Genomic DNA, 45,246 nt, shown 5'->3' with positions numbered 1-45,246 from the left:
CCCGGCCCCGGCCGCCCCAAAGGCCGCACCTCCACCCCCGCACCCCGCCACCCGGTCGGCACGAAACGCGGCAAAAAGGACACGATCAGGAGGGGTGGGACAGAGCAGCAGCCTTAAAGATCAAGCTCAGCGGCGGCGGTACCAGCGGTAGCGGACGAACAGGAGGACGCAGGTGAGCGCGCCGACCGCGCACACCGCAAGGCCGAGGGCGAACGCCATGACCATGCCGTCGCTGATGCCGGGCACGTCCTGCAGGCTGGTCGAGCCGTTCGCCTCGGTGACCCGACGGGTGGTGTCCGGGTGGTCGGCGATGTACGTGACGATCGCGATGACCGTCGCCAGGAACGCGGCGGCGCCGGCCAGGAACCAGCCGCTCGCGCGGCGCTGCCACTCGTCGCCGGCCAGCCGGACGGCGTCCGGGCAGTTGCGCAGCACCGCGCGGGCCAGTTCGACGGGCCCGGTGGCGTGTCCGTCGATGCGCAGCCGGGTGCCGTCGTCGAGGGCGAGGGTGCAGCGGTAGTCGTTGCCCAGGCGCTGGGCGATGGCGTTGGGCTTGGGGTCGGAGGGGATGGTGATGGAGACGACGCGGTCCCAGGTCCAGCCGTCGGCGCCCCGCCGGGAGCCGTGGACGAGGCCGCGCTCGCGGACCTCGAAGTACTCCCCCGGCCCGCCGCGCAGCGCCCGCAGGGTCTGCGTCACGGCGACGTACAGGGCCACCAGGGCCAGGCCGGTGACGACGCCGATCGCCTTGTTCCCGCCGGCCGAGCCGCTGCTGCTGCCCGCGGTGGACAGGCCCCACAGTCCCAGCCAGCCGGTGGGCACGGCCGCGGCCAGTGCCCAGGCGGCGTTGCGCCGGCGCGTTCCGACGGCCACGGGGTGCCTGCTGACGACCGCGCCGAACCTGTCCGCCATGTCTGCCTCGTCGATCACCGGGCAGAGCCTAGGCCCGCGTCCGCCCGGCTCTCAAGAGGCCCGGGGGGGCGGGTTCTGGGCTCTGCCCGTGCTGCCGATATTCGACTGGTATTCGACGGAGAGACCGCTGTCGACGCCGACGTGCCCAGGACCGGCGGGGTCCCGTTGCCGAGACCTTCAGGAAGTCCCAGCAATCCGGACGTTTCCGCCCGGAAGGTCCGTTCACGGCCTTTCGGACGCGACTACGGTTCACGCTTCATCGCCGACCGCCTGGCTTACGCCTGGTCTTGCACCGGCTCCACATGCGTTTTCCGTCTCCGAGCCACTCCCGGCGACGACGGACCCAGGCCCGCGTGAGAGGCGTGTTTCACCTGCCGCCGCAGGGCATGAACACCCGGCCGGCTCGGTTTTCGCCAACCGGGCAGAGGCCAACCTACCAGCAGGCGCTGACAGTTGCCCAAATTCGTTGAGAGATCAAGCAACGGCTGGAGACCCCGGACGTGCCGCAGAGACGGCAGGCCCCGCCGCGGCCGTGGGGGCTGCGGCGGGGCCGTCGGCTACGGCTCTCAGCACTGAGGACGGCGACCGTGGTTGGCCCCGCGCCTGGCCCGCGCCTTCTTCTTCCTCCGCCGCTTCGATGACATGGCCGCTCCTCTCCTGCGGGGGCACCCCCTGTCGTCCCACCGTTCCACACCCCGCCGCCCCCGGCACCCAGAGCGCCCGCGGGCAGGAGCAGGGGATGCTCAGGCGGCGGCGGGGGCGGTGAGTTCCCGGAGGTCGATGCCGCGGTGGTGCAGGGCGCGCAGGTCGGCGTGGAGGGTGGACGGCGGCACGGCGAGCACGCTGCAGCGGGCGCGGGTGAGGCAGTAGTGGCCGACGGAGCCGCGCAGCAGGCGGCGCAGGGTGGCGCGGACGGGGCCCTGGCGGCCGGTGCTGACCACGAGCAGGTCGTCCGGGCGGTCGGCGAGGCGGGTGAGGACCGGGCCGGCCTCGCCGCGTACCACCAGCGGCTCGACCTGGACACCGACGGGCAGGCCGCCGAACGCCTCGTCCAGCGCGTCCCCCAGGCGCCTGCGGGCGGCTTCCTCCCAGGTGCGCAGCAGCGGCGGGCACGGCTGTGCGCGGTAGTTGCGCTCGCCGCCGACGGGGGTCCAGGTGAGGACCGGGACCAGGACGGCGTGCCGGGCGCGGGCCTCGTGCGCCGCGCGGTGCAGTGCGGTCAGGCTGTGCAACGAGCCGCTGACTCCGACGATGACGCGCGCGCCGTACGACATGATCCTTCGCTTTCTGGTGTCCAGCCTGCCGAATGTCTGCGATTATCGTGCCACATCCCGAGATTGCCTGACAATCCAAGGCTCCGATTGGCTCTGACCTTGCATCTCTCGGCCCGGGTCGGCCGGTCGGACGTCCTGGAGCAGCCCCCAGGTGAAGTCGGCGGTGCACGCGAGCGGCCGGCCGGCGGCGTCCGGGGCGGTGAAGTCGAGCCGGAAGCGGGTGGGCGCGCTGCCCTCGCGCGGCACGGCGGGCGGGAACGCGGCGCCCACGTCGGCCACCACGCAGCTCCACGGCGCAAGATCGGCGAGCGCGCGCAGCACGGGCGCAGGGGCGTCGGCGGCGCGGACCAGCCACTCGTTCAGCAGCGGAGCGCCGGCCTGCGCCGGGCCGAGCAGGACCTCGAAGCGCAGGTCGGGCCAGAGCGGCAGCGGCCACTGCTGCGCGGTGCAGGCGAGGTCGCCGATCCGGCGCGGCTCGGTGGTCTGCGGCGGGCCGAGCACGGCGGTGTGGCGGCGGGCGCCGGGCGGGAGGCGGGGCGAGCGGATCATCGCCTGCCAGTGCTTGTTCGCCTCCCGCATGCTGCTGCGCGTGGCGCCGAGGCGCCGCACGGCCTGCTCGACCAGGTCGGGGTTGTGGTCGGCCATCCGGCGCAGCAGCACGAGCTGGAACTCGGTGGTCCCGAAGCCGTGAATCGCCATGGCAGCAGGCTAGGTGTTCTGCCCCGTGAGGTCGGGGATGCGGCCGGCGGGTGGCTCGCCGTGCCGTGAAGGAGGCCGCCCGGCAGTCGAGTTGGTCCCTACGGGCGCGCCGCTTCGCGCAGGTGGGTGAGGAAGGCGGTGGCGGCCGGGGGCGGGCGGTGGCCTCGGCGGGTCGCGGTGCAGACGCGGCGGACCGGGGTGTCGTCGGGGTGCAGGGCGACGAGGGCGATGTCGGGGCGGGCGGCGCGGGCGGCGAGCGACGGGATGAGGGCGGGGCCCAACCCGGCGGCGACCAGGCCGAGTTTGGCGGTCCAGCCGGCGACGGCGTACTCGACGCGCGGGCAAAAGCCGCTGCGCACGCAGGCGGCGAGCAGGGTGGTCTCGACGTTGCGGCTGGCGGCGATCCAGGGCTCGTCGGCGAGGTCGGCCAGGCGCAGGCGGTGGCGCCGGGCGAGCGGGTGGTCGCGGGGCAGGGCCACCAGGACGGGATCGTCGACCAGCGGGTGGAGGTCGAACTGTTCGCCGTCGTAGGGGTGTTCGGGGTAGGAGGCGACGACGGCGAGGTCGATCGTGCCGTCCGCGAGGCGGGCCAGCAGGTCGGCGGAGAGGCCTTCGGTGAGCGAGACGGCCACCGCCGGGTGGGCGGCGCGGAAGGCGGCGAGCGCGCCGGGCACCAGGGCGGCGTTGGCGCTGTCGAAGGCGCCCACGCGCAGCCGTCCGGCGCTCAGTTCGGTGAGGGCGGCGAGTTCGCGGCGGGTGGAGTCGAGGCGTTCCAGGAGGGCTTCGGCGTGCGGGAGCAGGGTGCGGCCGTGCTCGGTCAGGCGCACCCCGCGGGCGAGGCGGTCGAACAGCGGCGCGCCGAGTTCGGCCTCCAGGGTGGAGATCTGACGCGAGATCGCCGACTGGGTGAAGCCGAGGTGCTCGCCGGCGGCGGTGAAGGAGCCCAGGCGGGCGGCGGTGCGGAAGACGTCCAGCCAAACCATGTCCATTGCGCATGGCTATCATGCGAGACATTCGTTTGTCGCCTGGCTCGGGGCTGCCTAGCGTGGTGACCATGGAATCCCTGACGACTGCTGACAACACGACTGCCGGCAAGACGACCACCGGCGACACGACCACCGACAGGATCGCGTTTCTCGGGCTGGGCCGGATGGGCCTGCCGATGGCACGCCGGCTCGCGGCCGCCGGCCTGCCGCTGACCGTCTGGAACCGCACCCCCGACCGCGCCGAGGGCCTGCCCTCGGCGGCGAGCCCGGCCGAGGCGGTCGAGGGCGCGGGGGTGGTGATCACGATGCTGGCCGACCCGGCGGCGGTTCAGGACGTGGCGGGACGGTTCCTGGCGCACCTGGCGCCGGGCGCGCTGTGGATCGACATGTCGTCCGTCGGGCCGCACACGGTGGCCGCGCTGCGCGGCCGACTTCCGGACGGGGTGGCCCTGGTGGACGCCCCGGTGCTGGGCAGCGTCGGCCCGGCCGCCACCGGGGACCTGGTGGTCTACGCGGGCGGCGAGGCGGCGGACGTGGACCGGGCGCTGCCGGTGCTGGAGCACCTGGGACGGGTGGTGCGCTGCGGCGGCCCGGGGTCGGGGGCCGCGCTGAAGGTGGTGGTGATCGGCGCGGTCGTCGCCGGGGTGACGGTGGTCGGCGAGGCGCTGGCGGTGGCGGACGCGCTCGGTGTGCCGGAGGAGCTGGCGCTGGGCGCCCTGGGCGGCGGGCCGCTCGCGGGGGTGGTGGCCCGCGCCCGCAGCGTGGAGGCGGACTTCCCGGTGCACCTGGCCGCCAAGGACCTCGCCCTGGCCGGCGGCGGCCCGGTGCTGACGGCGGCCCGCGAGGTGCTGCTCGCCCACCCGGACGTCGCGGACGAGGACCTGTCCCGGGTGGTCGCGGCGATCCGCAAGGGCTGACGCCGGGCCCGCGCCTGACGGCCTGGGCGCCCGGGCCGTCAGGTGCGGGCCGCCGCGGCCCGCTGCTCCACGAGGACGGCCAGGGCCCACGGGTGCGGCGTCTCGCCGCGCGGCGCCGTCACGTCGCCCGGGCCGGTGAACAGCCCATGCCCCTGTCGAACCAGTACGCCCGCTGCGCCCTGGCGCTGGCGCGCCGGTCGGCCCGGACGCCGGCTGCCACGACCAACGCGGCGACGGGCCGGGGGGGGCGATCCCGAGCACCCGGTCGCCCGCGGAATGCCCGCCGGCCGGCAGCACGGCCGTGGCGATCACGGCGCAGAGCACCGCAACTCGGCGGCCGCCGGGCCTCCTCCGGCGGAGCCTCGGCCCGCTTTCCCCAACGTCCGGTCCGCACCGCACCCCCCAGCCGAATGTGACGATCCGTCAAATCACCCGGCGGCCCGGTCCTCCAGCCAGGCGACGGCGGTGGCCCAGCTCGCGTGGGCCGGGTCGATGACCTGGAAGTGGTCGGCGCCGGGGTGTTCGGCGTATGCGACGGGGTCGCCGGCTGCGGCGGCGGCCTCGACGTAGGCGCGGCTGTGCGCGATGGGGACGCGCACGTCCGCGTCGCCGTGGACGACCAGGTGCGGGCGCCCGAGCGGGAGGCGGTGGAGCGGGGAGGCGTCGCGGTAGGCGGCCGGGTCGCTCTCGTACGGGGCGCCGACGAACAGCGGGGTCGCCCCCTCGCCCAGGCCCTCGGCCGCGCAGCGGGCGAGGTCGGTGATCGGGGCGAGCGCCACCGCGCCGCCGACGGCGCCGGCCCCGGCGGCGAGCAGGGCGAGCTGTCCGCCGGCGGAGTGCCCGACGGCCACCGACGGCAGGCCGGCCAGGTGCGGGCGGGCGGTGCGGGCGGCGGCGACCGCGCCGAGGACGTCGGTGAGGGTCTGCGGCCAGCCCCCGCCGTCGTGGCCGGTGCGGCGGTACTCGATGTTGGCCACGCACCAGCCGCGCCCGGCCAGGTCGGCGGCGAGGGCGTCCATGAGGTGCAGGTCGTGGCGGTCGCGCCACCAGCCGCCGTGCACGGTCACGGCCAGGCCGCGGACGGGCCGCCCGCCCTCGGGGTCCCACATCTCGGCGAACTGGCTCGGCGCGCTTCCGTAGCGCACGACCTCCCGCGTCTGCATCGGCTTCCTCACCCAGAAGTAGCGGCCCGCGCCGAACCGTACGGACGGCGCCCGGCGACGGTAACCGACGCCGCCCGCCTCCGACCAGCCCGCCACCAGCAGGAGGTGCCGTCACATTCTGCGACCGGCCCGTGGGGGGGCGGTCGATGAGCGGGCCGCTCGGCGCCATCCACGCGCACGGCAGGAACCACCCATGACCGCAAGGGCAGCGGAGACCTTCAGGAAGTCTCGGCAATCCGGACGTTTCCACCCGACAGAGGTCAACCTGCCAACAAACGCTGACAGTTGCCCGAATCCGCTGAGAGATCAAGCAACAGCTGGAACCCCTTCACCGAGCAGGTGACGAAGAACGTCACCCGGTACACCTCGCGCCGCCAGATCGAGGCGCCGGCCCGTACTCGTGCAGTTCGGCGAGCGCCTCCTCCTGCGAGTCGTACGCGTGGCTGCGGCCCTTGGCGTCCGTGATCTTCCACTCGACGCCCGGCATGCTCTCCGGTCCCGCCGCCCGCCCCCTTCGTTCTTCGTGACCGAACCAGGAGGACGACAGCGCCGGCCGGGATCGGTGGTGCGGCCGGGGCCGGTTGTGCGGCCGCGGCGCCCACCCCGTAGCGTCGTCGCTGCACGCCGAGCGGCCGGTCGCGTCCGGCCGCCGGGGAGACGATCCGTGGGGGAAGCAGCAGCCATGCAGGAGTTGGGGGCCATGACGCGTGGGCGCCGTCGCGTCCGGGGTGCAGTGGTGGGGCTGGCGGCGGTGCTGCTGGCGGCGAGCGCCGGCTGCGGCCCGTCGACGTCCGGGGCCGGCGCCCAGGACGCCGCGCACGACGCACCGGCCGCCACCGGGAACGCCCCCGGGGACACCAACGCCGCCGCCGACCCGTCCCACCCGCTCGCCGTGGTCTACCGCGGCCCCGCCGCCTGCGACGGCTGCCCCGAGGCCGCACAGGAGCTGCTGGAGCGCAACGGCTTCACCGTCCGCTTCATCGGCCCCGACGAGCCGCTGCGCTTCGGCCCGGACGCACTGACCGGCGCCGCCCTGTACGTGCAGCCGGGCGGCACCAACGGCCAGGAGGTGACCACCGCCTGGAACCTGCTGCGCCGCACCCCCGGCTTCCGCCCCGAGCTGATCCGCGACTACGTGCGCGGCGGCGGCCGCTACCTGGGCATCTGCATGGGCGGCTACCTCGCCGGCGACCCGGGCTACGACCTCCTGCCCGGCGACTCCGGCGAGTACATCAAGACCGCCGGCGCGACCGTCACCGACGATCAGGACCGGCTCGTCGACGTCACCTGGCGCGGGCAGAAGCAGCCGATGTACTTCCAGGACGGCCCGTACTTCGACGTCGACGGCCCCGGCGCGGACGTCGTGGCCCGCTACACCAACGACCGCGTCGCCGCCGCCGTCGCCGCCTACGGCACCGGCCGCGTCGCCGTCAGCGGCCCCCACCCCGAGGCCCCCGCCGACTGGTACAGCAGCTACCACCTGCCCGACGTCTCCCGGACCGGCCTGGGCCTGGGCGACGATCTCCTGCACACCCTGATGGGGCCCTCGTGACGAGCGCCCTGATCGTCCGCGTCCCCGAGGCGGAGTCCGCCGTCCGGCCGTGGAGCGCGCGCCCCGACGTCCCCGCGCACGTGACCGTCCTCCACCCGTTCCTCCCCGCGGCCCGCCTGGACGCGGACGTCCTCTCTGGGCTGTCCGAACTCATCGGCGCCCACCGGAAGTTCGACGTCCGCTTCGCGACGTGCGGCCGCTTCCCGGGCGTCCTGCACCTGCTCCCGGACCCGGCCGCGCCGTTCCTCGCCCTCACCCGGGCCGTCGCCGAACGCTGGCCCGAGGCCCCGCCGTTCGCGGGCGCGTTCACCCTCGACGAGCTGGTGGCGCACCTGACCGTCGCCGAGTCCCCGGACCCCGCCGTCCTCGCCGAGGCCGAGGCGGCGGTGACCCCGCTCCTGCCCATCCACTCGCGCGTCGCGGCCGTGGACCTCCTGGTCCACGACGGCGAGCGCTGGCAGCCGTACGCGTCCTTCCCGCTGCACTGATCACCGGAAGCGGGCCGGCTCCTGACGCCTGATCAATCGACGCCCGCTCAGCCGGCGGCCGGAGCCCAGCGCGGGTCGCGGCCAGACAGGGCCAGCAGCTTCGCCGCCGGGCCGGCGTCGTCCGCGACCGGCACGGCGGCGGTGAACTTGCCGAAGCTGTCCCGGACGAAGGGGATCAGGAACGCGCCGACGCCCTCCAGGCCCTCGGCGAGGGCGTCGGCGAGCGGGAGCCGCTGGCCGGTGGCAACCGCGATGTCCCAGCCGTGCACGGCCGCGTCGAGTGCGGCCACCGCCGCGCCCTGGGCGGCGGGCATCGGGCCCGTGACTCCTCCCCCGGCGTGAACGCCGGGGGAGGAGTCACTCGTACATCCCCCGTTGTTCGCACACCTGATCGGCGCGGATCCTAGGCGCGTTGGCCGTGGAGCAGCAGCGGAATGGCCCGGTTGGTGAGGGCTTCGGCGGCGCGGGCGGCCTGGGCGGGGGCCATGACGGCGGGGAGTTGCTTCTCCGGCACGAAATGCGCGCCCAGCAGCCCGCTGCGGTGCTGCGGCGGAATGGTGAGGCGGTCGGTGTCGACCGTGCCGCCGTCGAAGACCAGGTTCAGCCGCTCCAAGTACCGGTCGGCCGGGGTGAAGTCGACGGCCAGCACGTGCGAGAGGCGCCGGGCGATGCCGGTGGTGGCGAGGAGGTGGCGGGCGGCGGCCTCGTGCGGGGGCTCGTTGGGCCGGGCGGCGCCACCGGGGAGGATGAGGCCGTCCATGTAGTCGGGGTCGACGAGCAGGACGTCGCCGCACGGGTTGCGGACGAGGACGAGGCAGCCGAGCCGGCACACCGGCGGCTTGGCGAGGAGACGGGGGTCGCGCATCGGGGTGTTACTTCCTGTTCCTGGAACGCCAGTTGATCCCTGCGAGGAGCGAGACGGCGAAGCAGAGCCACCAGAGAAGACGGACGAGAAGGTCAGTCGTCATACGTCAGCCGCTCGTACCGCAGCCCCTTCCGGAGCAGGTCGACGATCCGCAGCACCTCGGAGGCACGGGCCGACCCGAGGTTGATCAGGTAGCAACCGGTGTGACGCCCGTACTCCCAGTCCACTTCGAGGGAGGGCAACTTCGCCCCACCCAACGCGAGGACGGTCGTCAAGTCGTCGACCACGGAGGCAGCTTCACGCCGCTGCTCGGCGGTGGCACGGTTGAGGATCGCCCCCATCACTCCCCCAACCGCCGGTGCACCTCGAACCCCCGCCACGCCGAGAAGGCGTCGCAGAACGAGGAGAAGGAGGCGAGCTCACCGGAGGAGTCGCGCAGCCACTCCCCCGTGACCTCGTTCCGCACCCGGTAACACCGGGCATCGGTGTCCCACCGCACCCCGTAGCCGTGGAGCTTGGGAACCTGAGCATGGGCCATGAGAGAACCCTCCGCAGTCGGAATTTCACGTTCTGTGCTCATGGTGGCCCGGCGTCACCTAGCATCGGAAGTGAAATGCGACTTGCCGTTGGGCCAGCCGCTAGTTGGGGGTTTCCATGAACAAGAAGACCATTGACCCGACCTCATCCCCCTGGGCCCCGTTCGGGATCCAACTCCGCAGGTCACGCGAGGCGGCCGGCCTCAAGCAGGAGCAGCTGGCGCCGCACTGCGAGTGCTCCCCGTCGCACCTCTCCTACGTCGAACTTGCACATCGGCCGCCGAGCCGGAGGCTCGCCGAACTCGCCGACAAGGCGCTCGGGACCGGCGGCACCCTCCTGCTGATGTGGTACCAGCTCAAGCACACCGCGATCTTGGAGGGCTTCCCGGAGTACGCCCGCTACGAGGCCCTCGCGGAGCAGATCAGAATCTTCGAGATCGACGTCATCACAGGGCTCCTGCAGACCCGGGCATACGCGACCGCGATCGAGATGGGATACGCCCGGCAGGGCGGTGCAACCCCGGAACAAGCCGAGGAGCGCATCGAGTTCAGGCTCGCCCGGCAGCAGGTCCTGGAACGGACCCCACCTCCGCTCCTGCACGCGGTGCTGGACGAGAGCTGCCTCAGGCGGGTCATCGGCGGGCGGGACGTCATGGTCGAGCAGTTGCTCCACCTTGAACAGTTGGCCGATCGATCCAACGTGGTCATCCAGGTGGCACCGTACTCCCTGGGCGAGAACCGGCCGTTCACCCGCGTGGCGCACCTCCTTACCATGCCGAACCGCAAGATTCTCGCTTACGGCGAGATTGAGCAGCGCGGTTACATCGACCGGGATTCCCAGTCGGTTGCAGCGCTGACCAAGAGCTACGATCGGCTTGCGATCGAGGCCATGAACCAGGCCGAATCGCTCGCTTTGATCCGCTCGGTACGGAGGGACCTTGAATGGATGTCGACCTGACTGACGCTTCCTGGCGGAAGAGTTCATACAGTGGCGGAGGCGGCGGCGCGTGCATCGAGGTCGCCGACGGCTTCACCGGCGTGATGCCCGTCCGCGACTCCAAGGACCCCAGCGGCCCCGCCCTCCTCTTCTCCTCCCCCGCCTGGCAGGCCTTCGTCACCGCCGTCCGCACCGGCGAATTCGACGCCAACTAGCGTCTCCTCACCTTGGATTGGGAAGTCGGCGTCGTCGACTTCCCAATCCAATGCACGCGCTACCCGATCAGGAGGAACCTGCGGATGGATGTCGACCTGACTGACGCTTCCTGGCGCAAGAGCACCTACAGCACCGACGGAGGTCAGTGCATCGAGGTGGCTCCCGGCTTCACGGGCGTCATGCCCGTCCGCGACTCCAAGGACCCGAGCGGCCCGGCCCTCCTCTTCCCCGCCGACGCCTGGCAGTCCTTCGTCACGGCTGTTCGCGCCGGCGAGTTCGACGCCCGGTAACCCACAGCACCCGGCCCCGCCGCCCACACTCGGGGCGGCGGGGCCTTCCCATCCCATCTTGACCAGGCGTCCCGAGTTGCCGCCCCAGAGCGGGAAGTCGGCCTCGCGGCTCTGCTGGCGAAGTCGGTTCGGGCGGGCGTGGGACAGTGAGGGTCTGCTCGTCGGGGGCGGAAATGCTGTCTGTTGTTGCTGCTCGCGGGGCAGGAGCGTCAGAGTGCGGCCGTACGTGCCGTTCGCGGCTTCGATGCACTGTGGCTCGCCCTCGTGACGCTCGTGGACCGTGTCCGGTCCGACGGGTCCGAGCAGGTCGATCGTGTGCTCATCACAGGCGGTGACGATGTGGGCGGCGGTGACGCAGCCGGCATCCACGGCGTGCTCGCCAGGCGGTGGACCCCCTTGCAGCCAGGCCCTGGTGGACGATCTCGGTCAGCTCGGGGCCGGCGACCGTCGCATCCCTGGTGACCACGTGGGTGATCACGTGCGGGGCACCCGGTTCCGGGTCCGTCCCGGTGCCGGCTCCTGGCACGACGTCCGCGCACAAGGCCTTCGGCCTGTGCGCGGACGTCGTCGACCAGGAGAACATCGGCGGTCCGGGCTACTTCCTCAGCTCAGCGCCTGTCGTCGCCGTGGCGCTCGCCGCCGCGGCGCTCCTCGCCGTGGTGGTGGTGCACCACCCGGAAGCTGCCCACCACACCGTCGTCGACCTCGACGCTCTCGGTGGGCCCCGGCTTCACACCGTCGCTGGTGCTGTGCGGGCCGACGGTGGCGATGGGAGCACCGTTGTCGCAGACCGCGCCACGGAAGACCTCGACGGTGCTGTGGCTGTCGTTGCGGATGTTCAGGGTCCGGGCGCCCAGGCCGCTGACCACGGTGATGCAGCCATCCGAGTGGGCGGAGTACGTCCGCTCGTTGATGTGGATCCGGCCCTCCTCGTGGTGCCGGTGCTCGAACTCCCGGCCCTCCTCCCGGCCCTCGTACCGGCCCTCGTTGCCCTTGCCCTCGTTGCCCTTGCCCTCGTTGCCGTTGCCCTTGGCGCCGGCACCGGCACCGGCACCGGCGCCACCGCCGGCGCCGTCGGCGGACGGGGCCGCCTGCTGGACGGACGGGGCTGCCTGGGACACCGGCCCGGAGGCGGACGCGACGTAGGTGAGGCCGGTCGCGGCCAGGGTTGCGGCGGCCACCGCGGCGACCGCGGTGGAGCGGGTCATCTTCATGCAAGTTCTCCTGTTTTCCGAGAAATCGGCTGTGGCAGCCGACGCGTGATGGAACGTGTTGACGGCCCCCGACTGTCATTTCGGGCAGATCGAAGAGCTGACGCGGTGGTGGGGGGCACGGGCTGTCGAGATCAGCCCGCACACCCCCCCCTGGCGGATCGGACGATGGGGGACGGGGGGAAACGGGCTGTCGAGATCAGCCCGCACGCCCCCGGGGGGATCGGACGATGTGGGACGTCACATCGTCCGAGAGGTTATTGACGGACGGTCGGCCACATTTTCGGGTGAGGTGATCATCTGGCGCTTGCTCACCCGTTCGGCAGTGTGACGCCTGGAACTGCCGTGCGATGAGGTGAGTCGCCTCCGGAGGAGGCGACGCCTCCTGGGGCCCCGGCCCGATTCGGGCGGACCGGGGCTCCGCATTCAGGCAGTCGGCTCAGCGCTCGCCGCCGCGCTCGCCGCCGCGCTCGCCGCCGCGGCGCTCCTCGCCGTGGTGGTGGTGCACCACCCGGAAGCTGCCCACCACGCCGTCGTCGACCTCGACGCTCTCGGTCTTGTGCGGCTTGACGCCGTCGCTGGTGCTGTGGGGGCCGACGGTGGCGATGGGAGCGCCGTTGTCGCAGACCGCGCCACGGAAGACCTCGACGGTGCTGTGGCTGTCGTTGCGGATGTTCAGGCTGCGGGCGCCCAGGCCGCTGACCACGGTGATGCAGCCATCCGAGTGGGCGGAGTACGTCCGCTCGTTGATGTGGATCCGGCCCTCCTCGTGGTGCTCACGGCGCTCACGGCGCTCCCGGCCCTCGTGCTCCCGGCCCTCGTTACCCTTGGCGCCGCCGTCGCTGGGCAGCAGGGCGGGAGCGGCTGCCTGCTGGACGACCGGAGCCGCCTGCTGGACGACCGGAGCCGCCTGGGCCGCCGGCCCGGAGGCGGACGCCACGTAGGTGATGCCGGTCACGCCCAGGGCCGCGGCGGCCGCCGCGGCGACCGCGGTGGAGCGGGTCATCTTCATGGAAATTCTCCTGTTCTCTGACAGATCGGCTTTGACAACCGACGCGTGATTGAACGTACTAACAGCCCCTATGACTGTCATTTCGGGCAGATCGAAGGGCTGGTGCCGGTGAAGCCGAACGGGGTATCCGGAGTAGCCGCAAACCGCTCCCCGGCGACGTCAAGTGGGCTGGAAAATAAGGAGATTGACGGGAGCTAGTTGTTCGTAGGATTTACCTGATACTTGTTCACTCCTTTGGCTGCAGGACGCCTGGAAACCCCCGGCAATGAGGGTGAGTCATCCCGGGGGGAGCCCTGCCCCCCCCCGGCGTTGCCCGGCGGCCTGGTTCCCGACCGGTGGGGGGAGCGTCGCGAATCGCCGGGGATGGTCACGCCCCGTCAGCCGGAGGCGGAGCTGTCCGTGGCGATCCGGCGCGACGGCCGTGCCGCACGGCGGGATCGAGAGCCTCTGCTGCCGGCCGGGCATCGTCGGCGCCCGTGCGAAGGGAAGCGTCGAGGGGCCGGATCGGCCCCTTCCGGCGCAACCACGTCACCCGTGTGCCCGGCCGCGGCACCGTCGCGATCGAGCGGCACGCAGGTGCGCGTGATGCTGCACGCCTCCCACCTGGTGGTCTGCGACGGCAGAGAAGTGGCGCGAGGCGGCCGTCCCCGCGGGCGGGCGCTCGGGGCGGGGGCGGGCGGGGAGGAGGCGGGGGGCGAGGCGGAGTGGCTCGCGGACCTCTCGGCCGGATGCCGGGCACCGCCGGTGCGGACAGGCTCTGCCGGTGCGGACAGGCTCCCGGACAGAAGGACGGTCACGTCCTCGTGCCGGGTGGACCACTCGTCGGGCACAGGGCCCCAACCGTCGGGCGCGATAACGAAGCGTCCGGTCCGCGGGTCGTCCCGGGGCCGGCTGTGCCCCGGCGCAATCACCGGCCCGTGGCGGGCACCGCGGGGACCGTGCCGCAGGATGTCCACGATGTGCAGGTCGCGTGGCGATCGCCCGCGCCCTGCCGGCACCGGCCCGTCCGTCCGTCCGTCCGGTCGTTCGTTCGTCCGGTCGTTCGTCCGGTCGTCCGTGCCCTGGTCGTGGCAGCGGGGTCCGGGACCGGGCCGGGGTCAGTCGGTGTGTTCCCTCGCCCCGGCGGCCGTGGCCTGCTGCACGGCCAGGACGAGGTCGCGCAGGGCGGGGTCCGGGTTCGCGGGGCGCCAGGCGGCGGCCAGGGTGAGGGTGGGGGCCTCGCGGGTGAACGGGCGCCAGGTGAGGTGCGGGTCGTCCGCGACCATGGAGGCGGGCTGCACCGCGACGAGCGGTTCGCCGCTGGTGAGTTGGGTCTGGAACACCGAGCGGTGCCCGGATCCGGCGCGCAGGTGCGGGTCCCAGCCGTTGCGGCGGCAGTGGGCGAGGACCTCGTCGTGGTGTCCGGGCGCGAACTCCCGGGGGAACCACAGGAGTTCCTGCCCGGCGAGGTCGGCGAAGCCGACGGTGTCCAGCCGGGCGAGCGGGTGGGTGTGCCCCGTCACCACGCCCATCGGCTCCCGCCACACCGTCGCGGTGCGCAGGTCCGTGGCCGGGAAGGGCGTGGTGAGCAGGCCCAGGTCGAGGTCACCGGAGGCGAGCAGGTCGAGCTGCGCTGCCGTCGGGGCGTCGCGAAAGCGGATGCGGGCGGGGACGCCGGCCTGCCGGAGGGCTGCGCTCGCGTCCCGTACGCACCTGACCAGCGCCGCCGGGACGCCCGCCGGTACCCCGATCCGCAGGACGGCCGGCTCGGTGCGGGTCGCGGACTCCACGGCGTGCCGGGCGCGCTCGGCGGCATCCAGCGCGGCCTTCGCCTCCGGTACCAGGGCGGTCCCTGCCGGCGTGAGCGTCATGCCGGTCGCTGCGCGCTCGAACAGCGGCGCGCCCAGCTCCTTCTCCAGCAGCCGGATCTGCTGGCTGAGGGAGGGGGCGCTGAGGTAGAGGCGCTGGGCGGCCCTGGTGAGGTTGCCCTCCTCGGCGACGGCCTGGAAGTAGCGGAGCTGACGCAGTTCCACGGTGTTCTCCGGGACAGGTGGGCGACGGAGCGGGGCGGGCGACGGGGCGGGGCATGCGCCGCGAGGGCGACCGAGCGATCCTACCGGCGTCCGCATCGGCGTTGACCTGCGGTGTTAGCCGCTCGCTGGGCGGCGTTCGGAGGGACGTCATGGACGCCGGGCGCCTTCGGGCGGTTCGCTGGTGGACGTCGGGACCGGCCCTGATCACCGTCCCGCGACCTCACGCCGACAGGACGGAAAGCACCGTGTTCATCCTCACCCTGACCTACCTCGCTGACCTGGCTGACCTGGCGGAGATCGACGCCGTGCTGCCCGCACACCGCGACTACCTCGAACGCCACTACCGCACCGGCCGTTTCCTCCTCTCCGGGCGCCGCGTCCCCCGCACCGGCGGGGTCATCCTGGCGCTCGGCGACGACCCCGAGGAGATACGCGCGATCACCGCCACCGACCCCTTCGTGGTCGCCGGCCTCGCCCGCTACGACATCGTCCAGGCCACGCCCACCGCCGTGTCCGCGACGCTCGCCGACGCCCTCGGGGCGGCGGGCGTCCACGACGTGGCGAGCATGCCGGTCGACAGCGCTGCGGCCGACGGCGTCCCGGCCGGCAACTGAACCACGGCTGCACCACGGTTGAGCCACGGCGCCCTGAGAGCGCGAACGGCCCCGCCGCCCCAGCCGGGGGCGGCGGGGCCTGAGGCTGCGGGCCCCGGGACGGCGGCCCTGCCGTTCCCGCCGCGCCGACGCGAGAAGTCGGACCCGCCGACGTCCCGCGCCCCGTGGTGCGGCGGCCGGCGCCCGGGCGGCCGTGCCGCGGAAAGCCGCAGAGATTCTTCCTGGGACCGCCCCGGCCGCCCCTGCCCCGCACTAGTGCACCTCCCCGCCTGCGCTGCCTGCACAACTGCCCGCCACACCAGCCCCGGCCAGCCCCGACGCGCACCAGTGCACTAGTGCGGCTGCGTCAGGAAGTGCCATGCCAGGGCTTGTTGAGCGCGATGCGTACGCCGTACATTCGGAGGCATGGAGAACACCGACATCCTCATCTCCGGCGCCGGGATCGCCGGCCCCGTCCTCGCCCACTGGCTGCGCCGCAACGGCTTCAACCCGACTGTCGTCGAACGCGCCCCCGCCCCGCGGCCGGGCGGGCAGACGGTCGACCTGCGCGGCGCCGGCCGCACCGTGATCGAGCGGATGGGCCTCATGGAGCAGGTCCGCGCGCTCTGCGTCGACCAGCGCGGGCTCGGGCTGGTCGACCGCCGGGGGCGGCTGACCGCGCGGATGCCCGTCGAGCTGTTCGACGGCGAGGGCATCGTCTCCGAGATCGAGATCCTGCGCGGCGACCTCGCCGACCTGCTGTACCGGGCGAGCGCCGGCGAGGTGGAGTACCTCTTCGACGACACCGTCACCGCGCTCGCCGAGGACGCCGACGGGGTCACCGTCACCTTCGAGAACGCGGCGCAGCGCCGCTTCGGCCTGGTCGTCGGCGCGGACGGGCTGCACTCGGCGGTGCGCCGCCTCGCCTTCGGCGCCGGCGACGCGCACTACCGGCCGCTGGGCGGCCACAACGCCTGGTTCACCGTCACGGACCGTCTGGACCTGGACGGCTGGTTCCTGATGTACAACGCGCCGGGCGGCCTGGTCGCCAGCGCCCGCCCCGGGCGGCTGCCCGGTGAGGTCAAGGCCGGCCTCGCCTTCCGCTCCGGGCCCCTGGCCTTCGACCGCCGTGACACCGCCGCCCAGCAGCGTCTGCTCACCGAGCGTTTCGCCGGCGCGGGCTGGGAGGTGGACCGGCTGCTGGCCGGTATGGCCCGGGCGGACGACTTCTTCTTCGACTCCGTCGGCCAGATCCGCCTCGACCACTACACCCGCGGGCGCGTCGCGCTGATCGGCGACGCCGGCTACAGCCCCAGCCCGCTCACCGGCCTGGGCACCAGCCTCGCCCTGGTCGGCGCCTACCTGCTGGCCGGTGAACTCGGCGCCGCCCGTACCGCCGGCACCGGCCACCGCGCCGCCTTCGCCCGCTACGAGGAGCTGATGCGCCCCTACGTCACCCGCTCCCAGGAGCTGCCGCCCGGCGGCATGAACGGCTACGCCCCCAACAGCGCGGCGATGATCCGCCTGCGCGCCGCGTCCATGCGGATGATGGGCCGCTGGCCGATGCGCGGCATCCTGGCCGCCCAGTTCGCCAAGGCCGGCGACATCGATCTGCCCGACTACGCGCTGTTGGCCGCTGCCTGACGGGCCGGCCGTGAACCGGCCCGCCGGCGGGTGCGGCGGACGGTGTCGGCGAGGTCGGCGAGGAAGCGGAGGCCGCGGGGGGCTGGTACCGGTTCTGATCGGTCGTCGCACCCCAGGTAACGTCAAGAAGGATCATCAGACGTTACGAGGATTGGGGAGTGGGCATGCGTGTCCCGGCGGCGACGTCCGTTCTGGTGGTGGGCGGGGCCCGGTCGGCCTGACGCTGTCGCTCCTGCTGTCCGGGTACGGTGTGGAGCACCTGCTCGTGGAGGCGCATCCGGGTACCTCGCTGCATCCCAAGGCTCGTGGTGTGTCGGCGCGTTCGATGGAGGTCTTCCGGCGTCTGGGCCTGGAGGCGGAGGTCCGGCGGGCCGGGCTGCCGGCCTCGCACGTCTTCTTCTACCGCGGCCGGGACCTGGTCGACCCGGACTTCGTGCGCACCGGCGCCGCGCACGAGCCCCGGCAGGGCGCCGAGCGCACCCCGTCGCCGGGGCTGCTCTGCCCGCAGGACGCGCTGGAGGCCGTCCTGCTGCGGCGCGCCCGCGAACTCGCCCCCGACGGCATCCGCTTCGCCACCCGTCTGCTGTCCTTCACCGAGGACGACACCGAGGACGGGCAGGGGGTGCACGCGGTGCTGGAGGACCGGGCCACCGGCGAGCGGCACACCGTGCGCGCCGACTGGCTGGTCGGCTGCGACGGCGCCGCCAGCACCGTGCGCGCGGGCGCCGGGATCGCGATGGAGGGGCCGACGGGCCTGGGCCACTTCCTCAGCATCCGCTTCGAGGCGCCGCTCGGGGACGTCGTCGCGGACCGGGCCAGCGCCTCGTACTTCCTCACCGCCCCGGGCCGCGGCGGCTTCCTGGCCGTCGACAACGACCGGCACTGGATCTACCAGCATCCGTACGACCCCGCCCGCGAGGACCCCGCCGCGCTCCTGGGCGACCACGGGAAGCCGGCCGACCTGGTCCGCGACGCCGCCGGGCTGCCTCACCTGCCGGTCACCGTCCGCGACACCATGGCCTGGCGCTCGGACGCGCAGACCGCCGCCGCCTACCGCAGGTTGCGGGTGCTGCTCGCGGGCGACGCCGCCCACGTGATGCCGCCCACCGGCGGGCACGGCATGAACACCGGCATCGGCGACGCGGACAACCTCGCCCGGAAGCTCGCCGCGGTCACCGCCGGCCCGGCCGGCGAGGCCCTGCTGGACACCTACGAGGCCGAACGCCGCCCCGTCGCCCTGGCGGTCACCGCACTGTCCCTGGCCAACTCCCGCGACCGCACCCGCTACCGGATCGACGACGAGCTGCTGCTCACCGCCGTCTACCGCTCCACCGCCGTCCTCCCCGACCCCGACACCGGCACCGGCACCGGTCCCGGCCCCACCGCCGCCCGCCCGCCGCTGGACCCGGCCCGCGAACACCCCGAGGGCGGGCCCGGCGCCCGTCTGCCGCACCGGGCGCTCGCCTCCGGGTCCACGCTGGACCTCGTCGGCCCCGGCTTCACCCTGTTCACCGCGGACCCGGACGCCTGGCAGCGGCAGGTCGACAACGCCGCGGCCGCGGGACTGCCCGTCACCCTGCGCCCCTCGCCCACCGACGGGACGCTCCTCGTCCGCCCCGACGGCCACATCGCCTGGCAGACCCCGCACCCGCCCGCCGACGACACGCACCTGCCCGACGTCCTGCGCCGGATCCTGTCCGTACCGGCGGCTTGAACCTCACCCGACGTCAGGAGGCATCGTGGTGGGCTTGGCCCCCGAACAGACCTGGAAGGTCGGCCGTTGCCGAGACCTTCAGGAAGTCTCAGCAATCCGGGCGTTTCCGCCCGGAAGGCCTGTTCACGGCCCATCTGACGCGACTACGGTTCACGCTTCATCGCCGACCGCCTGGCTCACGCCCGGTCTTGCACCGGCTCCACATGCGTTTTCCGTCTCCGAGCCACTCCCGGCGACGGGCGGACCGAGGCCCGCGTGAGAGGCGTGTTTCACCTGCCGCCGCAGGGGACGAACACCCGGCCGGCGCGGCTCTCGCCAACCGGGCAGAGGCCAACCTGCCGACAACCGCCGGCAGTTGCCCAAATTCGTTGAGAGATCAAGCAACGGCTGGAAGCCCCTGCCGATCCTCGTGACGGCCCCGGGCCTGCGGCGCCGGGCGTCCTCGGGCTCCGGCCCGCCGGGGGGGGAGCCTCGCCTGCGCAGGGGTGCGCGAGGATGTGGTGCGGATCACGGCAACGGGCCGGGGCGGCGGGACAGGACCGGGTGTGGAGAAATCGATACGCGCCCGGGTGCGCGCCGGGGACGCGGCGGCGTTCGGGCAGGTCTTCGAGGATCACGCCCAGGCGGTGTACCGGCACGCCGTGCGGATGACCGGGGACCGGGCCGTCGCCGAGGACGTGGTCTCGCTGACCTTCCTGGAAGGGTGGCGGCTGCGCGCGCGGGTGGACCCCGACGGGGGGAGTCTGCGGCCGTGGCTGCTGGGGATCGCCGGAAACGTCATCCGCAACACCCGCCGGGCTGCGCGTCGCCACCAGAGGGCGCTCGCCAGGCTGCCGCCGCGCGAGGCGGTGCCGGACTTCGCCGGCGAGTTGGCCGGGCGGATCGCCGACGCCGAGGAACTGGCCGCCGCGAAGGCCGCGTTGGAGCGGCTGCGGCCGGCCGAGCGGGAGGTGTTCGCGCTGTGCGTGTGGGAGGGCCTGGACCACGCGGCCGTCGCCGAGGCGTTGGGCCGGCCGGTGGGGACGATCCGTTCCCGGCTCTCGCGTGCCCGCGCCCGGCTGCGGGAGCTGACGGCGCAGGAGCTGGCCGCGACGCGTTCGGCGAAAGGACAGCAGAAAGAGCTGCCGGAAAGGCCGCAACGTGCCGGGGCCTGCGGACAGGTAGCAGGTGACCGCGACCTCGCGGTCCGGCCGACCAAGGAGACGATCCGTTGAACGCCACCCCCCGTCCCCGGTCCGACCAGGCCGAACGGGAGGAACTGGCCCGGCTGCTGCCGGCCCCGGCCCACCCGGAACTGCCCCCAGGCCGCCACCTCCTGCTGAAGGAACACGTGATGGACACCATCACCGCGGACACCCGGCGCACCGCCCGGCGGCGCACCCCGGCCCTGCGCGTGGCGCTTCCGGTGGGCCTGGCCGCCGCCCTGGCGGCGGGCGTCGCCGTCACCGCCGCCACCGGGCGCCCCGGCGCCGACGTGCCCCAGGGCCGTATCACCAACGTCGCCTACACCCTGCAGAGCAGCGGCGACGACGTCGTCAGGCTCACCGTCCTGGAACAGGACAAGCCGGTCGATGCGGCCCAACTCCAGCGCGACCTGGACCACTTCGGGGTCCACGCCCGCGTCTACGCCGGCGAGCCCGGCTGCCGCGCCCCCGAGCCGGCCTCGCCCGACAACCCGGCCGACCACGACCGGGGCTGGGACATGGGCACCGAAGGCCGGCAGACCGTCCTCACCATCCGCCCGCGCACCATCCCGGCCGGCCTGCAGCTGTTCATCCACCTGCCCTACGCCACGACCGACCCCGCCGACAGCTGGCGCTCCCTGGCCGTCGGCCTCATGAAGCCCCCGGCCCCCGCCTGCATGCCCGGTGCGACGTTCACCAACCCCCTGGCCGGCCTGTTCCCGTCCCCGGCCCACTGAGCCCGGCCCACTGACATGTCCGCACCCCACGGCGGGGTGCGGACATGTCAGTGGCGGGTGCCAGGATGCGGGCCGTTGAGGTCACCACGGGAGGTTGCGCATGCGTTCGCACTGGTACGCCTTGCCCGCGACTTCTTCCTGGCCGGCGAGGCAACGGCGACGGGCTGAAGCGCGGGGACGCTCCCGGCGCCCGGCGCCCGGCGGGTGTTCATGCCGCCGCCCCGTCCGGTCGGTCCGGTCAGGCGATGCGGACCGTCAGCCCGGCCAGGCCGCTCGCGCGGGCGACGTGCGCCGCCTCCTGCTCGACCGCCTTCAGCGGCAGGGCGCCGGCGTCCGGGAACGGGGTGACCACCAGGCCACGAGCGACAGGTAGGCGCCGGCGTCGCTCGGGCGCAGCAGGTGCAGGGTCCCGCGTACGGCCCAGGTCTTCATCAGGGCGAGGTCGGCGACGCCGTGGTCGACGCTGTTTTCGTCGGGTGTCGACTGCCGCAGGGCGACGGCCAGTTCGGCGGCGCTCCACACCTGGGCCTGCACGCCGCACAGTCGGCTGACGATCGCGCTCGCGGTGTGCTCGCTGCGCGGGTCCAGGTACTGGCGTCGCATCCGCCACGCGGACACCTGCTGCCGGCTGACCTTCACGCCGTCCCCCTCCCGGCCAACGGGTCCTCACCCTATACCCGTGCTCGCGGGCGTCGCCGTTCGCCGGAAAGGCCGTGGCGGGTAGGGGGTTTCGGGGTTTCGGGGGTGCTGTGGCGCGGGCCCGGAGGAGGGTGTTCGGCGCCCTCGGTCGGGCGTGAGTTACGTCACTTCGGGTGCGCCGGTGCAGCGGACGGGCGCCGTACGCGGTCATGGCGGGGCGTGAGGATGACGACGCGTGAGGAAAGCGGGGGCGGCGGGTGAGGCTGCGCAGGGCCAGTCCCGGGATCGACTTCGTCGAGTTCGTGGAGCAGCGCTCGGGTGCGCTGTTCCGGACGGCGTACGTGCTGACCGGGGACGCGTACGCCGCGGAGGACCTGGTGCAGGAGGCGCTGGAGCGCGTGTGCCGGCACTGGCGGCGGGTGGCGGCCTCGGATTCTCCTGAGGCGTACGTGCGGCGGATCGTGGTGAACCTGGCCAACGACCGGTGGCGGCGCCTGAACCGTCCCGGTGAGCGGACCGCGGCGGTCCCGCCGGCCGAGCGTGCGGATCCGCGTGATGCCTACCGGTCGGTGGAGCTGCGGGAGGAGCTCGTCGCGGCGCTGCACACGCTGCCGATGGGGATGCGCACGGTGGTCGTCCTGTACTACCTCCACGACCTGGGGGACCGGGAGATCGCGCGGACGCTCGACGTCTCCCCCGGTGCGGTGCGCTCCCAGCTCGCCCGGGGCCTGGCGAAACTGCGGGCCGTGCTGCCCCGGCAGGACGCCCCGCCCGCCCCGCTGACCTCGCGTGAAGGTGCCCGATGACCCGTCTGCCGCCCCCCGATCCCGACTTCGAGAAGGAGCTTGTCTCCGCCATGACCTCGTTCGCCGACCACGTCCCGGCCCCTGTCATCGATGCCGCCGGCATCCGGCGGCGCACCGCGCGCCGGCGCGCCGTCCTGACCGGGGTGGTGGCCGCCGCGGCGGTGGCCGCGATCGGGACGGGCGGGGCGCTGCTCGCCGCCTCGCCGTCCCCGGGGCCCGCCTCCGGGCCCGCCTCCGGGCCGGCGGGCGGTGTCCCGGCGGCGCACGCGCCGGCCACGTCGGGCACGCCGTCGCCGGTCGCGCCGTCGCCGGTCGCGTCGTCGCCCGCGCCCGGCGAGGGCACGCCCAGCGGCACGCCCGGCGAGGGCACGCCGAGCCCGGTCGCGCCGCTCGTCGGCGACGGTGCGCCGGTGGCCGTGCCGTCGGTCGCCGGCCTGACGCGGGCCGCGGCCGTCAAGCAGCTGGACGCGGCCGGACTGCACTGCGAGGTCCACGAGTTCACCGACTGGAACGTGCCCGCCGGCACGGTCATCAACGCCGAGCCGCGCGCCGGTGCCACGGTGCCGACGGGCTCGACGGTGGAGCTGTTCGTCTCCAAGGGCAGGCCGGGCAGCTGACGGACCCGCCGGGGCGCGAACTGGATGTCCGATCACCGCCAGCGGCCCGGGGGCGGGCGGGGGCAGGGTCGGGGGCATGCACAAGGTCATCGATCTCAAGGTCCTCTACTTCGGCACCCCGGTGGTGCTGATCGGCTCCCGCAACGCGGACGGCAGCGCGAACCTGGCGCCGATGTCCTCCGCGTGGTGGCTCGGCCACTCCTGCGTGCTGGGGCTGGGCAACAGCACGCAGAGCGCCGTGAACCTGCTGCGCGAGGGCGAGTGCGTGCTCAACCTGCCGTCCTCGGCGATGGTCGACGCGGTGGACCGCCTGGCGCTGCTGACCGGCAACCCGGTGGTCACCGACTTCAAGCGGCAGCAGGGCTACCGCTTCGAGCCGCGCAAGTTCGCCGCCGCGGGCCTGACCGAGCAGCCGGGCGAGCTGGTGCGCGCCCCGCGCGCCGCCGAGTGCCCCGTCCAGCTGGAGTGCCGTCTGGCCGCGGCCACCCCGCTGGCGGGCAACGAGCGCTGCACCGCGTTCGAGGTGGAGGTGGTGCGGGCGCACGTGGACGAGGCCCTGATCGTGCCCGGCACCGACCACTACGTCGACCCGCTCGGCTGGGACCCGCTGATCATGAAGTTCTGCGAGTTCTTCGGCGACGGGCGGCGCCTGCGGCCCTCCCGCCTCGCCGAGGGCTGGCAGATGCCGGGCCGGCTGGCCCCGGCGCGGGCTTGACCTCAAGGCCGGGGCCCGGCGCCCCGAAACGCCGTCACCCCGCCGGCCGCGGGATGCGGGGCGGGGTGACGGGGAGGCGGGCGGGTCAGGGGGCGGTGTTCTCGGCGAGAGTGTGGGCGACGAGGGCGTTGGCGTGGCCGTGGCCGAGGCCGTGGTCGGTCTTGAGCCAGGCGACGAGTTCCATGTGCTTGGTGAGCGGGGAGGAGCGGATGAGGTCCTTCCACTCGGCGACGGGGCGGCCGTACTTCTTCTCGATGGAGGGGAAGTAGCTGGCGGGGCCCTTCACGGGTGCGGTCATGGTCGCGGTGTCCTTCCGGAGCGGACAGTGGTGCGCGGTGCGGTCACGGGTTAGGACCGTGGCCGCACCGCGCACTCATCGCCCTGTGTGCGTGAGCTGTGTCACACTCCGGCGCGGCGGCGTCCGCGGGCGGCGCGGCGGCCGGCGGGCGGGGTGGGGTCGGCGGTCCAGGCGGCGACGGGGTTGCCGAGCCAGCGGGTGGAGCCGGGGACGTTCTCGCCGCGCATGACCAGGGAGGCGGGGCCCACCGTGGTGCCGGCGCCGAGGGAGGAGTTGAGCAGCACGATGGAGTGCGGCCCGGTGGTGGAGCCGGCGCCGAGGTGGACGGTGCCCAGGCGCATGACGCGGTCGTGGAAGAGGTGGGTCTGCAGGACGGTGCCGCGGTTGACGCTGGCGCCGGCCTCGACGGTGACGAGGTCGCTCTCGGGCAGCCAGTGGGTCTCGCACCACACGCCGCGGCCGATGCGGGCGCCGAGGCTGCGCAGCCACAGGTTCAGGTAGGGGGTGCCGGTGATGCTGGAGCCGCCGAAGGGCATGGCGAGTTCCTCGACGAAGGTGTCGTAGAGCTCGTTGCGCCAGACGAAGGAGGACCAGAGGGGGTGTTCGGCGGTGCGGAAGCGTCCGACGAGCAGCCACTTGGCGGCGGTGGTGATGGCGCAGGCGATGACGGCGGCGGCGGCGAGTATCACCCCGGCGGCGGCCAGGGTGGTGGGGATGCCGTAGTCGTCGCGGACGGCCTGGAGGGCGAGGAAGACGAGGTCGCCGAGGACGGCGGCCAGGATGAGGGGCAGCAGGCGGCAGAGTTCGACGCCGGCGCGCGCCCACATCAGGCGCCTGGGCGGGTCGTAGGTGCGGGCCTCGCCGCCGGTGTCGGCGACGCGGGGCAGGGCGAAGGCGGGGCGGCCGAGCCAGGAGGAGCCTTCGGGGGCGTGGGCGGGGGTGTCGGACAGGACGCCGACGAGGCAGTTGTCGGGCAGGTGGCGGCCGGGGCCGACGATGCCGGAGTTGCCGACGAAGGAGCGGCGTCCGACGTGGGCGGGGCCCAGGTGCAGCCAGCCGTCGCGGACCTCGTAGGGGGCGACGAGGGTGTCGTCGGCGAGGAAGGCGCCGTCGTCCACGCGCATCAGGCCGGGCAGGGCGAGGACCGTGGAGGCCTCGACGCGCCGGCCGATCCTGGCCCCGAGCAGGCGCAGCCACAGCGGGGTGAAGAGGCTGGCGTAGAGGGGGAAGAGGGAGCGGCGGGCGGTGTCGGTGAGGCGGTGGACGGCCCAGGCGCAGAAGGCGACGCCGCCGTGGGCGGGGTGGTAGCCGGGGCGCAGCGGCAGGGAGAGGAGGCGCACGGCCAGCGCTATGAGGGTGGCGTGGCACAGGAGGGTGAGGGCGGTGAGGGGGACGGTGAGGGGCAGGAGCTGGAGGAGGACCTGGCCGAGGGTGCGGTCGGCGTCGATCATCGGGTAGATGATCGCGAGGGCGGGCAGGGCGGCGGCGATGGGCAGGACGCCGAAGGCGGTCAGGCCGATGCCGTAGGCGAGGCCCCAGGGGCCGCGCCGGCGGCGGGCGGGGGCGTGCGGGGGCCAGCCGGTGGGGGTGTCGGGGGCGGGTCGGGCCGGGGAGCCGTGCCAGTGTTCGCGGGCGGGGACGGTGGCGGTGACGCAGGAGCCGGGGGCGATGTCGGCGCCGGCGCCGATGCGGGCGCCGGGCATGAGGGTGGCGCGGGTGCCGATGCGGGCGCCTTCGCCGACGTCGATGTGGCCGAGGTGGAGGATGTCGCCGTCCAGCCACCAGCCGGCGATGTCGACCTCGGATTCGAGGGTGGCGCCGGCGGCGAGGCGGGCGAGGCCGGTGACGGGGGGCAGGGTGTGCAGGTGGACGCCTCGGCCGATGCGGCAGCCGACGGCGCGGCCGTAGCGGGCGGCCCAGGGGGTGCCGGCGAGGGTGGCGACGCCGAAGAGGGCGACGGTGCGCTCCGCGGTCCACAGGCGCAGGTGGACGTGGCCGCCGCGGGGGTGGCTGCCGGGGCGGATGCCGGCGGTGAGCAGGCGGGCGGCGAAGGCTGCGAGGAGGGTGCGGCCGGGGGCGCTGTAGAAGAGGAGGAGGCCGGCGGCGACGGGCCACCACGGGGAGTGGGGGGCCCAGGGCAGGTGGGCGCCGGTGAGGTTGTCCAGGGCGGCGAGGACGAGGACCCAGCGCAGGCCGGCGAGGGTGAACAGGCCGGCGAGGGCGAGGGTCTGCCACAGGCCGGCGCCGGCGGGGGTGCGGCGCACCTGCCGGGCGGGGGCGGGTGGTGCGGCCGGGGCGTGGGTGTCGCACTGCGGGGGCGCGAGGGTGTCCAGGTGGGCGGCGAGCGCGCCAAGGACGGGGTGGGCGTAGAGGTCGGCGACGGAGACGCCGGGGTAGCGGGTGCGCAGTTCGGAGACGAGGCGGGCGGCGGTGAGGCTGGAGCCGCCGAGGGCGAAGAAGTCGTCGCCGGCGCCGGGGGTCATGCCGAGCAGGGCCTCCCAGTGGCCGGCGAGCCAGCCGGCGGTGCCCTCCAGGGGGCCGGCGGCGGGGTTGTCCTGGGTGCCGGTGGTGGCCAGCGGCCAGGGCAGGGCGCCTCGGTCGACCTTGCCGGAGGTTTTGGTGGGCAGCGAGTCGACGAGGGCGAGGACCGGCACGAGCGGGGCGGGCAGGCGCTCCAGCAGCTGGTGGCGGGCGGCGGCCAGGTCGGGGACGGCGGCGGGCTGCGGGACGAGGTAGCCGACCAGCAGGTCGGCGCCGGCGGGGGTCTTGCGGACGGCGGCGGCCGCGGCGCGGATGCCGGGCAGGGCCTGGAGGGCGGCGTCGATCTCGCCGAGTTCGATGCGCCGGCCGGCGAGTTTGACCTGGTCGTCGGCGCGGCCGACGAAGACCAGGCCCTCGGGGTCGTTGCGCACGAGGTCGCCGCTGCGGTAGACGCGCGGGGAGGCGAACACCGGGTGGGGGCTGAACTTCTCGGCGTCCTTGGCGGGGTCGAGGTAGCGGGCGCAGCCGATGCCGCTGATGAGGAGTTCGCCGGTCTCGTACCGGGGGACGGGGTTGCCGGCCGGGTCGACGACGGCGATCTCCCAGCCGTCCAGGGGCGCGCCGATGCGTACCGGTTCGCCGGGCATCATGCGGGCGGCGGTGGCGACGACGGTGGTCTCGGTGGGGCCGTAGGTGTTCCAGAACTCGCGGCCGGGCACGGCCAGGCGCTCGACGAGTTCGGCGGGGCAGGCCTCGCCGCCGACGATGATCAGGCGCACCGCGTCCAGGCATTCCTGCGGCCACAGGGCGAGCAGGGTGGGGACGGTGGAGACGGCGGTGATGCGGCGCTCGACGAGCCAGGGGCCGAGGTCGGTGCCGGCCTTGACGAGGGAGCGGGGGGCGGGGACCAGGCAGGCGCCGTGGCGCCAGGCCAGCCACATCTCCTCGCAGGAGGCGTCGAAGGCGACCGAGAGGCCGGCCAGGACGCGGTCGCCGGGGCCCAGCGGCTGCCGGCGCAGGAAGAGGCGGGCCTCGGCGTCGACGAAAGCGGCGGCGCTGCGGTGGGTGACGGCGACGCCCTTGGGGCGGCCGGTGGTGCCGGAGGTGAAGATGATCCACGCGTCGTCGGCCGGCGAGGGCCAGGCAGGGCGGCCCGAGGGGCGGGCGAGGGGCCCGGCGCTCAGGCGGCGCTCGGCGCCGATGACGGCGCAGACCTGGGCGTCGTGCCAGATCATCTCGGCGCGCTCGTCGGGGTCGTCGGCGTCGACGGGCACGTAGGCGGCGCCGCAGCGCAGCACGGCGAGGATGGCGACGTACAGGTCGGCGGTGCCGGAGGGGATGCGCACGCCGACCCGGTCGCCGCATCCGATGCCGTGGCCGGCGAGGACGCCGGCGAGGGTGTCGACCTCGTGCAGCAGGGTGCGGTAGTCCAGCACGGCGGTGCCGGTGTCCAGCGCGGGCGCGTTCGGGTGGGCGTCGGCGGTGGCGGCGACGATGTCGAGCAGGCTGCGCGGGTGGGCGGGCTGGGCCACCGGCCAGCCGGCCGCCCAGCCCGGGTGGGGGCGGTGCAGCGTGCTGGGGCCGGCCGTGTCCTGGCGTGCGTCCATGGGGGGTGTTTCCTCGGCTCCGGTTTCCTGGATCAGGGTTCCTGGGTCAGGGGTGGGCACCTGCGGGTGGGCGGGTGCGGGCGCGTACGGGGTCACCTGGGGTGATGCGCCCATTCACCATGACGGGGCCTGGGGGCCGACGGATGCAGCTGGGGTGTGGTCAAAGGAAATTCTCATGATCGGTGCCGTTTGGGCCGGCAGAGGAACGATTCGAATGCCGATTCGGGCATTTGGGGATGTTTTCGCTGGTGAAGGGTAGCGGTCCGGGAGGGCGACGGCGGTGACGGGAGAGGGAGGAGTGGTGAACGCCATGCAACCGGAACGCTACCCGTAGCGGCGGGGTGGCCGCCGGTTCGGGGGTGGGCCGGCCGATCACCGGACCGGGCCAAACCGGTGGCCGGGCGGTGGTGCGTATGCGTCGTTACGGCGGGCGCGCGGTGGTGCGTGGGCGCCGTGACGGTGGCCGCGCGGTGGTGCGTGGGTGCCGTTACGGTCTCGGATGTGAGCGCGATGCCCTCCGGCGTGCCGTCCGGCGTGCTGTCCGGCGACGGGCTGGTCTGGTACGCGGCCTATGGGTCCAATCTGCACGCCTCCCGGCTGACCTGCTACCTGCGCGGCGGGCGCCCCGAGGGCGGGGCCCGCGCCCAGCCCGGGTGCCGCGACCCGCGCCCGCCGCGCCGCGACGTTGCGGCGGTGCTGCCCGGGGCGCTGTACTTCGCCCGCGAGTCGGCGGTGTGGGGCGGCGGCATCGCCTTCTACGACCCCGGCGCCGGCGGTGCGATGCCGTGCCGCGCGTATCTGGTCACGGCCGGGCAGTTCAGCGACATCGCCGCCCAGGAGATGCACCGCCCGCCCGGCACCGACCTCGACCTGGCCCGCGTCCTCGCCCGCGGGCGCGACCGGCTCGGCCCCGGCCGGTACGAGACGCTGGTGTGCGCGGGCACGCTGGACGGCTTACCGCTGCTGACGTTCACCGCACCCGAGGGCTTGGCGGGAGCGGAGCTGAACCCGCCCTCGGCCGCCTACCTGCGCACCCTGGCCGCGGGCCTGGCGCAGTCGCACGGCTGGAGCAGGCGGCGCGCGGCCGTCTACCTCGCCGGGCGGGCGGGCGCGGCCGGGCACTGGAGCGCGCAGGAAGTGCTGACCGTGCTCGGCGGGCCGTAGCGGCCGGGCAGGCCCGGGCAGGCCCGGGCAGCCGTGCAGGGCCGTAGCGGCCGGGCGGGCCCGGGCAGCCGGGCGGGCCCGGGCAGCCGTGCAGGGCCGTAGCGGCCGGGCGGGTGAACAAGGCGGGCGGATCGTGTCCCTCCGGGGCCCGGGGGCATTGTCCAAGTCGGCCGTCGCCCGACGGGCCGGCCCCGAGGACCATCAGCGGAGGATCATCCCCGTGCACAGCGCCGTCCCGCCCGCCCCGCCCGCCCCCGCACCGGTGGCGGTCGTCGGCGTCGGGCTGCGCCTGCCGGGCGGCATCCGCTCCCTCGACGGGCTGTGGTCGGCGCTGGCGCAGGGGCGGGACCTGGTCGGCGAGGTGCCCGCCGACCGGTTCGACGCCGCCCGGTTCGTCTCGCCCGGCGCCCGGCGCGACGGGAAGGCGTACGTGGGCGCCGGCGCTTTCCTGGACGACATCGCCTCCTTCGACGCCGACTTCTTCGGGATCTCGCCGAAGGAGGCCTCCCGCCTGGACCCGCAGCAGCGGCTGCTGCTGGAGTGCGCCGTCGAGGCGTTCGACGACGCGGGCATCGACTGGCACCGCCTGGCCGGCAGCGACACCGCCGTGGTGGTCGGGGTGTCCGGCCACGACTACGGCGCCCTGCAGGCCCGGCACCTGCGCAGCCTGACCCCGTACTCGGTCAGCGGCACCGCCGCGAGCAACACCGCCAACCGCCTGTCGTACACGCTGGACCTGCACGGCCCCTCCTACGCCGTGGACACCGCCTGCTCCTCGGCGCTGACCGCCGTCCACCTCGCCTGCGAGGCACTGCGCGCAGGAAGCAGCGCCCTGGCGCTGGCGGGCGGGGTGAACGTGCTGCTGGGCCCGGCCGGCTTCGTGGGCTTCTCGCAGGCGTCGATGCTGAGCCCGACCGGCCGGTGCCGCCCGTTCGCCGAGGCGGCCGACGGCTACGTGCGCTCCGAGGGCGCGGGGGTGCTGCTGCTCAAGCCGCTGGCCGCGGCGCTGGCCGACGGCGACCGGGTGCACGCCGTGGTCGCGGCGAGCGGGCTCAACGTGGACGGCCGCACGGCGGGTCTGGCCCTGCCCAGTGCCGACTCCCAGGCGCGGCTCCTGGAAGAGGTCTACGCCCGGGCGCGGATCGACCCGCGGCGGCTGGGCTACATCGAGGCGCACGGCACCGGCACGCCCACCGGCGACCCGGTGGAGTGCGAGGCGCTGGGGCGGGCGCTGGGAAGGCGGCGCGGCGGGGTGGCGCTGCCGGTCGGGTCGGTGAAGTCCAACCTCGGGCACCTGGAGTCGGCGGCCGGGGTGGCGGGCCTGCTCAAGGCCGTGCTGGTGCTGCGCGAGGGGACGATCCCGCGCACCCTGCACGGCGAACCCGCCCGGGCCGCCATCGACTTCGCCGCCCTCGGCCTGTCCCCGGTGACCACCCAGCGGCCCCTCGGGCCGGTGCGGGGTGGCGCGGTGGGCGGCCCGGCGACGCACGACCCGACGACGGACCACCCAGCGACGAACGAACCGGCACACGGCCCAACGGCAGACGGCCCAGCAGCGCACAGCCCGGCGGCAGACGACCCGACGACAGACAACCCGGCAGCGAACGACCCGACGGCGCACGACCCGCAGGCAGACGGCCCGACGGCAGACGGCTCGGCGACGCACGACCCGGCGACGCACGACCCGGCGACGCACAGCCCGATGGCAGACGCCCCGGCGACGCACGACCCGGCGACGCACAACCCGACGGCAGACGCCCCGGCGACGCACGACCCGGCGACGCACAACCCGATGGCAGACGCCCCGGCGACGCACGACCCGGCTGCGCACGACCAAGTGGCGGACGGCCCGCTGGTCGGGGTGAACTCCTTCGGCTTCGGCGGCGCGAACGCGCATGTCGTGCTGGCCGCCCCTCCCCCGCCCGCGCCGCGCGGGCCGCTGCCCGCCGGCCGGCCGCTGCCCGTCGTGGTCTCGGCCCGCTCGGCGGCCGCGCTCGCCGAGGCGGCCGAGCGCTGGGCCGCACGGCTGGAGGCGGCGCCCGCCGGGCAGTTCCACGACCTCGCGTACACCGCCACCCGGCGCCGCGCCCGCTACGAGCGGTGCCTGGCCGTGCTGGCCCCCGACGGGAGGCGGGCGGCCCGGGCGCTGCGCGCCGCCGCCCGGGGGGAGACGGGCGAGGCAGCGGCGGCGGCCGCGCGGGCGGTCCCCCGGGGCCGCGTGGGCTTCGTCTTCGCGGGCAACGCCTCGCAGTGGGCCGGCATGGGCCGCGACCTGCTCGCCTCCGACGAGGCGTTCCGGGGCGAAGTCGCCGCCTGCGACCGGGAGTTCACGCCGCTGCTGGGCTGGTCGGTGCTCGCCGAGCTCACCGTGCCCGGCGGGGCGGGGAGTTGGGAGCGCACCGAGATCGCCCAGCCGCTGCTGTTCGCCGTCCAGGCCGGCCTGGTGGCGGCGCTCGCGGCCCGCGGGGTGCGGCCCGCGGCGGTGCTCGGGCACAGCGTCGGGGAGATCGCCGCCGCCTACTGCGCCGGGGCGCTGGACCGGGCGGGGGCCTGCAAGGTGGTCGCGGCGCGCAGCCGGGCCCAGGCGCCGACGGCCGGCGCCGGGCGGATGGCGGCCGTCGGGCTGGCGGCCGGGGAGACGGCGGCGCTGCTGGGCGAACTGGGCCTGGCCGGGCGGCTGGTGGTGGCCGGGGTCAACAGCGGGCGCGACACCACGGTGTCGGGCGAGGGCGGGGCGCTGGCGCGCCTGGGCGAGCACCTCGCCGGGCGGGGCGCCTTCTTCCGCGACCTCGGGCTCGACTACGCGTTCCACAGCCGGGCCATGGACGCGGTCCGGGCCCCGCTCGGCGCCGAACTGGCCGGCCTCACGGCCCGCCCCGGCGCCGTCACCATGGTCTCGACGGTCACCGGCGAGGCGGTCGAGGGGCGGAGGCTGGACGCGCGGTACTGGTGGCGCAACGTCCGCGAGCCGGTGCGGTTCGCCGACGCCGTCGCGGCCGCCACCGGCGCGCACGGGTGCGACGTGCTGGTGGAGATCGGCCCGCACCCGGTGCTCGCCGGCTACCTGCGCCGTCTCACCGCCGCCCTGCCCCACCCGGTCGCCCTCGTGCCCACGCTCTCCCGCCCCACGCCCGGCACGCCGGACACCCCACCAGCCCACCCCGCACCCACCTCACCCACCACGCCCGCCGCCGCATCCGCCCCCGCCGCCCCGGACACCCCCGCAACCAACTCGCCCACCGCCCCGGACACCCCCGCCACACCCACCGCCCCGGACACCCCCGCCACACCCGACCCCGCCACACCCACCGCCCCGGACACCCCCGCCACACCCGACCCCGCCACACCCACCGCCCCGGACAGCGCGCTCGCCCATCTGCTGGCCTGCGGCGCCGAGTTGGACTGGTCCGTACACTTCCCCGCCCCCGGCCACGTCGCCGACGCGCCCGCCTATCCGTGGCAGCGCGAGCGGCACTGGCACGGCGACCCCGCCTGGTGGGTGGAGACCACCGACACCGAGGACCCCCGCACCGGGCACTGGCACCCGCTGCTCGGCGCCGCCATGCCCGGACCGCAGCCGGCCTGGCAGCAGGAACTCGACCCCCGGGAGCCGGCCTGGCTCGCCGACCACCGGATCGGCGACAGCGTGGTCCTGCCCGCCGCCGCGTACGTCGACATGGCGCTGTGCGCCGGCCGCCAGGCCCACGAGGCACCCGTCGAAGTGGAACGCCTCACGATCGGCCGGGCCCTGACACTGCCGCACGACGACCCCGACGCGAGCGTGTGGATCCACACCCGGCTCGACGACGGCGGCGCCCTCACCATCGCCTCCCGCCCCGGCGGGCGCACCGAGTGGACCGAATACGCGCGCGCCCGCGTCCGGCAGCTGCTGCGCCAACAGCCCCCCGCCCTGGACCCGACGGCACTGCGCGCCCGCACCCCGTGCCCGGTGGCCCCCGCCGACCTGTACGCCCGGTGCGAGCGCGCCGGCCTGCCGTACGGGCCCGCCTTCCGTACCGTCACCGAGCTGCGCCACGGCGAGGGCGAGGTGTTCGCCGCCTGGGCGGCCACCGACGGGCCGGCCCCCGGGCACACCGCGCACCCCGTCCTCCTGGACGGCGCGTTCCAGACGCTCCTCCCGCTGCTGGGCATCGACGCCGACGACGCGGTGCCCTACCTGCCGCTGGGCATCGACGCCGTGCGCTGCTGGCAGCCGCTGCCCGCCGCCGGGCTCGTCCACGGGCGCCTGCGCTCGCGCACCGCCACCGGCGCGGCCGCGGACCTGACCGTCACCGACCCGGACGGCACCGTCCTGCTGGAGGTCCTGGGCCTTCGGGTGCGCCGCTTCGAGGGGGCGCGCCGCCCCGCGCCGCAGCGCCTGGCCGAAGTCCTGCGGGCCGCCCCGCGCCCGGGAAGCGCCGCGCCGCCCTGCCCGCTGCCCGCCCCCGCCGAGGTCCTGGCCGCCGGCGCAGGCGCCCTCGCCGCGGCCGAGCGGGCCTGGCACCGCGACTTCGGCTACGCCCGCTACCAGCCGCAGGCCCTCGCCCTCACCGGCCACTACACCGCCGCCGCGATCCGCCGACTGCTCCCGGACGCCGCCGCGTTCACCCTCGACGACCTGCACGCCGCGGGCGTGGCCCCCCGCCACCGGCGGCTGCTGCCCGAACTGGTCGAGGGCGCCGCCCTGCACGGCGCCCTCGCACCCGCCGGCCCCGGCCGCTGGCGTCTGCCCGACCAGCCGCAACCCCACCGGCGCTTCAGGGAGATCCTGCGCCGCTTCCCCGCCAACCACGCGAGCTCGCACCTGTCCGCCGTGTTCGGCCGCCACCTCGCCGACCTCCTGCGCGGCCGCGTCGACGCCCTCGACCTGCTGTTCTCCGACGCCGACGCCCTCGCCGCGCGCTACTACGAATCCGCCGAGGAGATCGCCCACTTCAACCGCACGGCCCGCCTGCTGCTGCGCACGGCCCTCGCCGACCGACCGCACGAGAGGCCGCTGCGCGTCCTGGAAGTGGGCGCCGGCACCGGCGGCCTGAGCGCCCTCGTCCTGCCCGACCTGGCGCCCGAACGCACCCGCTACACCTACACCGACGTCTCGCCGTACTTCTTCCCCGCCGCCCAACAACGCTTCCGCGACCACGACTTCGTCGAGTACCGCCCGCTCGACCTGGACGCCGACCCGGCCGGGCAGGGCTTCACCCCCGGCTCCTACGACGTCGTCCTCGCCTCGTACGTCCTGCACGCCACCCGCAACCTGCGCGCCACCCTGCACCGCCTGCACACCCTGCTCGCCGAGGGCGGCCACCTGGTCGTCGTCGAACCGCACAACCTCGCCGTCGTCGCCCCGGTCTTCGGCCTGCTGGACAGCTTCTGGCGCGACACCGACCGCGAACTACGGCCCCACGGACCACTGTTGGCGCGCGAGCAGTGGCCGCCACTGCTGGCCGCCTGCGGGTTCACCGGCACCGTGCAGACCGGCGACAGCACCGAACCGGGGCGCAGCGACTTCTCCGTCACGCTGACGGCGAAGGGCCCGGGCACGGCGGTCCCGGAAACGACGGCACCGGACGCGACGGCACCGGAGGCGACGGCCCCGGACGCGACGGCACCGACGGCACCGGAGGCGAGCGCCGCGTCGGCGACCGCCGCAGACCCGGGCACACGGCCCCAGCCCCCGGCGCGGGTGGTCGTGCGGCTCGGCGCCCACCCGCCGCACCCGGACGGGGAGCCGCCCGGGCGCACCGTCGCCGAGCCCGAGGACCCGCAGTGCTGGCGCCGGGTGCTGGCGCACACCTCGCAGGTGGTCCTGCTCACCGCCGGCCCCGCCGGCAACGGCGCGACGGCCGGCAACGGGGCGACGGCCGCCGAGGAGACCGACACCGCGGTGCGCCACCTGGCCGTCCTGCGCGCCCTCGCCACCGCCTGCGCCGACCTGCCCGAGGAACGCACCGTCACCCTCGCGGTGGTCTGCCCCGACCCGCACCACCGCGGGCTGCCCGCCGCCCCCGCCGACGCCGCCCTGTGGGGCGCCGCCCGCAGCCTCGCCAACGAGCAGCCCCGCCTGGCCGTGCGCCGGATCACCCTGGCCCCCGGCTCCCTGCCCCTGCTGGCCGCCGAACTCGACGAGCCGACCGACCGGTCCACCGACCAGTCCACCGACCGGTCCACCGACCAGTCCGCCGACCAGTCCGCCGACCGGTCCGCCGACGAGGACGAGGTCCACCTCACCTCCCAGGGCCGCTTCGCCCTGCGGCTGCACCCCTGGACACCGCCCGCCCGCCCGGCCGGCGCCTACACCCTCGCCGTCCACGAACCCGGCCTGCGCTTCCGTCTCGGCTGGCGCCCGGCCGCACCGGCCGTCCCCGAGCGCGGCGAGGTCCTCGTCAAGGTCGCCGCCACCGGCCTGAACTACCTCGACGTCATGGCCGCAACCGCCCTGGTGCCGCCCCCCGAGGGGCACCCCCGCCAGGACGCCGAGCCGTTGGGCGTGGAGTGCGCCGGCGAGGTCGTCGCGACGGGCCCCGGCACGCCCTGGCCGGCGGTGGGCGAGCGCGTCGTCTGCATGGCCACCGGCTGCTTCGGCTCGCACGTCCTCGCCCGTACCGACCGGCTGCTGCCCCTGCCGCCGCATCTGAGCCCGGCCGAGGCCGCCACCCTGCCCGCCGCCGCCCTGACCGTCCACCACAGCCTCGCCCACCTGGCCCGGCTGCGCCGCGGCGAAACCCTGCTGGTCCACGCGGGGGCCGGCGGCGTGGGGCAGGCCGCCCTGCAGTACGCCCGCCGCGTCGGGGCCCGCGTCATCGCCACCGCCGGCACCCCCGCCAAACGCGACCTGCTGCACGCGCTCGGCGCCGCCCACGTCCTCAACTCCCGCACCCTGCACTTCGCCGACGAGGTCATGGACCTCACCGGCGGCGAGGGCGTCGACGTCGTCCTCAACTCCCTGGCCGGCGAGGCCATGCACCGCAGCCTCGCCCTGCTCAAACCCTTCGGCCGCTTCGTCGAACTCGGCAAACGCGACTTCCTCGCCGACCGCCCCATCCCCTCCGCCCGCTTCCTGGACAACCTGACGTTCCACGGCATCGACATCGCCGCGCTGCTGCGCCCGCCCTCCCCGCTGGGCGACGCCCACGTGCGGGCCCTGGGCCGGGCCGTCGCCGACGGCACCTTCCACCCGCTGCCCTACCGGGCCTACCCGGCCGCCCGCATCCAGGACGCCTTCACCGCCCTCCAGCACTCCCGGCACATCGGCAAGATCGTCATCACCCACGACGAGACCCCGCCGCTGGCCGCCCCCGCCGCGCCGCCCGTCCTCGACCCGCACGCCGAGTACCTGATCACCGGCGGCCTCGGCGGCCTGGGCGCCGCGACCGCCCGCCACCTCGCCGCCCGCGGCGCCCGCCACCTGATCCTCCTCAGCCGCCGCGGCCCCCGCGCGCCCGAGGCCGCCGGCCTGATCGCCGGCCTCACCGCGCTCGGCGTCCACGTCAGCGCCCACGCCGCCGACGCCGCCGACGAGAACGCCCTGCGCGAGGTCCTCGCCCGCCTGGACGCCCGCGGCCGGCGCCTGGCGGGCGTCGTCCACGCCGCGATGGTCCTCGACGACGCACCGCTGCCCGAACTGACCGACGACCGCATCCGGGCCGTCCTCGCCCCCAAACTCACCGCCGGCCGCCTCCTCGACCGCCTCACCCGCCGGCGCCCCCTGGATTTCTTCGTCGTCTACAGCTCCGGCGCCGCCCTGCTCGGCAACGCCCACCAGAGCCACTACACGGCCGCCAACCTCGCCCTCGATGCCCTCGTGCGCGAACGCCGCCGCGCCGGCCTGCCGGGCCTGGCCGTCCAGTGGGGCGCCATCAGCGACACCGGGTACGTGCACCGCAGCGGCCGGCGCGGCCTGGCCATCCTGGGCCTGGGCAAGCTGCGCTCCGACGACGCCCTGGCCGCCCTCGACCAGGTCCTCACCGCCGGCGACGCCGACGTCCTCGCCCTCGGCCGCTTCGACTGGGCCCGCCTGCACCGCGTCCTGCCCCGCCTGGCCGCCCCCCGCACCGCCCACCTGCTCCCCGCCGGCGACGCCGCCGACGACGACCGCCTCCACGACGCCCTCGCCCGCGCCACCCCCGAACAGGCCCTGGCCCTCCTCGCGGACCTGCTCACCGGCCTGCTCGCCGACATCCTGCAGACCACCCCCGAGCACATCGCCCCCGACCGCCCCCTCGAACAACTCGGCATGGACTCCCTGCTGGCCGCCGAACTCGCCACCCGCATCGAGCAGCGCCTGCACTGCGACATCCCGTCCATCGAACTCGCCGGCACCACCGACCTCACCACCCTCGCCCGCAGGATCCACCGGCGCCTGACCGCCACCGGCTGACCCTCCGCCGGCCGACCTTCCACCGGCCGACCTTCCACCGGCCGACCCTCCGCCGGGTGACCTTTCCACCGGCCGACCTTTCCGCCGGGTGACCTTCCACCGGGTGAACGGGCCCGCGCGGGCCCGTTCAGGGCACCTGCGCCTCGAACAGCGCCACGCACCCGCGCACCTGCACGCGGTGCACCGGGAAACGCGCCGCAAGCTCCGCCCGCAGCCCGGCCGGGCCGTCCCCGCGGTTGTGGAACACCCCCACAGCGTTGAACAGCGCCAGCTCCGCCCGCCCGAACGCCCCCACCGGCACCCCCGCCGACAGCACCGTGGCACCGAACACCCGCCCGCCCGGGCGGACACAGGCCGCCACGTGGTCCAGCACCCGCGCCTTGGCCGCCATCGGCCCCGGCAGGCAGTGCAGCAGGAAGTTCACCGACGCCGACCCGAACGCCCCCGCCGGCAGCGGCAGCGGCTCCAGCGCGTCCGCCCGCACCGCCACCACCTCGTACCGGGCCAGCCGGCGCGCCGCACAGCGCAGCGCCTGCGGGTTCAGATCGGCCAGCGTGATCGCCTGCCGCCCGGCGGGCTTGCGGCACCGGTCGAGCAGGTACCCCGTCCCCACCCCGACGTCCAGGTGCTCGCCGGCGAGGTTGCGCTCGAACAGCGCGAGAAGCTCCGCCACCGGGATGCGCCAGGCGAAGGGGCAGTTCACCCCGAAGACCACCAGGTCGTAGCACGGCAGCGTCCACGCCCGGTACGCCGCCTGCCCGGCCCACACCCCGGCGCTCAGCCCCGCGACCTTCACACCACCGCCTCCATGCCTCCCAGTTTCCGGCCCGCACCGCCGGCGGCGCATCTTCTGGACTTCCGCACTCGATCAACAGCACGGCACATTCGGGGAGAACATGACCATCGGTCAGATCAGGTCCGCCGCACGCGTCATAGGCCGCCGCACCACCCTGCGCTACCTCGCGCTCGGCGTGGGGGCGTCGCCGGCCGCCGCCTGCACGAGCAGCGGCACATCCCCGGACGGCAAAACCCAACCGCCCACCTCCCCCGCGGCCCACACCCCCACCCCCGCCACTGCCACAACCGCTCCCGCAACCGCTCCCCCGACCGCTCCCGCCACCGCTCCCGCCACCGCGAAGCCCACCGTCGCCGAGCGCGCCTTCGACGCCTTCGTCCGCGGCAACTGGACCCTCACCTCCACCCTCCCCGGCAACAAGAGCGCCCAGGGCGCGGTCACCGTCCAGGCCGACGGCGGCGGCAACGGCGGCTGGACCATCCAGTGGTCCGGCCAGGCCGGCAAGGCCGGCGCCTGGCGCGGCACCTTCCTCCTGCGCGGCGGCCACCTCGCGCTCACCATCTCCGACGGCCCCACGAACCTGACCCAGCAGCACGGCCCCCAGGCCCTCGACGTCCCCGCCACCCTCGCCGACACCATCCAGCTCACCCTGCCCTGGCAACCGCCCGGCGCCGGCCCCGCCGCCGACGGCCAGCGCCTGTCCGTCACCTACTCCGGCACCACCCTGCGCATCGTCCACACCACCGCCTCCGGCAGCACCTCCACCCACGTCTGCACCCGCGCCTGACCCGCCCCCGCTGCGCCTGATCCGGGGCGCCCACGGGTGCGCTCAGGCGGCGCGGGCCTCCAGCCGGCGCAGCAGGATCGCGCGCTCGGCATCGGTGACCGGATGGTGCGGGTCCGGCGCGAGCGCCCAGCGGCGCAGCCGCTCCAGGGTCGCGCCGTCCAGGTCGAGGTAGAGGCGCCAGTGCGAGCGCGAGTGGCAGTGGGGGTCGGCGGGCAGGCGGCAGCTGTCGCAGTGCGTGAAGAACGCCTCCACCAGCCGGTGGGCGATCGATTCGTCGGACACAGGTCCTGCCCTCCTTCCGCGCTCGGCGGGCTCTTCGGGGGTGGCCCTGTCCAGGGTGCGGGGCCGCGGGGCCGGGCGGGAGGGGACCAAGGTCCTTTCCGCAGGTCAGCGAACAATTCGGTACGCGCCGGCCCCGCGCCCGTGGAACCCTGCCGGGCATGGAGCAGACGACCCCGTACGACGACGACCGCGCCGCCTACACCCGCCACGCCCTGGCCCGCCTCGTGCTCGCCGACCACGCCACCGACGTGGCCGACGCCGCGGCCGGCCTGGTTGGCACCCGCAACGACGCCGACACCGGGCCCGGCGGCCGGGCCGGCCAGGCCCGGCAACTCGTCGAACTCGCCGAGCAGGTGCTGGCCTCCGCGGTCGTCCACGAGGTGGAGCGCGGCAGCTCGTGGGCCGAGATCGGGCACTACCTGGGCATCGGCGCAAACGAGGCCCGGGAGCGCTTCGCCCCGGCCCTCAAGGGGTGGGACACCGCCTTCGAGGAGCCCTACCGCCTCGACACGACGGGCCGCAAGCGCATCCCCCAACTCCCCACCGCCGCCTACGACCCGGCCTCCGCCTGCCGCCGGCTCGACCTGTGGGCGTTCCTGCACCTCACCGGGGTCAACGACCGCAACGCCGTCAGCGCCGCCCTCCTCACGACCGACGGCGGCCCGGACGCGTAGGCCCGCCGATGCCCGCACCGGGCGGCACCGGAGTGTCCGGGCCGTCCAGCCACACCGTTCGACCGCCCCCGGCTGAAGCCGGCAACCGGGCCAGGCAGCGCGTTGGCCGTGGAGCAGCAACGGGACCGTCCGGTCGGTGAGGGCTTCGGCGGCGCGGGCGGCCTGGGCGGGGGCCATGACGGTGGGGAGTTGGGTGACGGGGACGAAGCGCGCGCCGAGGAGGCCGCTGCGGTGCTGCGGCGGAACGGCGATGCGGTCGGCGGCCGCACGTTCGCCCCACCCAACGCGAGGACGGTCGTCAAGTCGTCGACCACGGAGGCCGCTTCACGCCGCTGCTCGGCGGTGGCACGGTTGAGGATCGCCCCCATCACTCCCCCAGGCGCCGGTGCACCTCGAACCCCCGCCACGCCGAGAAGGCGTCGCAGAACGAGGAGAAGGAGGCGAGTTCACCGGAGGAGGAGCGCAGCCACTCCCCCGTGACCTCGTTCCGCACCCGGTAACACCGGGCATCGGTGTCCCACCGCACCCCGTAGCCGTGGAGCTCGGGAACCTGAGCACAGGTCATGGGAGAACCCTCCGCAGTCGGAATTTCACGTTCTGTGCTCATGGTGGCCCTGAGTCGTCCAGCATCGAAAGTGAAATGCGACGTGCCGTTGCGCCGGCCGCCAGTTGGGGGTTTCCATCTACTGCGACGTGGACACGAGCGCCTGGGCGTTCTCCAAGACGTCGATCTACACCTCTTCGCTCGACGGCGCCGCAGCACACCTCTCCTTGACCGGAACCAGCTCCATCTACGAGGCCGGCCCCAAGGGTTTCCGGGTCATCGCGGTCTGGGCCGACGGGGCGACGGTCGACCCCGCCGAGGCCCAGAAGCAGCAGTGGCACGTGAACTGGATCGGTGTCGAGACCATCCGACCCGCTCTCATCCCCCCGGTACGAGCCGCACAGAGCCCGTGCCGGGGCAACGTCGCGTCCGGGCCCGGCCGGAGCACCCGGGGACCGAACACGGAAGGGACGAAAACGTCCGGGCACAACTGCACCTCCAACAGCCAAGGGTCAACGACTTCGCCATCCTTGCGGGCCGCCTGCCCCCGACTTCCCTGCCGGGTGTCCACGGGGCGTGGTCGTACCGATCACGCACCACACCCGGAAGGAAGCCCAGTCGATCAACAACGCCTCGACCCCCGCCGCCGTGCCCGGCACGCTGCTCACTGCCCGCCGGCGGGCGGATCACCGCGCACGGACGGACAGCGGGCGGCGCAACAAGGACCACCCCGAGCCGGACAGCGAAACGACCGACGCCCAGTCGTGGCGGGCGCTGCTCAGCGCAAAGAAGCCGACCCTGCCGCACAGCCGGCGATCGAACGCCACCCTCGCCCGGGGCCTGCCGCTCTCCCACCCGGGGGAACCCTCAGCCGTGGACGGCGAACCGGCCGAGATAGCGCAGCGAGGTGCCGTGCGGGCTGGTGACGACGTTGGGGGCGAAGACGCAGATCGCGGCGTCGGCCGGCTCGGTGGATTCGAGGTTCGGCAGCCACCGGTCGGCGTAGGAGGCCTCCCGCAGCAGTACCGCCGGGGGCACCGGGGCGAGGTGGCCCAGGTCGCGGGCGTGGACGGCCTCGACGCACATCGGGGTGAACCCGGTGATCCCGGCCTCGCCCATGAAAGCCGACGGCACGGCCTGCCCGTCGTCGGACCACCTCTGGTCGATGTAGTCGCGGAGGTCCTCCTGCGAGGAGAAGCGGCCGCGCGAGAGGAAGACGTGCACCACGCCGGTTTCGGTCACAAGGCGATTCTCGCCCGACGCCTGGATGGGTGACGGGCCCGGCCGGGCGCGGCCGGTCCCGGGGCGCTACCCACCACCGCGACCGGGGCTGGGAAGCTGTCCCGGTCGGGGTGGCGCCGGGCATCCCCGGCCGGGGGTTTCCAGCTGTTACTTGATCTCTCAACGAATTTGGGCAACTGCCGGCGTTTGTCGGTAGGTTGGCCTCTGCCCGGTTGGCGAAAGCCAAGCCGACCGGGCGTTCGACCCCTGCGGCGGCAGGTGAAACACGCCCCTCACGCAGGCCTGGGTCCGTCGTCGCCGGGAGTGGCCCGGAGACGGAAAACGCATGTGGAGCCGGTGCAAGACCAGGCGTGAGCGCCGGGCGGTCGGCGATGAAGCGTGAACCGTAGTCGCGCCAGATGGGCCGTGAACGGGCCTTCCGGGCGCAAACGTCCGGAATGCTGAGACGTCCTGAAGGTCTCGGCAACGGGAGGTCCTGTCCGTGGGGATGAGTGAAAGGCCGTCGGAGCACGGCCCTGCCGCGACGGCCCGGCGCGCGCCGGCGTTCGACCCGCAGCTGCGGGCCGCGCTGGCGGCGAGGGGAGAGCGGGGGCCGGTCACCCCGGAGAACCTCGCGGCCGTGCAGGAGCGGGATGCCACCGCCCGGCCCAGGCCGACGGCCGAAACGCTGCGGGACGGCGGCCGGTTCGAGGTGGAGGAACTGCACGCGCCCGGACCCCGGGACGGGGACGGGGACGGGGTCACACTCGTCAGCGCACGGCCCGCCGGGGCCACCGGGCCGCTGCCGCTCCTGTACTACCTGCACGGCGGCGCAATGATCATGGGCAACGCGTGGTCCGTCCTGCCGCGGCTGCTGCGCGCATGGGCCCTGCCGCTGCAACTGGCCGTCATCTCCGTCGAGTACCGCCTGGCGCCACAGGCGCCGTACCCCGCACCCCTGGAGGACTGCTGGGCCGGCCTCGCCTGGGCCACCGGCAACGCGGCCGCGCTGGGCTGGGACGCGGACAGGATCATCGTCGGGGGCAAGAGCGCCGGCGGCGGACTCGCCGCAGCCCTCGCCCTGCTGACCCGCGACCGCGGCGGGCCGGCCCCGATCGGCCAGCTCCTCCTGAGCCCCATGCTCGACGACCGCGGCACCACCTTCTCCAGCCGGCAAATGGCCGGCCGCGACACCTGGGACCGGACCTCCAACGCCACCGCGTGGCAGGCCCTGCTGGGCGAGCGCCACGGCGCCGCCGACCTGCCGCCCTACGCGGCCCCCGCCCGCGCCACCGACCTGAGCGCACTGCCCCCCGCCTACATCGAGGTCGGCTCCGCCGAGACCTTCCGCGACGAGGCCGTCGCCTACGCCGACGCGATCTGGCAGGCCGGCGGCGACGCCGAACTCCACGTGTGGCCCGGCGCCTTCCACGGCTTCGACACCCTCGCCCCACACGCCGCCCTCAGCCGCGACGCCCACGACACCCGCACCCGCTGGCTGCAACGGATCCTCGCACGCTGAGGCGAAAGCCGCCCCCACCGACTCCCCCCACCGACGCACACCACGCCACGCCGGCGCGGCACATGCGCCGGCGCGGCCAATGCGCCGGTGCGGCCAATGCGGCGGCGCGGCCAATGCGATGGCCGCCCGGTTGCGGGGTTGGCCATACCGGCCGGACGGGCAACCGTGCGAACTTCGCCGCCGTCCGCGAGAGCGGCGCGTACGAGCTGTACCTGTCCCGGTCCGGGGCGGTGGGGTTTCCAGCTGTTGCTTGATCTCTCAACGAACTTGGGCAACTGCCGGCGTTTGTCGGCAGGTCGGCCTCCGCCCGGTTGGCGAAAGCCGAGCCGGCCGGGCGTTCATCCCCTGCGGCGGCAGGTGAAACACGCCTCTCACGCGGGCCTGGGTCCGCCCGTCGCCGGGAGTGGCCCGGAGACGGAAAACGCATGTGGAGCCGGTGCAAGACCAGGCGTGAACCGTAGTCGCGCCAGATGGGCCGTGAACGGACCTTCCGGGCGGAAACGCCCGGAATGCCGAGACTCCCTGAAGATCTCGGCAACGGCGAGCGACCGGTGGCCGGATTCCACGCTCCGCGAGGGGGCCGGGCCGGGGATCGCGGCTTGAACACCGCGCTGACGGTCTGTCGTGACCATCTGATGGCACGACAGCGAACAGAAGCAGGCGGCGCATTGCGCAGCGGACCGGGTGTCCGGGCGGCAGGGGCTGCGGCCGCCCTGGCGATGCCGGGGGTTTCCAGCTCTGCTGCTTGATCTCTCAACGAACTTGGGCAACTGCCGGCGTTTGTCGGCAGGTCGGCCTCTGCCCGGTTGGCGAAAGCCGAGCCGGCCGGGCGTTCATCCCCTGCGGCGGCAGGTGAAACACGCCTCTCACGCGGGCCTGGGTCCGCCCGTCGCCGGGAGTGGCCCGGAGACGGAAAACGCATGTGGAGCCGGTGCAAGACCAGGCGTGAGCGCCGGGCGGTCGGCGATGAAGCGTGAACCGTAGTCGCGCCAGATGGGCCGTGAACAGGCCTTCCGGGCGCAAACGCCCGGAATGCCGAGACTTCCTGAAGGTCTCGGCAACGGCGAGCGACCGGTGGCCGGATTCCACGCTCCGCGAGGGGGCCGGGCCGGGGATCGCGGCTTGAACACCGCGCTGACGGGCTGTCGTGACCATCTGATGGCACGACAGTGAACGGAAGCAGGCGGCGCATTGCGCAGCGGATCGGGTGTCCGGGCGGCAGGGGCTGCGGCCGCCCTGGCGGTGCCGGGAGTCTTCGCCACCGGCTGCAGCGGCAGTGGCGGGGGCGCGGCCACGGGGGTGGCGGCGGTGGGCCCGGCGGCCGGCGGGGACTTCGGGACCGTGTTCGGTGACGAGCAGCGGCTGCGGGCGGGCCCGCCCGACCCGGAGTCGATGCGCGGGCGGACGCCCAGGAGCGGGAACACCCACGTCGCCGACAAGGCGAAGAGCGCGGCCGACTGCGGCGCGGACGCGTCGTGGAACTGCACCGCCGTCGCGGCCGGGCGAGCCCGGTTCGAGGCCGACGGGGAGAGCCCCCACCTTCCGCCCGGGAGCGTTCGCCGACCCGGCGGACGCCCAGGAGCGGGAACACCCACGTCGCCGACAAGGCGAAGAGCGCGGCCGACTGCGGCACGGACGCGTCCTGGGACTGCACCGCCGTCGCGGCCGGGCGAGCCCGGTTCGAGGCCGACGGGGAGAGCCCCCACCTTCCGCCCGGGAGCGTTCGCCGACCCGGCGGACGCCCAGGAGCGGGAACACCCACGTCGCCGACAAG

At 74.8% G+C, this 45,246-nt stretch carries 39 protein-coding genes; 19 read left to right on the top strand and 20 right to left on the bottom strand.

Features of this window, described 5'->3' with window-relative positions; translation table 11 throughout:
* Positions 1 to 126 precede the first annotated feature (126 nt).
* The 4 genes from KV557_RS34440 to KV557_RS34425 form a co-directional block, all read right to left on the bottom strand.
* The gene (locus KV557_RS34440) at positions 127 to 930 is read right to left on the bottom strand and encodes a hypothetical protein (RefSeq protein WP_218205516.1); all 804 of its coding nucleotides are present in this window, start codon (positions 928 to 930) and stop codon (positions 127 to 129) included.
* A gap of 725 nt (positions 931 to 1,655) precedes the next feature.
* Entirely contained in the window at positions 1,656 to 2,186 is a 531-nt protein-coding gene (locus tag KV557_RS34435; RefSeq protein WP_218205515.1) for a universal stress protein, read from the bottom strand.
* A gap of 42 nt (positions 2,187 to 2,228) precedes the next feature.
* On the bottom strand, positions 2,229 to 2,885 hold the full coding sequence (locus KV557_RS34430) for a hypothetical protein (RefSeq protein ID WP_256178382.1): 657 nt from the start codon (positions 2,883 to 2,885) through the stop codon (positions 2,229 to 2,231).
* A gap of 98 nt (positions 2,886 to 2,983) precedes the next feature.
* Positions 2,984 to 3,874 (bottom strand): LysR family transcriptional regulator, encoded by an 891-nt coding sequence (locus KV557_RS34425; protein ID WP_218205514.1) that lies wholly within the window; start codon positions 3,872 to 3,874, stop codon positions 2,984 to 2,986.
* A 65-nt stretch (positions 3,875 to 3,939) separates the two neighbouring features.
* Between KV557_RS34425 and KV557_RS34420 the strand changes: the two genes are divergently transcribed.
* A complete protein-coding gene (locus tag KV557_RS34420; RefSeq protein ID WP_218205513.1) occupies positions 3,940 to 4,788 on the top strand; it encodes an NAD(P)-dependent oxidoreductase in 849 nt (282 codons plus the stop codon).
* Between the two features lie 428 nt (positions 4,789 to 5,216).
* On the opposite strand, the gene KV557_RS34415 is transcribed toward KV557_RS34420, so the two are convergent.
* Both KV557_RS34415 and KV557_RS43450 read right to left on the bottom strand, forming a co-directional pair.
* Positions 5,217 to 5,951, bottom strand: coding sequence for an alpha/beta hydrolase family protein (locus KV557_RS34415; RefSeq protein WP_218205512.1), 735 nt, complete (start codon positions 5,949 to 5,951; stop codon positions 5,217 to 5,219).
* A gap of 352 nt (positions 5,952 to 6,303) precedes the next feature.
* Positions 6,304 to 6,438 (bottom strand): hypothetical protein, encoded by a 135-nt coding sequence (locus tag KV557_RS43450; protein WP_256178381.1) that lies wholly within the window; start codon positions 6,436 to 6,438, stop codon positions 6,304 to 6,306.
* Positions 6,439 to 6,651: 213 nt separating this feature from the next.
* Between KV557_RS43450 and KV557_RS34410 the strand changes: the two genes are divergently transcribed.
* Both KV557_RS34410 and KV557_RS34405 read left to right on the top strand, forming a co-directional pair.
* Positions 6,652 to 7,503: a BPL-N domain-containing protein gene (locus KV557_RS34410; RefSeq protein WP_218205511.1), complete on the top strand. Its 852-nt coding sequence runs from the start codon at positions 6,652 to 6,654 to the stop codon at positions 7,501 to 7,503.
* Positions 7,500 to 7,991 carry a 2'-5' RNA ligase family protein gene (locus KV557_RS34405; protein WP_218205510.1) on the top strand — a complete coding sequence of 164 codons (492 nt, stop codon included), beginning with the start codon at positions 7,500 to 7,502 and terminating at the stop codon, positions 7,989 to 7,991. The genes KV557_RS34410 and KV557_RS34405 overlap by 4 nt, the downstream gene beginning before the upstream one ends.
* A gap of 47 nt (positions 7,992 to 8,038) precedes the next feature.
* Here the strand turns inward: KV557_RS34405 and KV557_RS34400 are convergent, their stop codons facing one another.
* The 4 genes from KV557_RS34400 to KV557_RS34385 all read right to left on the bottom strand — a co-directional run bounded on the left by KV557_RS34400 (position 8,039) and on the right by KV557_RS34385 (position 9,394).
* A complete protein-coding gene (locus KV557_RS34400; protein ID WP_218205509.1) occupies positions 8,039 to 8,305 on the bottom strand; it encodes a hypothetical protein in 267 nt (88 codons plus the stop codon).
* A gap of 89 nt (positions 8,306 to 8,394) precedes the next feature.
* Complete coding sequence (locus tag KV557_RS34395; protein ID WP_218205508.1) at positions 8,395 to 8,856, bottom strand: NUDIX domain-containing protein; 462 nt, start codon at positions 8,854 to 8,856, stop codon at positions 8,395 to 8,397.
* A gap of 92 nt (positions 8,857 to 8,948) precedes the next feature.
* Positions 8,949 to 9,197, bottom strand: a complete 249-nt coding sequence (locus KV557_RS34390) for a hypothetical protein (protein WP_218205507.1) — start codon at positions 9,195 to 9,197, stop codon at positions 8,949 to 8,951.
* The gene (locus KV557_RS34385; protein ID WP_218205506.1) at positions 9,197 to 9,394 is read right to left on the bottom strand and encodes a hypothetical protein; all 198 of its coding nucleotides are present in this window, start codon (positions 9,392 to 9,394) and stop codon (positions 9,197 to 9,199) included. Before KV557_RS34385 ends, KV557_RS34390 begins: the two co-directional genes overlap by 1 nt.
* A 116-nt stretch (positions 9,395 to 9,510) precedes the next feature.
* Between KV557_RS34385 and KV557_RS34380 the strand changes: the two genes are divergently transcribed.
* The 3 genes from KV557_RS34380 (at position 9,511) to KV557_RS34370 (ending at position 10,835) form a co-directional block, all read left to right on the top strand.
* Positions 9,511 to 10,350, top strand: a complete 840-nt coding sequence (locus KV557_RS34380) for a helix-turn-helix domain-containing protein (protein WP_218205505.1) — start codon at positions 9,511 to 9,513, stop codon at positions 10,348 to 10,350.
* Positions 10,335 to 10,544, top strand: coding sequence for a DUF397 domain-containing protein (locus tag KV557_RS34375; RefSeq protein ID WP_218205504.1), 210 nt, complete (start codon positions 10,335 to 10,337; stop codon positions 10,542 to 10,544). Before KV557_RS34380 ends, KV557_RS34375 begins: the two co-directional genes overlap by 16 nt.
* Before the next feature lie 84 nt (positions 10,545 to 10,628).
* Positions 10,629 to 10,835, top strand: a complete 207-nt coding sequence (locus KV557_RS34370; protein ID WP_218205503.1) for a DUF397 domain-containing protein — start codon at positions 10,629 to 10,631, stop codon at positions 10,833 to 10,835.
* 608 nt (positions 10,836 to 11,443) lie between these two features.
* Here KV557_RS34370 and KV557_RS34365 read toward each other — a convergent pair.
* The 3 genes from KV557_RS34365 to KV557_RS34355 all read right to left on the bottom strand — a co-directional run bounded on the left by KV557_RS34365 (position 11,444) and on the right by KV557_RS34355 (position 15,070).
* Positions 11,444 to 12,049 carry a hypothetical protein gene (locus KV557_RS34365; protein ID WP_218205502.1) on the bottom strand — a complete coding sequence of 202 codons (606 nt, stop codon included), beginning with the start codon at positions 12,047 to 12,049 and terminating at the stop codon, positions 11,444 to 11,446.
* Between the two features lie 436 nt (positions 12,050 to 12,485).
* On the bottom strand, positions 12,486 to 13,058 hold the full coding sequence (locus KV557_RS34360; RefSeq protein WP_218205501.1) for a hypothetical protein: 573 nt from the start codon (positions 13,056 to 13,058) through the stop codon (positions 12,486 to 12,488).
* Between the two features lie 1,097 nt (positions 13,059 to 14,155).
* On the bottom strand, positions 14,156 to 15,070 hold the full coding sequence (locus tag KV557_RS34355; RefSeq protein WP_218205500.1) for a LysR family transcriptional regulator: 915 nt from the start codon (positions 15,068 to 15,070) through the stop codon (positions 14,156 to 14,158).
* 245 nt (positions 15,071 to 15,315) lie between these two features.
* On the opposite strand from KV557_RS34355, the gene KV557_RS34350 reads away from it, so the two are divergent.
* The 5 genes from KV557_RS34350 to KV557_RS34330 all read left to right on the top strand — a co-directional run bounded on the left by KV557_RS34350 (position 15,316) and on the right by KV557_RS34330 (position 20,942).
* Complete coding sequence (locus tag KV557_RS34350; RefSeq protein ID WP_218205499.1) at positions 15,316 to 15,684, top strand: YciI family protein; 369 nt, start codon at positions 15,316 to 15,318, stop codon at positions 15,682 to 15,684.
* Positions 15,685 to 16,089: 405 nt separating this feature from the next.
* Positions 16,090 to 17,307 (top strand): FAD-dependent monooxygenase, encoded by a 1,218-nt coding sequence (locus KV557_RS34345; protein WP_218205498.1) that lies wholly within the window; start codon positions 16,090 to 16,092, stop codon positions 17,305 to 17,307.
* A gap of 10 nt (positions 17,308 to 17,317) precedes the next feature.
* On the top strand, positions 17,318 to 19,021 hold the full coding sequence (locus tag KV557_RS34340) for an FAD-dependent monooxygenase (protein ID WP_308130213.1): 1,704 nt from the start codon (positions 17,318 to 17,320) through the stop codon (positions 19,019 to 19,021).
* A 545-nt stretch (positions 19,022 to 19,566) separates the two neighbouring features.
* A complete protein-coding gene (locus tag KV557_RS34335; protein WP_218205496.1) occupies positions 19,567 to 20,235 on the top strand; it encodes an RNA polymerase sigma factor in 669 nt (222 codons plus the stop codon).
* Positions 20,232 to 20,942 (top strand): hypothetical protein, encoded by a 711-nt coding sequence (locus tag KV557_RS34330; protein ID WP_218205518.1) that lies wholly within the window; start codon positions 20,232 to 20,234, stop codon positions 20,940 to 20,942. Before KV557_RS34335 ends, KV557_RS34330 begins: the two co-directional genes overlap by 4 nt.
* A 312-nt stretch (positions 20,943 to 21,254) precedes the next feature.
* On the opposite strand, the gene KV557_RS34325 is transcribed toward KV557_RS34330, so the two are convergent.
* Positions 21,255 to 21,581, bottom strand: coding sequence for a DNA glycosylase AlkZ-like family protein (locus KV557_RS34325; RefSeq protein WP_218205495.1), 327 nt, complete (start codon positions 21,579 to 21,581; stop codon positions 21,255 to 21,257).
* Positions 21,582 to 21,838: 257 nt separating this feature from the next.
* On the opposite strand from KV557_RS34325, the gene KV557_RS34320 reads away from it, so the two are divergent.
* The 3 genes from KV557_RS34320 to KV557_RS34310 all read left to right on the top strand — a co-directional run bounded on the left by KV557_RS34320 (position 21,839) and on the right by KV557_RS34310 (position 23,719).
* Positions 21,839 to 22,387, top strand: a complete 549-nt coding sequence (locus tag KV557_RS34320) for a SigE family RNA polymerase sigma factor (RefSeq protein ID WP_218205494.1) — start codon at positions 21,839 to 21,841, stop codon at positions 22,385 to 22,387.
* Entirely contained in the window at positions 22,384 to 23,004 is a 621-nt protein-coding gene (locus tag KV557_RS34315; protein ID WP_218205493.1) for a PASTA domain-containing protein, read from the top strand. The genes KV557_RS34320 and KV557_RS34315 overlap by 4 nt, the downstream gene beginning before the upstream one ends.
* A 76-nt stretch (positions 23,005 to 23,080) precedes the next feature.
* A complete protein-coding gene (locus KV557_RS34310; RefSeq protein WP_218205492.1) occupies positions 23,081 to 23,719 on the top strand; it encodes a flavin reductase family protein in 639 nt (212 codons plus the stop codon).
* Between the two features lie 85 nt (positions 23,720 to 23,804).
* On the opposite strand, the gene KV557_RS34305 is transcribed toward KV557_RS34310, so the two are convergent.
* On the bottom strand, positions 23,805 to 24,017 hold the full coding sequence (locus tag KV557_RS34305) for a DUF4287 domain-containing protein (RefSeq protein ID WP_218205491.1): 213 nt from the start codon (positions 24,015 to 24,017) through the stop codon (positions 23,805 to 23,807).
* A 101-nt stretch (positions 24,018 to 24,118) separates the two neighbouring features.
* Positions 24,119 to 28,105: a Pls/PosA family non-ribosomal peptide synthetase gene (locus tag KV557_RS34300; protein WP_218205490.1), complete on the bottom strand. Its 3,987-nt coding sequence runs from the start codon at positions 28,103 to 28,105 to the stop codon at positions 24,119 to 24,121.
* A gap of 510 nt (positions 28,106 to 28,615) precedes the next feature.
* Here KV557_RS34300 and KV557_RS34295 point away from each other — a divergent pair.
* Together KV557_RS34295 and KV557_RS34290 are read left to right on the top strand one after the other, a co-directional pair.
* Positions 28,616 to 29,269, top strand: coding sequence for a histone deacetylase (locus KV557_RS34295; RefSeq protein ID WP_218205517.1), 654 nt, complete (start codon positions 28,616 to 28,618; stop codon positions 29,267 to 29,269).
* 220 nt (positions 29,270 to 29,489) lie between these two features.
* Positions 29,490 to 37,646 (top strand): type I polyketide synthase, encoded by an 8,157-nt coding sequence (locus KV557_RS34290; protein ID WP_218205489.1) that lies wholly within the window; start codon positions 29,490 to 29,492, stop codon positions 37,644 to 37,646.
* Between the two features lie 127 nt (positions 37,647 to 37,773).
* On the opposite strand, the gene KV557_RS34285 is transcribed toward KV557_RS34290, so the two are convergent.
* On the bottom strand, positions 37,774 to 38,442 hold the full coding sequence (locus KV557_RS34285; RefSeq protein ID WP_218205488.1) for a class I SAM-dependent methyltransferase: 669 nt from the start codon (positions 38,440 to 38,442) through the stop codon (positions 37,774 to 37,776).
* A gap of 100 nt (positions 38,443 to 38,542) precedes the next feature.
* On the opposite strand from KV557_RS34285, the gene KV557_RS34280 reads away from it, so the two are divergent.
* Positions 38,543 to 39,229 (top strand): hypothetical protein, encoded by a 687-nt coding sequence (locus KV557_RS34280; RefSeq protein WP_218205487.1) that lies wholly within the window; start codon positions 38,543 to 38,545, stop codon positions 39,227 to 39,229.
* 42 nt (positions 39,230 to 39,271) lie between these two features.
* On the opposite strand, the gene KV557_RS34275 is transcribed toward KV557_RS34280, so the two are convergent.
* Positions 39,272 to 39,511 (bottom strand): hypothetical protein, encoded by a 240-nt coding sequence (locus KV557_RS34275; protein WP_218205486.1) that lies wholly within the window; start codon positions 39,509 to 39,511, stop codon positions 39,272 to 39,274.
* A gap of 158 nt (positions 39,512 to 39,669) precedes the next feature.
* On the opposite strand from KV557_RS34275, the gene KV557_RS34270 reads away from it, so the two are divergent.
* Positions 39,670 to 40,185: a hypothetical protein gene (locus KV557_RS34270; protein ID WP_218205485.1), complete on the top strand. Its 516-nt coding sequence runs from the start codon at positions 39,670 to 39,672 to the stop codon at positions 40,183 to 40,185.
* A 367-nt stretch (positions 40,186 to 40,552) separates the two neighbouring features.
* Here KV557_RS34270 and KV557_RS34265 read toward each other — a convergent pair whose 3' ends face one another.
* The gene (locus tag KV557_RS34265) at positions 40,553 to 40,750 is read right to left on the bottom strand and encodes a hypothetical protein (protein ID WP_218205484.1); all 198 of its coding nucleotides are present in this window, start codon (positions 40,748 to 40,750) and stop codon (positions 40,553 to 40,555) included.
* 846 nt (positions 40,751 to 41,596) lie between these two features.
* Positions 41,597 to 41,971, bottom strand: a complete 375-nt coding sequence (locus KV557_RS34260) for an immunity 22 family protein (protein WP_218205483.1) — start codon at positions 41,969 to 41,971, stop codon at positions 41,597 to 41,599.
* Between the two features lie 487 nt (positions 41,972 to 42,458).
* Here KV557_RS34260 and KV557_RS34255 point away from each other — a divergent pair, with 487 nt between their 5' ends.
* Positions 42,459 to 43,472: an alpha/beta hydrolase gene (locus KV557_RS34255; protein WP_218205482.1), complete on the top strand. Its 1,014-nt coding sequence runs from the start codon at positions 42,459 to 42,461 to the stop codon at positions 43,470 to 43,472.
* Positions 43,473 to 45,246: the final 1,774 nt, after the last annotated feature.

The organism is Kitasatospora aureofaciens, assembly GCF_019192735.1.
In the GTDB taxonomy this organism is placed as follows: domain Bacteria; phylum Actinomycetota; class Actinomycetes; order Streptomycetales; family Streptomycetaceae; genus Kitasatospora; species Kitasatospora aureofaciens_A.
Note: the sequence above shows the minus strand (reverse complement) of the source record. Positions and strands in the feature narration are given on the sequence as shown.

Bases quoted from the DNA above. Each gene is read 5' to 3' on its own strand.
- KV557_RS34435 (WP_218205515.1), bottom strand. From the start codon at position 2,186: ATGTCGTACGGCGCGCGCGTCATCGTCGGAGTCAGCGGCTCGTTGCAC.
- KV557_RS34430 (WP_256178382.1), bottom strand. From the start codon at position 2,885: ATGGCGATTCACGGCTTCGGGACCACCGAGTTCCAGCTCGTGCTGCTG.
- KV557_RS34425 (WP_218205514.1), bottom strand. From the start codon at position 3,874: ATGGACATGGTTTGGCTGGACGTCTTCCGCACCGCCGCCCGCCTGGGC.
- KV557_RS34420 (WP_218205513.1), top strand. From the start codon at position 3,940: ATGGAATCCCTGACGACTGCTGACAACACGACTGCCGGCAAGACGACC.
- KV557_RS34415 (WP_218205512.1), bottom strand. From the start codon at position 5,951: ATGCAGACGCGGGAGGTCGTGCGCTACGGAAGCGCGCCGAGCCAGTTC.
- KV557_RS43450 (WP_256178381.1), bottom strand. From the start codon at position 6,438: ATGCCGGGCGTCGAGTGGAAGATCACGGACGCCAAGGGCCGCAGCCAC.
- KV557_RS34410 (WP_218205511.1), top strand. From the start codon at position 6,652: ATGACGCGTGGGCGCCGTCGCGTCCGGGGTGCAGTGGTGGGGCTGGCG.
- KV557_RS34400 (WP_218205509.1), bottom strand. From the start codon at position 8,305: ATGCCCGCCGCCCAGGGCGCGGCGGTGGCCGCACTCGACGCGGCCGTG.
- KV557_RS34395 (WP_218205508.1), bottom strand. From the start codon at position 8,856: ATGCGCGACCCCCGTCTCCTCGCCAAGCCGCCGGTGTGCCGGCTCGGC.
- KV557_RS34390 (WP_218205507.1), bottom strand. From the start codon at position 9,197: ATGGGGGCGATCCTCAACCGTGCCACCGCCGAGCAGCGGCGTGAAGCT.
- KV557_RS34385 (WP_218205506.1), bottom strand. From the start codon at position 9,394: ATGGCCCATGCTCAGGTTCCCAAGCTCCACGGCTACGGGGTGCGGTGG.
- KV557_RS34380 (WP_218205505.1), top strand. From the start codon at position 9,511: ATGAACAAGAAGACCATTGACCCGACCTCATCCCCCTGGGCCCCGTTC.
- KV557_RS34375 (WP_218205504.1), top strand. From the start codon at position 10,335: ATGGATGTCGACCTGACTGACGCTTCCTGGCGGAAGAGTTCATACAGT.
- KV557_RS34370 (WP_218205503.1), top strand. From the start codon at position 10,629: ATGGATGTCGACCTGACTGACGCTTCCTGGCGCAAGAGCACCTACAGC.
- KV557_RS34365 (WP_218205502.1), bottom strand. From the start codon at position 12,049: ATGAAGATGACCCGCTCCACCGCGGTCGCCGCGGTGGCCGCCGCAACC.
- KV557_RS34360 (WP_218205501.1), bottom strand. From the start codon at position 13,058: ATGAAGATGACCCGCTCCACCGCGGTCGCCGCGGCGGCCGCCGCGGCC.
- KV557_RS34345 (WP_218205498.1), top strand. From the start codon at position 16,090: ATGGAGAACACCGACATCCTCATCTCCGGCGCCGGGATCGCCGGCCCC.
- KV557_RS34315 (WP_218205493.1), top strand. From the start codon at position 22,384: ATGACCCGTCTGCCGCCCCCCGATCCCGACTTCGAGAAGGAGCTTGTC.
- KV557_RS34310 (WP_218205492.1), top strand. From the start codon at position 23,081: ATGCACAAGGTCATCGATCTCAAGGTCCTCTACTTCGGCACCCCGGTG.
- KV557_RS34305 (WP_218205491.1), bottom strand. From the start codon at position 24,017: ATGACCGCACCCGTGAAGGGCCCCGCCAGCTACTTCCCCTCCATCGAG.
- KV557_RS34300 (WP_218205490.1), bottom strand. From the start codon at position 28,105: ATGGACGCACGCCAGGACACGGCCGGCCCCAGCACGCTGCACCGCCCC.
- KV557_RS34295 (WP_218205517.1), top strand. From the start codon at position 28,616: ATGCCCTCCGGCGTGCCGTCCGGCGTGCTGTCCGGCGACGGGCTGGTC.
- KV557_RS34280 (WP_218205487.1), top strand. From the start codon at position 38,543: ATGACCATCGGTCAGATCAGGTCCGCCGCACGCGTCATAGGCCGCCGC.
- KV557_RS34270 (WP_218205485.1), top strand. From the start codon at position 39,670: ATGGAGCAGACGACCCCGTACGACGACGACCGCGCCGCCTACACCCGC.
- KV557_RS34265 (WP_218205484.1), bottom strand. From the start codon at position 40,750: ATGACCTGTGCTCAGGTTCCCGAGCTCCACGGCTACGGGGTGCGGTGG.
- KV557_RS34255 (WP_218205482.1), top strand. From the start codon at position 42,459: ATGAGTGAAAGGCCGTCGGAGCACGGCCCTGCCGCGACGGCCCGGCGC.